The organism is Massilia eburnea (assembly GCF_050709955.1).
Taxonomy (GTDB): domain Bacteria; phylum Pseudomonadota; class Gammaproteobacteria; order Burkholderiales; family Burkholderiaceae_D; genus Rugamonas; species Rugamonas eburnea_A.
The window spans coordinates 112056-168230 of sequence record NZ_JBNZFX010000032.1; the positions used below are offsets into that span (position 1 = coordinate 112056).

At 61.0% G+C, this 56175-nt stretch carries 52 protein-coding genes and 1 other RNA gene (2 of these 53 running past the window's edge); 19 read left to right on the top strand and 34 right to left on the bottom strand.

The genetic code is table 11. The annotated features are described in order from the left end of the window. On the bottom strand, positions 1 to 1289 hold the 5' portion of the coding sequence (locus tag ACQ4MM_RS18955; RefSeq protein ID WP_431478800.1) for a glycoside hydrolase family 13 protein. The gene continues 538 nt to the left of window position 1, outside the view; only the first 1289 of its 1827 coding nucleotides appear in the window; the start codon lies at positions 1287 to 1289; its stop codon lies beyond the left edge, outside the window. A 452-nt stretch (positions 1290 to 1741) separates the two neighbouring features. Between ACQ4MM_RS18955 and ACQ4MM_RS18960 the strand changes: the two genes are divergently transcribed. After that, the gene (locus ACQ4MM_RS18960) at positions 1742 to 4330 is read left to right on the top strand and encodes a TonB-dependent receptor (RefSeq protein WP_431478801.1); all 2589 of its coding nucleotides are present in this window, start codon (positions 1742 to 1744) and stop codon (positions 4328 to 4330) included. A gap of 49 nt (positions 4331 to 4379) precedes the next feature. Here ACQ4MM_RS18960 and ACQ4MM_RS18965 read toward each other — a convergent pair whose 3' ends face one another. Then, positions 4380 to 6197 (bottom strand): M2 family metallopeptidase, encoded by a 1818-nt coding sequence (locus tag ACQ4MM_RS18965; protein WP_431478802.1) that lies wholly within the window; start codon positions 6195 to 6197, stop codon positions 4380 to 4382. A gap of 92 nt (positions 6198 to 6289) precedes the next feature. Between ACQ4MM_RS18965 and ACQ4MM_RS18970 the strand changes: the two genes are divergently transcribed. From ACQ4MM_RS18970 to ACQ4MM_RS18985, 4 genes are all read left to right on the top strand, one after another. Beyond that, positions 6290 to 8623: a TIM-barrel domain-containing protein gene (locus ACQ4MM_RS18970; RefSeq protein WP_431478803.1), complete on the top strand. Its 2334-nt coding sequence runs from the start codon at positions 6290 to 6292 to the stop codon at positions 8621 to 8623. A gap of 110 nt (positions 8624 to 8733) precedes the next feature. Continuing rightward, entirely contained in the window at positions 8734 to 10059 is a 1326-nt protein-coding gene (locus ACQ4MM_RS18975; protein ID WP_431479054.1) for an MFS transporter, read from the top strand. A 74-nt stretch (positions 10060 to 10133) separates the two neighbouring features. Further along, positions 10134 to 11768, top strand: coding sequence for an alpha-D-glucose phosphate-specific phosphoglucomutase (locus tag ACQ4MM_RS18980; protein ID WP_431478804.1), 1635 nt, complete (start codon positions 10134 to 10136; stop codon positions 11766 to 11768). A gap of 10 nt (positions 11769 to 11778) precedes the next feature. Next, on the top strand, positions 11779 to 13398 hold the full coding sequence (locus tag ACQ4MM_RS18985) for an alpha-amylase family glycosyl hydrolase (RefSeq protein ID WP_431478805.1): 1620 nt from the start codon (positions 11779 to 11781) through the stop codon (positions 13396 to 13398). A 95-nt stretch (positions 13399 to 13493) separates the two neighbouring features. On the opposite strand, the gene ACQ4MM_RS18990 is transcribed toward ACQ4MM_RS18985, so the two are convergent. The 9 genes from ACQ4MM_RS18990 to ACQ4MM_RS19030 all read right to left on the bottom strand — a co-directional run bounded on the left by ACQ4MM_RS18990 (position 13494) and on the right by ACQ4MM_RS19030 (position 24445). Next, on the bottom strand, positions 13494 to 14003 hold the full coding sequence (locus tag ACQ4MM_RS18990; protein WP_431478806.1) for an O-acetyl-ADP-ribose deacetylase: 510 nt from the start codon (positions 14001 to 14003) through the stop codon (positions 13494 to 13496). Between the two features lie 26 nt (positions 14004 to 14029). After that, on the bottom strand, positions 14030 to 16765 hold the full coding sequence (locus tag ACQ4MM_RS18995; RefSeq protein ID WP_431478807.1) for an alpha-1,6-glucosidase domain-containing protein: 2736 nt from the start codon (positions 16763 to 16765) through the stop codon (positions 14030 to 14032). 62 nt (positions 16766 to 16827) lie between these two features. After that, positions 16828 to 18339: a sigma-54-dependent transcriptional regulator gene (locus ACQ4MM_RS19000; RefSeq protein WP_431478808.1), complete on the bottom strand. Its 1512-nt coding sequence runs from the start codon at positions 18337 to 18339 to the stop codon at positions 16828 to 16830. Continuing rightward, the gene (locus ACQ4MM_RS19005; protein WP_431478809.1) at positions 18336 to 19904 is read right to left on the bottom strand and encodes an ATP-binding protein; all 1569 of its coding nucleotides are present in this window, start codon (positions 19902 to 19904) and stop codon (positions 18336 to 18338) included. The genes ACQ4MM_RS19000 and ACQ4MM_RS19005 overlap by 4 nt, the downstream gene beginning before the upstream one ends. After that, positions 19867 to 20028 (bottom strand): hypothetical protein, encoded by a 162-nt coding sequence (locus ACQ4MM_RS19010; protein ID WP_431478810.1) that lies wholly within the window; start codon positions 20026 to 20028, stop codon positions 19867 to 19869. The genes ACQ4MM_RS19005 and ACQ4MM_RS19010 overlap by 38 nt, the downstream gene beginning before the upstream one ends. 10 nt (positions 20029 to 20038) lie before the next feature. Beyond that, positions 20039 to 20836, bottom strand: coding sequence for an ABC transporter ATP-binding protein (locus ACQ4MM_RS19015; protein ID WP_431478811.1), 798 nt, complete (start codon positions 20834 to 20836; stop codon positions 20039 to 20041). A 1-nt stretch (position 20837) separates the two neighbouring features. Beyond that, complete coding sequence (locus tag ACQ4MM_RS19020) at positions 20838 to 21659, bottom strand: ABC transporter permease (protein WP_431478812.1); 822 nt, start codon at positions 21657 to 21659, stop codon at positions 20838 to 20840. 13 nt (positions 21660 to 21672) lie between these two features. Continuing rightward, a complete protein-coding gene (locus ACQ4MM_RS19025) occupies positions 21673 to 22641 on the bottom strand; it encodes an ABC transporter substrate-binding protein (protein ID WP_431478813.1) in 969 nt (322 codons plus the stop codon). A gap of 175 nt (positions 22642 to 22816) precedes the next feature. Continuing rightward, positions 22817 to 24445, bottom strand: a complete 1629-nt coding sequence (locus ACQ4MM_RS19030; RefSeq protein WP_431478814.1) for an oligopeptide:H+ symporter — start codon at positions 24443 to 24445, stop codon at positions 22817 to 22819. 195 nt (positions 24446 to 24640) lie between these two features. Between ACQ4MM_RS19030 and ACQ4MM_RS19035 the strand changes: the two genes are divergently transcribed. The 4 genes from ACQ4MM_RS19035 to ACQ4MM_RS19050 all read left to right on the top strand — a co-directional run bounded on the left by ACQ4MM_RS19035 (position 24641) and on the right by ACQ4MM_RS19050 (position 30065). Then, positions 24641 to 26248 carry an alpha-glucosidase gene (locus ACQ4MM_RS19035; protein ID WP_431478815.1) on the top strand — a complete coding sequence of 536 codons (1608 nt, stop codon included), beginning with the start codon at positions 24641 to 24643 and terminating at the stop codon, positions 26246 to 26248. An 84-nt stretch (positions 26249 to 26332) separates the two neighbouring features. Then, positions 26333 to 28207, top strand: coding sequence for a glucokinase (locus ACQ4MM_RS19040; RefSeq protein WP_431478816.1), 1875 nt, complete (start codon positions 26333 to 26335; stop codon positions 28205 to 28207). Positions 28208 to 28305: 98 nt separating this feature from the next. After that, on the top strand, positions 28306 to 28830 hold the full coding sequence (locus tag ACQ4MM_RS19045) for a PadR family transcriptional regulator (protein ID WP_431478817.1): 525 nt from the start codon (positions 28306 to 28308) through the stop codon (positions 28828 to 28830). Continuing rightward, entirely contained in the window at positions 28830 to 30065 is a 1236-nt protein-coding gene (locus tag ACQ4MM_RS19050; RefSeq protein ID WP_431478818.1) for an MFS transporter, read from the top strand. Before ACQ4MM_RS19045 ends, ACQ4MM_RS19050 begins: the two co-directional genes overlap by 1 nt. On the opposite strand, the gene ACQ4MM_RS19055 is transcribed toward ACQ4MM_RS19050, so the two are convergent. From ACQ4MM_RS19055 to ACQ4MM_RS19115, 13 genes are all read right to left on the bottom strand, one after another. Continuing rightward, on the bottom strand, positions 30043 to 30663 hold the full coding sequence (locus tag ACQ4MM_RS19055) for a hypothetical protein (protein ID WP_431478819.1): 621 nt from the start codon (positions 30661 to 30663) through the stop codon (positions 30043 to 30045). The two genes, ACQ4MM_RS19050 and ACQ4MM_RS19055, sit on opposite strands and share 23 nt — an antisense overlap. Before the next feature lie 3 nt (positions 30664 to 30666). Further along, positions 30667 to 31296: a glutathione S-transferase family protein gene (locus tag ACQ4MM_RS19060; RefSeq protein ID WP_431478820.1), complete on the bottom strand. Its 630-nt coding sequence runs from the start codon at positions 31294 to 31296 to the stop codon at positions 30667 to 30669. Between the two features lie 3 nt (positions 31297 to 31299). Then, positions 31300 to 31764, bottom strand: a complete 465-nt coding sequence (locus tag ACQ4MM_RS19065; protein WP_431478821.1) for a hypothetical protein — start codon at positions 31762 to 31764, stop codon at positions 31300 to 31302. A 49-nt stretch (positions 31765 to 31813) separates the two neighbouring features. Beyond that, positions 31814 to 32302, bottom strand: a complete 489-nt coding sequence (locus tag ACQ4MM_RS19070) for a TspO/MBR family protein (RefSeq protein ID WP_431478822.1) — start codon at positions 32300 to 32302, stop codon at positions 31814 to 31816. A gap of 99 nt (positions 32303 to 32401) precedes the next feature. Then, positions 32402 to 33004, bottom strand: a complete 603-nt coding sequence (locus tag ACQ4MM_RS19075; RefSeq protein WP_431478823.1) for a PEP-CTERM sorting domain-containing protein — start codon at positions 33002 to 33004, stop codon at positions 32402 to 32404. Positions 33005 to 33125: 121 nt separating this feature from the next. Then, complete coding sequence (locus ACQ4MM_RS19080; protein WP_431478824.1) at positions 33126 to 33860, bottom strand: DUF6882 domain-containing protein; 735 nt, start codon at positions 33858 to 33860, stop codon at positions 33126 to 33128. Between the two features lie 76 nt (positions 33861 to 33936). Beyond that, complete coding sequence (groL, locus tag ACQ4MM_RS19085; protein ID WP_431478825.1) at positions 33937 to 35583, bottom strand: chaperonin GroEL; 1647 nt, start codon at positions 35581 to 35583, stop codon at positions 33937 to 33939. 36 nt (positions 35584 to 35619) lie between these two features. Next, complete coding sequence (gene groES, locus ACQ4MM_RS19090) at positions 35620 to 35910, bottom strand: co-chaperone GroES (protein WP_028101749.1); 291 nt, start codon at positions 35908 to 35910, stop codon at positions 35620 to 35622. 249 nt (positions 35911 to 36159) lie between these two features. Then, entirely contained in the window at positions 36160 to 36972 is an 813-nt protein-coding gene (gene pepA, locus ACQ4MM_RS19095) for a flocculation-associated PEP-CTERM protein PepA (protein WP_431478826.1), read from the bottom strand. Positions 36973 to 37296: 324 nt separating this feature from the next. Continuing rightward, positions 37297 to 38190, bottom strand: a complete 894-nt coding sequence (locus ACQ4MM_RS19100) for a ThiF family adenylyltransferase (RefSeq protein ID WP_431478827.1) — start codon at positions 38188 to 38190, stop codon at positions 37297 to 37299. 5 nt (positions 38191 to 38195) lie between these two features. Continuing rightward, the gene (locus ACQ4MM_RS19105) at positions 38196 to 38936 is read right to left on the bottom strand and encodes an N-acyl amino acid synthase FeeM domain-containing protein (protein ID WP_431478828.1); all 741 of its coding nucleotides are present in this window, start codon (positions 38934 to 38936) and stop codon (positions 38196 to 38198) included. A gap of 200 nt (positions 38937 to 39136) precedes the next feature. Further along, positions 39137 to 40531, bottom strand: coding sequence for an ATP-binding protein (locus ACQ4MM_RS19110; RefSeq protein WP_431478829.1), 1395 nt, complete (start codon positions 40529 to 40531; stop codon positions 39137 to 39139). Next, positions 40528 to 41208 carry a response regulator transcription factor gene (locus ACQ4MM_RS19115; RefSeq protein WP_431478830.1) on the bottom strand — a complete coding sequence of 227 codons (681 nt, stop codon included), beginning with the start codon at positions 41206 to 41208 and terminating at the stop codon, positions 40528 to 40530. Before ACQ4MM_RS19115 ends, ACQ4MM_RS19110 begins: the two co-directional genes overlap by 4 nt. Before the next feature lie 134 nt (positions 41209 to 41342). On the opposite strand from ACQ4MM_RS19115, the gene ACQ4MM_RS19120 reads away from it, so the two are divergent. The 8 genes from ACQ4MM_RS19120 (at position 41343) to ACQ4MM_RS19155 (ending at position 44760) form a co-directional block, all read left to right on the top strand. Further along, the gene (locus ACQ4MM_RS19120) at positions 41343 to 41468 is read left to right on the top strand and encodes a hypothetical protein (RefSeq protein ID WP_431478831.1); all 126 of its coding nucleotides are present in this window, start codon (positions 41343 to 41345) and stop codon (positions 41466 to 41468) included. A gap of 65 nt (positions 41469 to 41533) precedes the next feature. After that, a complete protein-coding gene (locus ACQ4MM_RS19125; protein ID WP_431478832.1) occupies positions 41534 to 41755 on the top strand; it encodes a hypothetical protein in 222 nt (73 codons plus the stop codon). Continuing rightward, positions 41752 to 42054 carry a cell division protein ZapA gene (locus ACQ4MM_RS19130; RefSeq protein ID WP_431478833.1) on the top strand — a complete coding sequence of 101 codons (303 nt, stop codon included), beginning with the start codon at positions 41752 to 41754 and terminating at the stop codon, positions 42052 to 42054. Before ACQ4MM_RS19125 ends, ACQ4MM_RS19130 begins: the two co-directional genes overlap by 4 nt. A gap of 57 nt (positions 42055 to 42111) precedes the next feature. Next, positions 42112 to 42292: non-coding RNA, 6S RNA (gene ssrS, locus ACQ4MM_RS19135), on the top strand. Between the two features lie 65 nt (positions 42293 to 42357). Next, positions 42358 to 42822, top strand: a complete 465-nt coding sequence (locus ACQ4MM_RS19140; protein ID WP_431478834.1) for an EVE domain-containing protein — start codon at positions 42358 to 42360, stop codon at positions 42820 to 42822. Beyond that, complete coding sequence (locus tag ACQ4MM_RS19145; protein ID WP_431478835.1) at positions 42822 to 43625, top strand: sulfite exporter TauE/SafE family protein; 804 nt, start codon at positions 42822 to 42824, stop codon at positions 43623 to 43625. Before ACQ4MM_RS19140 ends, ACQ4MM_RS19145 begins: the two co-directional genes overlap by 1 nt. A gap of 32 nt (positions 43626 to 43657) precedes the next feature. Continuing rightward, positions 43658 to 44224 (top strand): chromate transporter, encoded by a 567-nt coding sequence (locus tag ACQ4MM_RS19150; protein ID WP_431478836.1) that lies wholly within the window; start codon positions 43658 to 43660, stop codon positions 44222 to 44224. Next, a complete protein-coding gene (locus ACQ4MM_RS19155; protein WP_431478837.1) occupies positions 44221 to 44760 on the top strand; it encodes a chromate transporter in 540 nt (179 codons plus the stop codon). The genes ACQ4MM_RS19150 and ACQ4MM_RS19155 overlap by 4 nt, the downstream gene beginning before the upstream one ends. On the opposite strand, the gene lgt is transcribed toward ACQ4MM_RS19155, so the two are convergent. Beyond that, a complete protein-coding gene (gene lgt / locus ACQ4MM_RS19160; protein ID WP_431478838.1) occupies positions 44725 to 45546 on the bottom strand; it encodes a prolipoprotein diacylglyceryl transferase in 822 nt (273 codons plus the stop codon). The two genes, ACQ4MM_RS19155 and lgt, sit on opposite strands and share 36 nt — an antisense overlap. Further along, positions 45547 to 46455 carry a LysR family transcriptional regulator gene (locus ACQ4MM_RS19165; protein ID WP_431478839.1) on the bottom strand — a complete coding sequence of 303 codons (909 nt, stop codon included), beginning with the start codon at positions 46453 to 46455 and terminating at the stop codon, positions 45547 to 45549. Between the two features lie 90 nt (positions 46456 to 46545). Between ACQ4MM_RS19165 and ilvD the strand changes: the two genes are divergently transcribed. Continuing rightward, the gene (gene ilvD, locus ACQ4MM_RS19170) at positions 46546 to 48411 is read left to right on the top strand and encodes a dihydroxy-acid dehydratase (protein ID WP_431478840.1); all 1866 of its coding nucleotides are present in this window, start codon (positions 46546 to 46548) and stop codon (positions 48409 to 48411) included. 178 nt (positions 48412 to 48589) lie between these two features. Here ilvD and ACQ4MM_RS19175 read toward each other — a convergent pair whose 3' ends face one another. Beyond that, entirely contained in the window at positions 48590 to 48823 is a 234-nt protein-coding gene (locus tag ACQ4MM_RS19175) for a TIGR04438 family Trp-rich protein (protein WP_431478841.1), read from the bottom strand. Positions 48824 to 48934: 111 nt separating this feature from the next. On the opposite strand from ACQ4MM_RS19175, the gene ACQ4MM_RS19180 reads away from it, so the two are divergent. Beyond that, complete coding sequence (locus tag ACQ4MM_RS19180; protein WP_431478842.1) at positions 48935 to 49246, top strand: c-type cytochrome; 312 nt, start codon at positions 48935 to 48937, stop codon at positions 49244 to 49246. Positions 49247 to 49287: 41 nt separating this feature from the next. Here ACQ4MM_RS19180 and ACQ4MM_RS19185 read toward each other — a convergent pair whose 3' ends face one another. The 7 genes from ACQ4MM_RS19185 to folD form a co-directional block, all read right to left on the bottom strand. Continuing rightward, positions 49288 to 50415 (bottom strand): branched-chain amino acid ABC transporter substrate-binding protein, encoded by a 1128-nt coding sequence (locus tag ACQ4MM_RS19185; RefSeq protein ID WP_431478843.1) that lies wholly within the window; start codon positions 50413 to 50415, stop codon positions 49288 to 49290. A gap of 77 nt (positions 50416 to 50492) precedes the next feature. Further along, positions 50493 to 51635, bottom strand: coding sequence for a branched-chain amino acid ABC transporter substrate-binding protein (locus ACQ4MM_RS19190; protein WP_431478844.1), 1143 nt, complete (start codon positions 51633 to 51635; stop codon positions 50493 to 50495). Between the two features lie 71 nt (positions 51636 to 51706). Then, positions 51707 to 52069, bottom strand: a complete 363-nt coding sequence (locus ACQ4MM_RS19195) for a hypothetical protein (protein WP_431478845.1) — start codon at positions 52067 to 52069, stop codon at positions 51707 to 51709. Positions 52070 to 52072: 3 nt separating this feature from the next. Beyond that, positions 52073 to 52495 (bottom strand): DNA polymerase III subunit chi, encoded by a 423-nt coding sequence (locus ACQ4MM_RS19200; protein ID WP_431478846.1) that lies wholly within the window; start codon positions 52493 to 52495, stop codon positions 52073 to 52075. 17 nt (positions 52496 to 52512) lie between these two features. Next, complete coding sequence (locus ACQ4MM_RS19205; RefSeq protein WP_431478847.1) at positions 52513 to 53145, bottom strand: DUF4124 domain-containing protein; 633 nt, start codon at positions 53143 to 53145, stop codon at positions 52513 to 52515. Positions 53146 to 53161: 16 nt separating this feature from the next. Continuing rightward, a complete protein-coding gene (locus ACQ4MM_RS19210; protein ID WP_431478848.1) occupies positions 53162 to 55234 on the bottom strand; it encodes a M3 family metallopeptidase in 2073 nt (690 codons plus the stop codon). Positions 55235 to 55343: 109 nt separating this feature from the next. After that, positions 55344 to 56175, bottom strand: the 3' portion of a protein-coding gene (gene folD, locus ACQ4MM_RS19215; protein ID WP_431478849.1) for a bifunctional methylenetetrahydrofolate dehydrogenase/methenyltetrahydrofolate cyclohydrolase FolD. Its footprint extends 14 nt past the window's final position; the window shows 832 of its 846 coding nt (coding positions 15-846); the start codon falls outside the window, past its right edge — the gene reads right to left on this strand; it ends in the stop codon at positions 55344 to 55346.

Sequence of the window (56175 nt, forward strand, 5' to 3'; positions counted from 1 at the left end):
TCGTGGTTGCCCTCGAACAGCACCAGGTTGGATGGATTGGGGTAGAGGTAATCCTGCGCCAGCGTTTCATAAACGTCGTACAGGCGATAAGTGCCGTCGGTATCGCCCAGCGCCTTGCGCAGCACGTCGTTGAGAGGGAAGTCCATCATGCTTGGCGAGTTCAGGGCCTGCCAGCGCGCCACGATAGGAATCCGCGTGCTCCATTCCTCGCCCACCATATTCAGCTTGGGGTATTCCGCCAGCAAGCGCTTCGACCACTCGGTCAGGAATGCGGTATCGGAATAGCCGAAGGTATCCACGCGCAGGCCGGACAAGCCGGCATACTCGATCCACCAGATATTGTTCTGGATAAGATAGTTCGCCACATAGGGATTGGTCTGGTTCATGTCCGGCATATGAGGACCGAACCAGCCCTGGGTGAAGTTGCGCGCATCTTCCTTGCTGCCGTATGGATCGATGTTGGCGACGCGATGGTGCGCGGTCGGCGTGTATTTGCCGTCATAGCTGAGCCAGTCCTGCATCGGCATGTCTTTCATCCACCAGTGGCGGCTGCCGATGTGGCTCAACACCACGTCCTGGATCACGCCGATGCCGCGCTTGCGGGCCTGCCCCACAAAATCGCGGAAATCCTCATTGCTACCATAGCGGGCGTCGATCTTGTAATGGTCGGTCGCCGCGTAGCCGTGGTAGGAGTGGATATCCTGGTTGTTCTCCACAAGCGGCGTTGGCCAGACCTGCGTGAAACCCATGTCCTTTATATAGTCCAGGTGCGCTGCCATGCCGGCCAGGTCGCCGCCGTGGCGGCCATTGCCCTCGGCGCGGTTGGCCTTGTCCGGCATGCCCGTCACATTATCGTTGGCTGGATTGCCGTTGGCGAAGCGGTCCGGCATGACCTGGTAAATCGCATCGGAGGTGTTGAAACCCTGGCGCTGCGCCGAACCTGGGTCGCGCGCCAGTAACTGGTAGCTGTATGCAAAGCCTTGCTTGCCCGGCGCGGTGAAACGGATGTCGAAGCGGCCCGGCGCCACGTCCGGCGCCAGTACCAGGTCGATGAACAGATAATTACGGTTGGCCACCCGGCTCACGCTCCCGATCCGCACGCCTGGATAGTCAATCGATGGCCCCAGGTCCGCCACATTCGGCGCATTTACCATCAGTTGCAGTTTGGGACTTTGCATGCCTGCCCACCAGAACGGCGGTTCCATGTGCTGGATGGTTGGCGCGGCCGCATGAGCGGCTTGCAGCAGGGTGATGCCAAGCAGCGCGGCGAAGGCGGTCTTCTTCATCATTTCTCCGGTAGGAACGTCTTATTGGCCCGACAATACACGTAAATCGCATGTAGTTCTACTACACCTCCATTTGTCTATTTTTGTAGCCGAAATACAACGTAGCCAGCCGAAACCACAATGAGGGCCGCCGGGAAAGGCAGAAATACATGGCGATGATGATGGTCATTCATTGACATCAAATCTAGTTTTAGTACAGAATTTGCCTCAGAGCGTCCGTAAGAGCGTTCGCTTTCCAAGGATTCCCGTGTAGTCGAAATAAACCGGTCTGTGTAGGTTGCGGGAAAGAATGTTTAATGAGTGAGGGGACTTTGATGACTATCTTCGCCAACAAGCGAGGCAATACCGCTTTCCGACTGAGTCCGGTTGCGGCTGGGTGTGCTGTATTTGTATCCGCCTTCGCGGGCTCTGCGTACGCGCAGACTACGACCACCGGCCAGGCAGCTGACGCGCCGATGCAAACTGTGACCGTGTCCGGCATCCGCCGCGGCATCGAAGACGCGATCTCGGTCAAGAAAAACGCCACTTCCATCGTCGAGGCTATCTCCGCGGAAGACATCGGCAAGCTGCCGGATACCTCCATCGCTGAATCCATCGCCCGCCTGCCAGGCCTGGCCGCGCAACGCGTTGCCGGCCGTGCGCAAAACATTTCCGTGCGTGGCCTGTCGCCGGACTTCGCCACCACCCTGCTGAACGGCCGCGAGCAAGTCTCGACGGGCGACAACCGCAGCGTGGAATTCGACCAGTACCCGTCCGAACTGATCGGCGCGGTCACCATTTACAAGACCCCTGACGCCGGCATGGTTGGCCAGGGCCTGTCCGGCACCCTGGACCTGCAGACCGTGCGTCCGCTGGCTTTCGGTGGCCGCACCGTGTCCCTGAACGCCCGCATGGAAAAGAATTCGCTGGGCAGCATCGCTGACACCGATTCGCGCGGCGGCCGCTTCAGCGCCACCTACATCGACCAGTTCGCAAACCGCACCATTGGTGTGGCGATCGGCTTCGCTCACCTGGACTCGCCAGTCCTGGCGCGCGAAACCGGCCTGTATGAGCCATGGAAGAATGAGTCCCGTCCCGGCGTACCTGCCGGCACCATGGTCACCGACGGCATCAAGTCCCTGGCACGCAGCGGCTACAACAAGCGCGACGGCCTGATGGGCGTGCTGCAATACCGTCCAAGCAAGAACTTCACCTCGATGGTCGACGTGTACGCGTCGCGCTTCAAGCATGAAGACACCGCCAACCAGTTCGAAGTGCACGTCGGTGGCTACAACGGCAACAACACGCCTGGCCTGAACTTCGAGAACGTCACCACCAACAACGGTTCTTTCGCCACCGGTACCGCAACCGGCGTGTACCCACTGGTGCGCGGCATGTACGACAAGCGCAAGGACGATATCCGCGCCATCGGCTGGAACAACGAGTGGAAGATGGACGGCTGGTCCCTGGTGGCTGACCTGAGCCGCTCCACCGCCAAGCGCGATGAAGTGAGCCTGGAAAACAACCTGCAGATCAGCGATGCTGCGGGCAATCCATACCTTGATTCCGTTGCCCTGGCACTGGGCACCGGCGGCTTCCCGACCATGAACCCGGGCCGCGATTACAGCAACCCGGCCAGCCTGTTTGTACGTAACACCATCTACGGTTCCGGCTACGGCAAGACCCCGCACGTGGAAGACAAGCTGAATGGCTTCAAGCTGGCTGCCAATATCCAATCCTCCGGCGCCCTGGAGAAGTGGTTCTCGAGCTTCGACGTCGGCGTTCACTACTCGGACCGCAGCAAGGAAAAGCACCAGCCAGAAGGCGACATCAAACTGGCCGGCGCCGCTTCGACGATTTCTTCGGACCTGTTGTACGCACCGGTTGACCTGGGCTTTGCCGGCGTTGGCACCATCCCTTCGTGGAACGTGCCAGGCGTTGTAGCCAAGTACATGACGTTTGCCCCGACCGAAGACAAGAACTACCTGATCGCCAAAGCCTGGACCGTGAATGAGAAAATCACCACGAGCTTCGCCAAGGCCAATATCGAGCACGAGCTGGGTAGCGTCAGCCTGCGCGGTAACGTCGGCGTGCAAGTGCAGCGTACCGACCAGTCTTCGGACGCCAAGTACTGGGACGGCACCGCCCCAGCCGGCCAGGAAGTCAAGCCAGTCCATGACGGCAAGACCTACACCGACGTGCTGCCGAGCATGAACCTGGCATTCCAGCTGCCGAACGACCACACCGTGCGCATGGCCCTGGCCAAGCAGATCGCTCGCCCACGCGTTGACCAGCTGCGTTCCGCACTGGACTTCAACGTCGGCACCAACGACTTCAAACCAAGCGGCAGCGGTGGTAACGCGCAGCTGGATCCATGGCGCGCCAAGGCATTCGACCTGTCGTATGAAAAATACTTCGGCAAGAAAGCTTACGCGGCACTGGCCTTCTACTACAAGAAGCTGGATACCTACATCTTCACCGAGACCCGTACCCGTGACTTCTCGGCGCAGATCCCAGGCACCAACGCGATTACTCCGTTCGGTAACTACACTGCCCCTTACAACGGCAAGGGCGGCAACATGAAAGGCCTGGAGCTGACCGCTTCCCTGCCGCTGAACATGGTGACCCCGGTACTGGATGGTTTCGGCTTGAGCGGCAGCTACTCGTACAACGACAGCGCCATCGTCATCAAGGAACCTAGCGCCAACCTGGGCCAGACCATCATGCTGCCAGGCCTGTCGAAGCACACCAGCAACCTGACCGTGTACTACGAGAAGGCCGGCTTCGAAACCCGCCTGAGCCAGCGCAAGCGTTCGGACTTCGTGGGTGAGATCGGCAACTTTGCCGGCGAGCGTTCGCTGCGCTACGTGGTTGGCGAGAACATCCTGGACTTCCAGGTTGGCTACACCTTCAACGAAGGCATGTTCAAGGGCGTAGGCGTGGTACTGCAGGTGAACAACCTGCGTGACGCGGCTTACGAGACCTACAACGGCAACCGTAACCAGCAACTGGAATACCAGAAGTATGGCCGCACCTTCCTGCTGGGCGCGAACTACAAGTTCTAAGCGTTCAGGTGCAAAAAAAATCGGGGGCCGCGGCCCCCGATTTTTGTATTTACTTGGCCTTCGCGGCCAGTTGCTTGTTTTGTTCGTCCAGCCAGACTTTCAGCGGGGCGAAGTAGTCGAGCAGGGCTTGTCCGTCGATGCGCTCTTCGCCGGTAGCCGCTTTCAAAGCTTCAGGCCATGGCTTGGAAGTACCCATCTCCAGCATGGTCCACAGCTTCTTGCCTGCTTTTTCACTGCCGTAGATCGAGCACTGATGCAGCGGGCCGGTGTAGCCGGCTTCCTTGCACAGGGCGCGGTGGAACTGGAACTGCAGCAGGTGGGCCAGGAAGTAGCGGGCGTAAGGCACGTCGGCAGCAACGTGGTACTTGGCGCCGGCGTCGAAGCCGTCAGCCAGCATCGGCAGCGGACGCTTCACGCCCATGTACTGCTCGCGCAGCTGCCACCAGCTCTTGTCGTAGTCCGCTGGCTTGGTCTTGCCGCTGTAGACGTCCCAGCGCCATTTGTCGACCGAGTAGCCGAACGGCAGGAAGGCAACCTTGGCCAGGGCGCGCTTCAGCAGCACGCCGATATCGGCGTTCGGGTCCGGGTTCTCGTTCATCAGGCCGACCTTCTTCAGGTAGCTCGGGGTGATGGACAGCGCAATGGTGTCGCCGATCGCTTCGTGGAAGCCGTCGTTGGCGCCGGTGCGGAACAGGTTGGATTGGTTCTTGTAAGCCAGGTCGTAATAGATATGTCCCAGCTCATGGTGGATGACGGCAAATTCTTCTTCGGTCGGACGGATGCACATCTTGATGCGCACGTCGTCCTTGCCATCGAGCTGCCATGCGGAAGCGTGGCACACCACGTCGCGGTCGCGCGGTTTTTCGAGCAGCGAACGCTGGTAGAAGGTTTCCGGCAGCTTAGGCATGCCCAGCGAGGTGTAGAAACGCTCGCCGTATTGCACCATCTCTTTGGCGCTGGTCTTGCGCTCTTCCAGCACCTTGCTCAGGTCGAACTTGGACGCGCCGGTGGCAGGCATCAGCAGCGGGTAGATGTTCTCCCAGCTCTGGCTCCACATATTGCCGAACAGGTGGGCCGGGATCGGGCCGGTCAGCGGCACCTGGTCAGGCCCGTAGGTTTCGCGCAGCTTGTAGCGGGTATAGGTGTGCAGCGAATCGTACAGCGGCTTCACCTGCTGCCAGATGCGCTCCATCTCGGCCGAGAATTCTTCCGGCTTCATGTCGTAGCCCGAGCGCCACAGGGCGCCGGTGTCGGCGTAACCCATTTCGCGCGCACCCTTGTTGGACAGCTCAACGTAGTCGGTGTACAGCTTTTTGTAGGAAGGCGACTGCATGTGCCAGCCGTTCCAGGCGTCCAGCAGGACTTTAGGATCGCGGCTGTTGGCCAGGGTCTTTTCCAGTTCGCCCAGCGCCTTGCAATCGTCTTTGGTCGGGCAGTACTTGGCCTTGCCATAGGCGCCATTCAGTTTGGCGTTGGCATCGGCGTAAGCCTGGCGCTCCTTTGGATCCGGCAGCATCAGCGTCAGTTGCAGCAGCTTGATCTTGCGCGCCTCGTCGTCGGCCAGTTTCGTGCCGTTAAAGCGGCGGGCTTCCAGCGCGGCCTGTCCGGATGCATCCAGCTGCTGCTCGCCAAAGTAAGCGGTCAGCGCTTCGGTGTCGTCGGTAATGAAGTTCTGCGCAACCCAGGCGGCCTTATTGCCGTCATTGCCAAGCTTGTCGAATTTTTCTTCGGTCTGGGCGATGAACTTCTTCGCTTCGGCAGGGGTGCCTTTGCCTTTTTTCGGGGCTGGTGCGGCATGGGCGAAACCCGCTGCCAGTGCCAGGCCCAGTGCCAGGACCATCGGTTTTTTCAGTATCGTTTTATTCAATTCAATCTCCTCTCAGATAAAACTGCCCGCTAATATATCACTCCATGAAACTAATTAAATTTGCAATATTGGCCCTTATTAGCCAAGCCGCCATGGCGCAAAACGCGGATCGCCATTTCTTATCTGCCGCGAAAAATGGAAATGCCCTGGAAATCGGCACAAACGACGGCAGCTATGTCATCAGGCCGTACTCCGCAGCAGTGGTGGAAACCACCTTCATTCCCAAGGGCGAAGTGGCTGATGCGGTGTCTCACGCGGTTGTGTTGCCGCCGGCTGCCGTTGCCAGCACGCTGCGGGAGGAGGGCGGAGTGCTTGAATTCGCCACGCCTGGCATTACCGTGCGCGTGGAGAAACAGCCATTCCGCATCAGCTATTTGTATAAGGGCCAGCCCCTGGTGGCCGAGAAGCGCGGTTATCGCCGCGATGGCAGCATGGAAGCGATCGAGTTCGCACTGGATGGCGACGAAGCCCTGTACGGCGCGGGCGCCCGCGCCACCGGCATGAACCGCCGCGGCAACCGCTTCCAGTTATACAACCGAGCTCACTATGGCTATGAAGCGCGTTCGCAGCTGCTGAATTTCACCATCCCGATGGCGCTGTCGTCGAAAAAGTACGCCATTCACTTTGATAACCCGCAGACCGGCTACCTCGATTTCGACAGCAGGAAGGACGGCACGCTGTCGTATGAGACCATCGGCGGCCGCAAGACTTACCAGGTGATCGCAGGCGAGCAGTGGGAGGACGTGGTGGCCAACTACACCAGCCTGACCGGCCGCCAGCCGCTTCCGCCGCGCTGGGCCTTCGGCAATTTCGCCAGCCGCTTCGGCTATCACACGGAAGCGGAAACCCGCTCGGTGGTCGACAAGTTCATTGCCGACAAGATCCCGGTCGATGCCGTGGTGCTGGACCTGTACTGGTTCGGCAAGACCGTCAAAGGCACCATGGGCAACCTGGCCTGGGACAAGGAGAGTTTCCCGAACCCGAAAGGCATGATGGCCGACCTGGCGGCGAAGGGGGTGAAAACTGTGGTCATCACGGAGCCTTTCGTGCTGACCACGTCGAGCCGCTGGCAGGAAGCGGTTGAACAGAAAGTGCTGGCTACCGACACTGCCGGGGCGCCTTTCAAGTATGACTTCTACTTCGGTAATACCGGCCTGGTCGACCTGTACCGCCCCGAAGGGCGCGACTGGTTCTGGAATATCTACAAAGAGCTGAAAGAGGGCGGCGTAGCCGGCTGGTGGGGTGACCTCGGCGAGCCGGAAGTGCATCCTTCCGCGCTGCGGCACGGCAGCAATGGCCAGCTTGGAGCCGACCAGGTCCACAATATCTACGGCCACGATTGGGCGCGCCTGATTGCGGAAGGCTACAAGAAGGACTTCCCGAACGAACGTCCCTTCATCCTGATGCGCGCCGGATATTCGGGTTCGCAGCGTTTCGGCATGATCCCATGGTCCGGCGACGTGCAGCGTAGCTGGGGTGGCCTGCAGTCGCAAATGGAAATCGCGCTGCAAATGGGTATGCAGGGCCTGGCTTATATGCATTCCGACCTGGGCGGCTTCGCCTCGCCGATGCTGGACGATGAACTGTACGTGCGCTGGCTGCAATACGGCGTGTTCCAGCCGGTGTTCCGCCCGCACGCGCAAGAGGAAGTGCCGGCCGAGCCGGTGTTCCGCGCAGGGCGTGCCAAATCGCTGGCGCGCGATGCGATCCGCCTGCGCTACGCCATGCTGCCATATAACTACAGCGCAGCCTTCGACAACAGCCAGACCGGCTTGCCGCTGATGCGCCCGATCATGTTTGAGGGCGGCGACAATGGCGTGGCAGCGACCTTCTTGTGGGGCAGGGACTTCCTGGTGGCGCCGGTCACCGAGCCGGGTGTCCAGCGCAAGGAAGTGAACTTCCCGGCATCGGCCAAGGTCTGGTTCGACTTCTACAGCGGCGCTGCGCACAAGGGCGGCATCAATGAAGTGGTGCCGGTGGTTGCCGAGCATATTCCGGTCTTCGTGCGCGCCGGGGCCTTCGTGCCACTCGCAAAGGTAGTCCAGACCACCCGCGACTACAGCACCAAACAGGTCGAATTGAATTACTACTACGACGCCAGCGCAGGTGCTACCAGCGGCAAGCTGTATGACGACGACGGCGCAACCGCCAACGCTTACGAGCAGGGCAAGTACGAGATCGCCCATTTCGCTGGCGCTGCATCGGCATCGGGCTTCGAAATAGGCATCGAGCCGGAGACTGGCAAGGCGTGGCAGCCGGTGTTACGCGCTTATGTGGTCAAAGTGCACAATGTGGCTAAACGCCCGCGCAGCGTGAAGCTGGATGGCAAGGCCGTGGCGTCTCGTTGGGATGTCCGTTCCCGCACACTGGAGCTGGCATTGCCAGCGCGTAGTGCAATGAAGGCAAAATTGGCGGTAACTTTGTAGCCTGACTACAAAAACGTCGTAAAACCGCGAATTTACGGGCTGTATCCGCATTGACAGCCCGAATTCGCCATGTTATTTTGCTACAAAATTAATCGGGGACAGTGATGCAAATGCATTCCATCATCAGCAAGCCGCGGCTGACCTTCTGGCAGTTGTGGAACATGAGCTTCGGCTTCTTCGGCATCCAGTTTGGTTTCGCGCTGCAGAACACCAATACCAGCCGCATCTTCTCGACTTTGGGTGCGACTCCGGATGAACTGCCGCTGTTCTGGCTTGCCGCGCCGGTCACCGGCCTGCTGGTGCAACCCATCATCGGCTACCTGAGCGACAACACCTGGCACGCGAAATGGGGCCGCCGCCGCCCGTTCTTCTTCATCGGCGCGCTGCTGGCGAGTATTGCACTGTTCCTGATGCCCAATTCGAGTGCGCTGTGGATGGCAATCCTCGTGCTGTGGCTGATGGATGCATCGATCAATATTTCGATGGAGCCGTTCCGTGCCTTCGTCGGCGACAAGCTGGATGAATCGCAGCAGACTGCCGGCTTTGCGATGCAAACTTTCTTCATTGGGCTGGGTGGCGTGATTGCTTCGCTGCTGCCAATGATCTTCACCAATTTCCTTAACGTCAGCAATGAAGTGGTCAACGGTGCGATCCCCGATTCCGTGCGCTACTCCTTCTATGCGGGCGGTGCTGCTTACTTCCTGTCCGTGTTGTGGACCGTGCTGACCGCCGATGAACTGCCGCCGGAAGACATCGAGAAATTCCGCATGGAGAAAGCACAGCGCCGTGGCTTCCTGTTCTCCCTGAAGGAAGTGTTTGGCGGCTTCGTGCTCATGCCGAAAACGATGGTGCAATTGGCCCTGGTGCAGTTCTTCAGCTGGTTCGCGCTGATGGGCATGTGGGTCTTCACCACGCCGGCAGTGGCTGAAAATGTGTTCGGGACCACTGACGGCAAGTCGGCCATCTTCCAGGAAGCCGGCAACTGGGTCGGCAACCTGTTTGCAATCTACGGCGGCGTATCCGCGCTGGTCGCCTTCCTGCTGCCTAAGCTGGCGCACGTCACCAGCCGCAAGCTGGTGCACATGCTTTGCCTGGTCATCGGTGGCCTGAGCCTGATCAGCATTGCGTTCATCCACGACAAGAACTTGCTGATGTTGCCGATGATCGGCGTCGGCATTGCATGGGCCAGCATCCTGACCATGCCGTATGCGATCCTGGCGGGCGCACTGCCGGCCAAGCGCATGGGTTACTTCATGGGCGTATTCAACTACTTCGTGGTGTTGCCGCAGATTGTCGCCAACCTGGTGCTCGGGCCGGTCATCAAGCACCTGTTCGACGGCCACTCGGTCAACGTGCTGGTGTTGGGCGGCGTCTCGATGGCGCTTGGCGGCATCGTAACCCTGATCGTCAGCGACTCCGCCAAGAAAGAAGCCTAAGCCATCCAGCGGCGCGCACCGATCGCGCCATTCGCAGGAAAATAAAGGGGACGGCCCCCTTTTATGGAGCGAATATGGCAATTCAAACGGTAGCAACTTCGCCCATCCCCGGACAACGTCCGGGGACTTCTGGACTGCGCAAGAAAGTCGCAGTTTTCCAGCAGCCCCACTATCTTGAAAATTTCGTACAGGGTGTGTTTGACACGCTAGGCGACGCCGCCGGCAAGACGCTGGTGCTTGGCGGCGATGGCCGCTTCCACAACCGGGATGCGATCCAGGTAATCCTCAAGATGGCCGCCGCGCATGGCTTTGCACGTGTGCTGCTTGGGCAGCGCGGCATCCTGTCGACACCCGCCGCAAGCTGCGTGATCCGCAAGCACGGTGCGTTTGGCGGCATCATCCTCTCGGCCAGCCATAACCCCGGCGGCCCGGATGGCGATTTCGGAATCAAGTACAACGCCTCCAACGGCGGACCGGCGCCCGAAGCGCTGACCGAAGCAATTTACGAACACACGCTGGCGCTGGCTCAGTACCGCATCAGCGATGCGCCCGATATCGATATTGATACGCCCGGAGCGTATGCGGGCATCGAAGGCATGAAGGTTGAGGTCATTGACCCTGTTGCCGATTACGCGGAACTGATGGCGCAATTATTCGACTTCGATGCCATCCGCCGCCTGTTTGCCGGCGGCTTCAGTATGCGCTTCGACGCCATGAATGCCGTTTCCGGCCCCTATGCGCACGCCATTCTCGAAGGTATGCTGGGCGCACCGGAGGGCAGCGTGATCAACGGCACACCGCTGGAAGACTTCGGCGGTCTGCACCCGGATCCCAATCCGGTCAACGCCGAAGAACTGATCGACATCATGTGCGCCAACGCTGCGCCCGATATCGGCGCCGCCTCCGATGGCGATGCCGACCGTAACATGATCGTTGGCCGCGACTTCGTCGTCACGCCATCGGACAGCCTGGCGGTGCTGGCAGCGAACGCCACCGCGGCGCCAGGCTACGCAGACGGGCTCGCAGGCATTGCCCGCTCCATGCCTACCTCACGTGCTGTCGACAAAGTGGCGGCGGAGCTTGGTGTGCCATGCTACGAAACGCCTACCGGATGGAAGTTTTTTGGCACGCTGCTCGACTCCGGCAAGGCCACCCTGTGCGGGGAAGAAAGCTACGGCACCGGGTCGCGTCACATCCGCGAAAAAGATGGACTGTGGGCCGTCCTGTTCTGGCTCAACCTGCTGGCCGTGCGCGGCGGATCGGTGCAGGATATCGTCACCGCGCACTGGCAGCGTTACGGCCGCCATTACTACTCGCGTCACGATTACGAGGCCATAGCGGCGGATGCAGCGCAGCTGTTGATGCAGGACTTGCGCATCAAGCTGCCCAATCTGCCGGGCCAGAAACTGAATCACTACGAAGTGCAGGCTGCAGATGATTTCGAGTACACCGATCCGGTGGACGGCTCGCACGCCAGCCAGCAAGGCATCCGCATCATGATGACGGACGGCTCACGAATTGTGTACCGTCTGTCCGGCACCGGTACCGAAGGCGCCACCTTGCGGGTCTACCTCGAACGCTTCGAGGCCGATCCTGAACAGCACCATATCCCAACGCAGCAGGCCCTGGCAGGGCTGATTGCAATCGCAGACAGCGTGGCTAGCATCGCCATGCATACAGGCCGCAGTAATCCAACAGTCATTACATAGGAAAAGCTGAATGAAACTTTCGTCCCTCGCATTGTACTTATTGCTTGCAACCAGTGCTCACAGCGCACTTGCGGCGCCGCTCAAGCCATTCCTTTGGGAGAATGCGACGGTCTATTTCCTGGTCACTGACCGCTTCGCCAACGGAGACAAGACGAACGACCTGGCCTACGGCCGCAAGGCCGACGCTGCGCCGTTGCGCGGTTTCATGGGCGGTGATTTCAAGGGTTTGACGGCAAAGATCAAGTCAGGCTATTTCGACGACCTGGGCGTGGACGTGATCTGGACCACGCCGCCAGTAGAGCAAATCCACGCCGGCACGGATGAAGGCACTGGTAAGTCCTACGGCTTCCACGGCTACTGGGCGCGCGACTTTACGGCGATGGACGCCAACCTCGGCACGGAAAATGACTTCCGCGATTTTGTAGAAGCGGCCCATGCGCGCGGCATCCGCGTGTTGCTGGACGTTGTGATGAACCATACCGGCCCAGTCACCGAAGCCGATCCGGCCTGGCCCGAAGGCTGGGTGCGCACCGAGCCGCAGTGCCAGTACAAAGACGCGCCGACCACTGTGAGCTGCACGCTGGTGAAGAACCTGCCTGATTTCCGCACCGAGAGCGATACGCCGGTGGATCTGCCGCCAGCGTTGGCAACCAAGTGGAAAGCTGAAGGCCGCTATGAACGCGAGGTAAAGGAGCTGGACAATTTCTTCGCCCGCACCGGCTATCCACGCGCACCGCGTTACTACCTGATGAAGTGGCATGCGGACTGGGTGCGCAGATACGGCGTTGATGGCTTCCGCGCCGATACAGCCAAGCACGTGGAGCCTGCGGTATGGGCCGAATTGCGCAAGGTTGCGCTGGCAGCACACGACGAGTGGAAAAGCCTGAATCCCAAGAAGGTGCTGGGCGACGGCCGCTTCTACATGCTGGCCGAGGTGTACAACTACAACATCGCTCACGGACAGGACTTCGATATGGGGGGCGGCGAGAAAGCCAATTACTTCACCAACGGTTTCGATGGCCTGATCAACTTCGGCATGGTGCACGACGCGAAGGGCGATTACGAGTCCGTATTCAGTAAATACGCGAAGCAGCTCGCGGGGCCGCTGAAAGGCCATTCGGTCATGAACTATATGGATTCGCACGATGACGGCAATCCCTTCGACCCGGCGCGACAGAAGCCTTTCGAGACCGCCAACAAGCTTCTGCTGGCTCCCGGTGCAGCCCAGATTTACTACGGCGACGAAATCTCACGCCGCCTCGACGTGGCCGAAGCGAAGGGCGATGCCAAGCTGCGCTCATTCATGAATTGGGGCGATTTGAAGGCAAACGCAAAGATCCGTACACACTGGGCGAAGCTTGGCAAATTCCGCCAGGCGCATCCTTCAATCGGCGCTGGCGCGCACAGGAAGCTGGCCGACCTGCCATACACCTTCAGCCGCGTGCGTGACGATGACAAAGTTGTCGTGGCGCTGGACGCGAGGACTGGCCAGCCGGTGGATATCGCAGTCAACGGTGTATTCGCAGACGGCGCAAAAGTGAAGGACGCATATTCCGGCGTCTCTTACACCGTGAAGGACGGCGTGGTTCGCACCAACGGCAAGAACGCCACCATTTTGCTGGCACAATAAAACTGGCCGGGGCCGACCCATGCGGTCGGCTAAGCGCGAACCAGCCGTCTTGTCCCGTTCGACTCGAATCGGTCGGCTATTTCTTCTTGGAAGAGTCACTGATTCAGGACATCTTCATAGACTGCCAGGTCGGCTTGAGAGAAGCAGCAGAAGATGACTTCCTCGATACCCTGGAATTGCTCGACCGCGGCGCGAACTGTCGACACGGCGATTTTTGCAGCCAGGTCGATTGGGTAGCCATAGATGCCGGTGCTGATGCTGGGGAATGCCAGCGTGGCGACGCCATGCTGGGCTGCCAGCTCAATGCTGCCGCTATAGCACGCTGTTAGCAGCTCCGATTCCCCGCTGGCGCCGCCGCGCCAAACTGGTCCAACTGTATGGATGATGTACTTGGCCGGAAGCCGATAGCCCCTCGTCAGTTTCGCCTGGCCAGTCTTGCAACCGCCAAGGAGTCGGCATTCGTGGACCAGCTCAGGCCCGGCTGCGCGATGGATTGCGCCATCTACGCCGCCACCACCCAGGAGCGAGGAATTGGCGGCGTTGACGATTGCATCGACCGAGAGCTTGGTGATATCGCCCTGAACTGCGCGCAGGATGGTTGACATGACGAGGCGGCCATTGGCTTTAAAGTTTATTCAACGAATACTATAGCCGTCCTGGGTGGAATGGTGAAGGTCCCCGTCGAGGCGTCGTAGCGAGCTGCTGATCCGGCCTGCACGGGATGCCGGCGGTAAGCTTTGCCGGATTCGCTGGCAGCGGTGATGGTCTGCTCCACCTTGTCTACGTTGATAAAGTAAGCCACCGACTTGAAGCCCGCGCCCTCATATCCAGCGCCGTCCAGCCGCGCTGCAATGACGGTTGCTACTTGTTCAGGCCCGGTATTCAGGAAATGCAGGCGTTTCTTGATATCGTCGGCAGTACGCATCCGGAACAGCGTGCTGCTGGCTCGAATACGCAGCAGGTCGCGGAAGGTGTCGCGCGCGAATGCAATATCAGCAGGTGTTGGCTGAAGCGCGCGATTGGCCAGCAAGGGCTGGAACAGCGCATAGTCCTTGCCATTGTCCGCAGCCGGTGGCAGGCCGGAGCCGAAGTAGTTGGTCTGATAGGTCCAGTCGAGGCGATTGAACCAGTCGCCTGATTCGAAGCTGTTGCGGTCCATCGACTTAGAGCGCAGGATTTCGAACCCGGCGTGGTAATACGCCACACCCTGCGAGAAGGCGTTGATTGCCGCTGCCAGCATCTGCACGCGGGCCCGGTCCACGCTGGTAGTGGATATCGGCAGCTTGAGGGCATTGATGTCGTACAGCGTTTGATTGTCGTGGTTCTCCACGTAGTTGACTACTTCGCTTGGCTGGCTGGCATAACCGGCCGGCTGGTTGCCGCCATAGACGATGGCCTGCAGTTCCTTGGTCTCGCCGGTAAAGGTCTGCATGCGATAGCTGCGGATCGTACCGGCCAGGCCGACCTTCACGAGATCGGATGCCTTCATCAAATCCGTCACCGGCCGCAAGCCAGCGCCTGCGTTCGGGTCGTAGACCAGGCCATTGATATAGCCCTGCTGCGAGATCACCTGCTGTCCCGAATCGCCAGCACCGCCACCACGCACCGCATCGCGCGCGCGGTCGCTGAAGGTGCCGATGCCGCTGCCATTCAGCGACAGTTGCGAGGCCTGCACGAAACGCACTCCATCCGCCACTTCGCCGAAGTTCCAGCCTTCGCCGATCAGGTTCACATGGCGCCCGGCGGCTTTGTTGACGCGGGCCTGCAATGCTTCCATCGCAGCACGCGGCTGGTGTCCCATCAAGTCGAAGCGGAAGGAGTCGATGTGGTAGTGCTTCGTCCACAGTTCGGCCGAGTCGATCATCAGCTTGGCCATCATGCGATTTTCGGTTGCAGTGTTGAAGCAGCAGGTGGAGCTTTCGATCTCGCCTTTCAGGTTCAGGCGCTGGTAGTAGCCGGGGACGATCCGGTCCAGTACCGAGCGCTCATGCTGTCCGCCGCGGTAGGTATGGTTGTAGACCACGTCGGTGCCGACACGCAGGCCGGTTTGGTGCAGCGCCATCACCATTTCGCGCAGCTCGATGATGCGGCGGGCGCCGTCGGATGCGTCGGTGCTGTAGCTGCCTTCCGGGGCGTTGTAATGCCATGGGTCGTAGCCCCAGTTGTAGCAGTCCTTCAGTGCGTTGTCGCTGACGATTTTCTGCTGCTGTTCGCTGTCCGGTGCGCCATGCACGACGGGAGCGACGCAGCCTTTTTCCGGCACGCTGCCCAGGTCATATACCGGCAGCAGGTGCACATCGGTCAGGCCGGCCTTGGCCAGCATGGCGAGGTGCTTCATGCCGTTGGAGCCGCTCTCGCGGAAGGCTGTGTATTTGCCGCGGTTCATTGCGCTGACCGACAGGTCGTTGATCGAGAAGTCGCGCACGTGCAGTTCGTAGATCGACATATCCGGCTGCGCCTTCACTTTGGCGGGCGGCTGATCCTTGCTCCAGCCGGCAGGCGCCAGGCGCGGGTCGGACAGGTCTGCGATGTAGCTGCGGGCGGAATCGGTGGCCAGGCTGACAGAATATGGATCGGTGACAACGTTGCGCACCAGGCCAGTCTTCGGTGCCACGACGTCCACCACGAATTTGTAATAGCGGCCGGACAGGTTGCCGCGCGCGCTGGCGGACCAGATGCCGGTTTTCGCTTCGGCGCGCATGGTGGTGATGGACTTCGGTTTGCTGTCGCCGGTGTCGAATATGCAGACGGATACGCGTTGCGCGGTTGGCGCCCAAAGCTTGAAGGTCGTCCCGCCTTTGCCGATGGCGGCGCCCAAGTCGGTGGTTTGCTCGGCGGACGCGTAGATGTCGTCGAGTGCTCCGGGGACTTGCAGCGCAGTGGCGTCGCGCACCGTGCCGTCGGCGTTTTCCTGCACCAGCACGAGTTGTTTCGCCAGCAGTGCCGGCAGGCGGGCGCGGTCGGCGTTGGAGAGCGCGAGCAGCAACCCGTCGCCGGTGTATTTGAAGCGCTGGGCCAGCGGGGCCGGGAGCGGCTCTGTGGTCGCAGTCAGCTGCAATGCACCGTCAGCGCCGCTGACGGTGGCGCCTTGCGGGGCGCTGATGCCTGCGGCAGTTGCGTAATAGAGTTTGAAGCTGCCTTCGGCTTGGGCGCCGGTCCATTTGGCCAGGCGGCCGTCCAGCCACAGTGCGCGGGCATCGAAACCCTGCGTGCGTGCCAGCACGGTTTCGTGCGGGCCATCGCAGGAGGCCAAGGTGTGCGGCGTCGCAGCGGTGGGGGCTGCGGAGAGGGCGGTGGTTGGTGCTGCGGCGGCGGAAAACGCCACGACGACCGCCGCGAGGGCCGCGACCAGCATGCGCTGCTTCATTTTGTCTCCGTAGTAGTGGTGCTACAGAAATATTACCGCAAAATATGTAGCTTTACTACATTTCAGTCGCGCTGGATCTGGTGCTTTTTCAGCTTGTCATAGAGCGTCTTGCGGGGCAGGAGCAGGCGGTCTGCCGCCAGCGCCACGTTATTGTCGGCGGCGGCCAGGGCGCGCAAGATCAGATCGCGTTCAAAAGCGTCGACTTGCTGGGGCAGGGAGGGGTGCTCCGAGTCCGCCGTCACCGAGCCGGCGGCCGGAACGCCGGCTGCCATGGCGACACCCGCGGCCGATGCTGCCCCCGCAGTCATTGCGGCGCTGCCCGTGACTCCTGCGCCGGCAGCCCATTCCATGCCTGCACCGGTCGCAGTGCTGGCCGGCGACGAAATGCCCGCGCCAGTGGCGAACGCCGCGCCGGATGCGATGGTCGGGCCATGCGGCGGCGCGAGGGACGCAGCGGGAACCAGCCCAAGCGTCAAGCGCTCCGCGAAGTTGCGCAGTTCCCGCACATTGCCCGGCCAATCCGCCGCCTGCCACGCCGCCATCTGCTCGGGCGTCCACATCGGCATCGCCCGCTGATAGCGTTGGGCCGCCTCGGCGACGAAGTGCGCCAGCAGCAGAGGGATGTCTTCGCGCCGGTCGCGCAAGCGCGGCAAGTCGATGCTGATGACGCCAATCCGGTAATACAGGTCTTCGCGGAACAATCCCTGTGCCGACAGGGCAAGCAGGTCGGCCTTGCTGGCGGCGACGACCCGGCAATCGAGCGGTACCGACTCGTTGCCACCCAGCCGCTCAAGGCGCCGCTCCTGCAGCACGCGCAGCAGCTTGACCTGCAAGGCCATCGGCATGCTTTCGATTTCGTCGAGGAATACCGTGCCGCCGTTGGCGAATTCCAGCTTCCCGATGCGTCGTTTCTGGGCGCCGGTGAATGCTCCCGCTTCGTGGCCGAATATTTCGCTCTCGAATACCGACTCCGGCAGCGCGCCGCAGTTGATGGCGACGAAGTTACCCTTGCGTCCACTGGCCGCATGAATCAGGCGCGCCATCACTTCCTTGCCGGTGCCGGTCTGGCCATTGACCAGGATGTCCACGCCTGTCGGCGCCACATTGCGCACCACCACCTTCAAATGCTCGATGGCTTCCGAGCGCCCGATAAGATCGGGCATGTCCGGATGTTGCGCGCGTTCGCTGCGCAGGCGGCGGTTTTCCAGCACCAGGTTGCGGCGCTCCTGCGCGCGCTTGACCGCATCCATCAGGCGGTCGGAGGCGAAGGGCTTTTCGATGAAGTCATAAGCGCCGGCACGCATGGCCTCGACCGCCATGCTGACGTCACCATGGCCGGTGACCACGATGACAGGCAGTTCGGTGTCCAGCGTCGCTACGCGCGCCAGCAGCTCCAGGCCGGAAAGTCCCGGCAGGCGCACGTCGGTCACGACCACGCCGGCGAAGTTCGCCAGCAGCAGCGGCAGTGCTTCCTCAGCACTTGCGCAAGCCTGCACCGTAAAACCGCCCAGTTCCAGCGTTTGCGAGGTGGCCAGCCGCAGCGCGGCTTCGTCTTCAACCAATAGCGCCTTCATCGGGCAGATCCTTCCTTAATAAGCGGTAAGCGTAACTCAAACTGCGCACCGCCGCCGTCCAGGTTGCGGGCAAGCAGGCGGCCGTTCATTGCCTGCACGATGGACGAGGAAATCGCCAATCCCAGTCCCAGTCCTTGCCCGGCAGGCTTGGTTGTAAAGAATGGCTCAAACAGGTGGGCGGCAGCCTCTTGCGCGATGCCCGGGCCGCTGTCGCTGATGCGTGCGACGCCTTCGGCGCCTTCGCGCGACAGCACAATGGAGACCCGTGGCTGCGGCGTATTCTCGACCGCATCCAGGGCATTGCGCAGCAGGTTAATCAATACTTGCTCGATGCGCACCGTATCGCCCGCCACAGTCAGTTGCTCGGCGCCGGTATCGATCTCCAGCACCACATTGCGCCGCTTGCTCTCGCTCTCGAGCAGGAAGGTTGAACTGCGCGCAGCGCGCCCAAAATCCACTGGCCCGATGGCTTCATTCTTGCGCGCGAAACCTTTCAGCTGGCTGATGATGGCTCCCATGCGCGCGCTGGCATCGCCGATGTGGCCAAGGTTGCTGGCCGCCTGCTCCGGCTGGCCGCGTTCCAGGAAGGTGCGCGCGTTGTCGGCAAAGGCGCGGATCGCCGCCAGCGGCTGATTCAGTTCATGCGTCACACCGGCCGCCATCTGGCCCAGCATGGCCAGTTTTCCGGCCTGCACCAGTTCATTCTGCGTCGTGCGCAGGATGCGGTTGGTTTCGCTCAGTTGCTGCGTGCGCTGGGCAATGCGCGACTCCAGTTCGCGGTCGAAGGCCAGGCGCTCTTCGCGCCGGCGCCGGCGCTGATGCATGGCCCAATACGACACGCCTCCGCAAGCGAGCAGCAGAGCGGTTGCGAGCGCCCAATTGATGCCGCTACGGACCACACGTAACTGGCTGGGGAAGATCATGAGCTGCCAGCCAAGGCGGCCCACCTCCTGCGTGACACGCGGGCCAGGATTGCGCGCCAGCGGCACGACTTCACGGCCGATGTATTGCTGCGTGCTGGCCAGTTCCGCCAGTGCGCCTGGCGCCAGCGGCGTCAGGCTGTGATAGCGCCAGTTCGGGCGGTTGCTCAGGAAGATCACACCGTGGCGGTCTGCCAGCAGGATCGGGTCTTCGCTGCTGTTCCAGTTGCGTTCCAGTTCAGCGAGGCTGATCTTGACGGCGATCACGCCTGCGATCTCGCCATGGCGGAGCACCGGCTGCGCGATGAAATAGCCCGCTTCGCTGGTGCTGGTACCGATCCCGTAAAAGCGGCCAGCCTTGCCTTGCAGGGCCGCCTGGAAATAAGGGCGGTAGGAGAAGTTCTTGCCGGCGAATCCGAGCGGCTGGTCCCAGTTGCTGGCCCCAAGCGTCAGGCCATTGCGGTCCATCAGGTATAGCGCGCCGACTTTGGCTTGCTGCTGGATGGTTTGCAGCGTCTGGTTCAGCCGGGCGATGGCTTCCGGGTCTTTAGGTCGGGCGAGGGCGTTGGTCAGGTCGGGCTGCTGCGCCAGGACGAAGGGGAGGGTTTCAAAGCGTTCCAGCACTGACTGCAGTTCCGGCGCCATGAGTTTGCAGCTGGCGATGGCCTTGGTCCAACTGTTCGTTGCCGGCGCGGTAGGCGCCAAGCATATAGGCGGCCACGATGATCGCGGCCGCCGGAAACAGCAACAGGGTAAAAGGTTTGCGCATAGGCGCAATTTTAGTCCACCGCGGCCATTCGCAGTTCGTCGCTGTGGTGGCGTTGCTGCTCTTCCATCACCAGGGCGCCCAGTTCGCGTTTGAGGGCGTTGAACTCTGCCGACGCCGGATCGCGCATGCGAGGCAGTTCCACGATCATGTCGCGCTTGACGGTACCTGGACGATAAGTCATGACCACGATGCGGTCGGCCAGGTAGATCGCCTCTTCGATACTGTGGGTAACGAAGATGATGGTCTTTTTCAGTTCCGACCAGATGCGCAGGAGTTCGTCCTGAAGGTTGCGGCGGGTCAATGCATCCAGTGCACCGAATGGTTCATCCATCAGCATGATCGGGGAGTCCAGCGCCAGTACGCGGGCAATCGCCACGCGCTGGCGCATGCCGCCCGACAGGTCTTTCGGATAGCGGTTGCGGAAGTCGGACAGGGACAGCATGGACAGCAACTGGTCCACGCGCTGCTTGATTTCAGCTTGCGCCATGCCTTTGACTTCCAGGCCGAAGGCAATGTTCTTCTCCACGGTCATCCACGGGAACAGGGCGTACTCCTGGAATACCATGCCGCGCTCAGGGCCTGGGCCCGTGATCAACTGGCCATCGGCCGTGATTTCGCCGCTGGACGGCAACGAGAAGCCTGCGATGGCGTTCAGCAGGGTGGACTTGCCGCAGCCCGATGGGCCCAGCAGGCAAACGAACTGGCCTTGCGGGACCTGCAGGTTGATGTCGCGCAGCGCCACCACTTCGCGGTTATCGGTCTTGAATACCTTGTTGACGTGTTTGACGTCGATATGGGTTGCGCTCATCTTAGTTCTCCAGGCCACGGTGCCAGCGCAGCAGATGGTTATTCAGTTTGTTCATGCCGATATCGATCGCCAGGCCAAGCAGGCCGATGCTGATCATGCCGGCGATGATCTTGTCCGACCAGAAGTACTCGCGCGCTTCCAGGATGCGGAAGCCGAGGCCGTTGTTCACGGCGATCATCTCGGAGACGATCACCACGATGAAAGCGGTACCGATGCCGATGCGCACGCCGGACAGGATGTAAGGCACGGCTGCCGGCAGCATCACGCGGATGAACATGGTGCGCTGGCTGACGCCCAGGTTGCGGGCGGCACGGACATAGATGCCATCAACGTGGCGCACGCCGGCAATGGTGTTCATCAGCACCGGGAAGAATGCACCCAGCGCAATCAGGAATACGGCTGGCGCATCGCCCAGGCCGAACCATAGGATCGCCAGAGGGATATAAGCGATCGGCGGAATAGGGCGCAGCACCTGCAGCAGCGGATTGAGCCAGTCGTACATACGCTTGCTCGATCCCATCACCAGGCCGAAAGGCAGGGCCAGGCCGGCACCAACGGCGAAGCCGACCACCACACGGTACATGCTGCTGATGGTGTCGCCAATCAGTTCGCCGGACAGCGCCCACGCCAGCCAGGAGCTGGCAGCCGGGTCGTAAGCCTGCAGTGGCAGCAGGTATTCCACCCACTTGGTAACTACCGCCCATGGGGAGGGCAGCACTTGCGGGTTGATCCACTCCAGCGAAGCGCTGGCCTGCCACAATGCGATCACCAGAACGGGCACCACGGAGCCCGCTGCGATCTGGCGTAAATTCAGTTTTGCCATGATGTTCCTCGCGTTACTTGATGTTCAGGCTTTTCTTGGCTTCGTCCAGCAGGTCCGTCTTGACCCATTCGGAAGCTACCGGCGCCTTGCGCATCTTGCCCACGCCGGTCTTGTTCATCACATCGGTGGTGATCTGGATGTGCTGCGGGGAGATGTCGTAGGTGTATGGCGAGTTGGCGATCGCGTCCTGGAAGTCGTCGGAAGTGATCTGGCCTTTGAAGATTACGTTGCGCACGTATTTTTCAGCGGTCGGCTTGTCGTCGATGAAGGTCTTGGTGGCCTGCAGGAAGCAGCTCATGAACTTGGCGGCGGTGGCGCGGCGGGTGGCGTAGAACTTTTCGCTCATGACCATGGTGCGTACTGGCTCGCCGATCGGGGTGTCATACGGCTTCATGACTTCCACGCCGAAGCCTTTGTTGATGGCTTGCGAGGATTGCGGTTCCGATTGCATGATCGCGTCCAGGTTCTTGCCGAGCAGGGCCTGGTTCAGGTCCGCGAAGGCCAGGAACACCAGTTGCACGTCCTTGCCAGGAGCATCGGAGAAAGTCATGCCGGCCTGCGCCAGTTCGGCTGCCAGCAGCACCTCGTGAATGCCGCCGCGGGTCACGCCGACTTTCTTGCCTTTCAAATCCTTGATCCCCTTGATACCGCTGTCGGGGCGCGCGACCAGGCGCGCGCCACCTTTGGCGAAACCGGCGACGACATAAATCGGGGCGCCATTGGCACGGCCCTGGATGGCGGCTTCCGACGCGGTGGCGCCGACATCCAGCTCGCCTGCCAGGATGGCCTGCATCACGTCAGGGCCTTTGGCGAAGACGTGTTCTTCGACCTTGATGCCGCACTTCGGGGCGATTTCCTTGATATACGAGACGGCGCCGTAGTGCGCGAATTTCAGGTTGCCGAGGCGGACAACTTCCTGGGCATTGGCGGCGGAAGCGAATGCTGCGGCCACGAAGAGGGATGCGAGTTTAAGCTTGGTCATGCTGGTCTCCTGGTTAAGGGGTGTTCTGACCAGTCATTAGCAGCTTCCATGCCAGAAACTTGGAATGGGGCAAGTGCTTGATTTTATTGGGAACGCGCCGCCCAGGTGGGTGGCGGCGTGATGGCGGCGTGGCGGGAATCCGGAATTCCCGCCACGGTTTGTGCGGATTTTCGCCTTAAGCTTTCTGTGGTTCCGGCGTGGAGCCGTAGCAGACTTGCGGCTCCGGTTCCTTGCGGTAGAAGTCCACCATCTTGTAGCGCATCGCGTACAGTGCGAAGCAGCCCGCCACCAGCGCGGCGAAGGCGGCAAAGAAGTACATCTGGAATGCCATCACGGAGAAGCCGGTGCTCTTTATATAGGCCGACACGGCGTCGTTCTTCACGCCGGCGTTCAGGATCAATACCCACAGGTTGCCGACGGTGACCGCCAGGTACCACAGGGCCATGATCACGCCCTTCATCGACGAAGGTGCCTGCGAGTAGGCGAATTCCAGGCCGGTGGCGGACACCAGCACTTCGCCAAACGTCAGCAGTGCATAAGGCAGGATCTGCCAGGCCATCGACACCGGCGTGCCGCCATCCATCACCACCTGCAGCGTGCCGATCACCACCCAGGCCAGGGCGGACACGAAGATGCCGGTGCCCATGCGGCGCAGCGGCGTCGGTTCGATGCCCAGCTTGCGCAGCAGCGGGAACAGGGCGATGTTATTGAACGGGATCAGCAGCATCACCAGCAGCGGGTTCAATGCCTGCATCTGTGCCGGCACGAAGGAGAACGACCAGCCCAGGATTTCGTAGGTTGGATGCACCATGTCGTTGGCCTGCACGATCCAGGTCGAAGCCTTCTGGTCGAACAGGGACCAGAACGGCGTCACCATTGCAAACACGATGAAGATGCGCAGAACGGCACGCACGCCATTCACTGCCTCGTCGCTATGCTTGCCGCGTGCGCGCTCAAGCTGCATCGAAGTGCCGATGCCGCCAAAGGCCATCACCAGTACCAACGCCGTGCAGGCAGCAATCACGAAGCCCCAGGACGGGGTCATGGCCAGCGACACCAGCGCGGCGGCCACGCCAATCATGGCAACAGTCAGGCCCGGACGGGATTGGCCAGGCGTGGCCGACAGCAGCGCAGTCTTGGCAACGCGGGTGAAGGATTCTTCGCTCGGTTGCGACGGCGGCACGTGCACGTACTTCCTGCGGCCGGCCCAGAACACCATGGTGGCGACGAACATCAGGATGCCCGGGATACCAAAAGCGACGGCCGGGCCATAGTCCCTCAGGAAGATCGGCATCAGCAGGGAGGCGAAGAAGGAGCCGAAGTTGATGCTCCAGTAGAAGGCGTCGAATACGACCTTGGCCTTCTTCTTGTTAGTCTGGTCGAACTGGTCGCCGACGAAGGACACCACCAAAGGCTTGATGCCGCCCGAACCGAAGGCAATCAGGAACAGGCCGAAGTAGAAGCCATTCAGGTTGCTCTCGAACAGGGCCAGGCAGGCATGTCCTGCGCAATAAATCAGCGAGAACCAGAACACCGTGTTGTATTTGCCGAAGTAGCGGTCCGACAGCCAGCCGCCCAGCAGCGGGAAGAAATACACGCCGATCACGAAAGTATGGAATACGTGCTTCGCTTCGCTGGCGCGGTGCTCGGAAGGGATGAACAGCAGCAGGGTGCTGATCAGGAATGGCACAAGGATGTTGCGCATGCCGTAAAAACTGAAACGTTCGCAGGCCTCGTTGGTGATGATGTACGGGATTTGCCGGGGCATCGGCCCGTTACCCTGTTCCAGTTCTTGCGTCGACATGAAGTCTCCCGATTCGAATAATGGCCGCGATGCTATGCGAACCCACCCGCATTGGCAACTACTGGTTTCACTTACATGTAGTTTGGCTACATCAAAAACTGTAAGTGTTTGATTTGTAAGGAATCATAGTATTTGAACTTCCCCCATTCATCATGTATATTATCTACATAACTGTTTTTTATCGGGATTCGAAATATGAGCACACCTTGGTGGAAAGAAGCAATCATTTATCAGGTTTATCCGCGCAGTTACCTCGACACCAATGGTGACGGCATCGGCGACCTGAATGGTATTACCGATCGCCTCGACTACATCGCCAAGCTGGGCGTCGACATCATCTGGATTTCCCCATTTTTCAAATCCCCGATGCGCGATTTCGGCTACGACGTGGCCGATTACTGCGACGTCGACCCGATGTTCGGCAGCCTGGCCGACTTCGACCGGATGATCGCCAAGGCCCATGGCCTGGGCCTGAAGATCATGATCGACCAGGTCATGTCCCACACCTCCGAAGACCACCCTTGGTTCAAGGAGAGCCGTTCATCGCGCGACAATCCTAAATCCGACTGGTATGTCTGGGCCGATCCGCTGCCGGACGGGAATCCGCCGAATAACTGGCTGTCCGTTTTCGGCGGCTCGTCGTGGCAGTGGGATTCGCGCCGCAAGCAGTACTACATGCACAACTTCCTGGTCAGCCAGCCGGACCTGAATTTCCACCATCCGGACGTACAGCAAGCCCACATCGACGCGCTGCGCTTCTGGCTGAAACGCGGCGTCGACGGCGTGCGCATGGACGCCTGCAACTTCCACTTCCATGATCGGCAGTTGCGCAGCAATCCGCCGGCCCTGGTGCGCGACACCTCCACCGTGAGCGACGCCAATCCATACGGCATGCAGGCGCATATCCACGACAAGAGCCAGCCTGAAAACGTGGCCTTCCTCGAAAAGCTGCGCGTGCTGCTGGATGAATACGGCGCGGTGGCGATCGGCGAGGTGGGCGCCGACGATTCGCTGGCCGTCATGGCTGAATACACCGCCGGCGGCAACAAGCTGCACATGGCCTACAGCTTCAACCTGCTGACCGCAGACAACAGCGCAGGCCACATCCGCAAGCAGGTGGAAGACTTCAAGGCGCGCGTCAAGGACGGCCAGCCATCTTGGTCGGTCGGCAACCACGACGCGGTACGCGTGGTGACGCGCTGGAAGGGCATGAGCAACCAGGCGGCGTTCGCCAAGCTGGTGTTGGCCATGCAGTTGTCGCTGAAAGGCACTCCTTGCCTTTACCAGGGTGATGAACTGGCGTTCAGCGAGGCCGATGTGCCTTATGAGCTGATCCAGGACCCGTATGGCAAGACCTTCTGGCCCGAGTTCAAGGGCCGCGACGGCTGCCGTACGCCGATTGCCTGGACTGAAGGCGCGCATGGCGGCTTCACTTCCGGCATCCCATGGCTGCCGGTGGCCGAAGAGCATAAGGCCATCGCCGCTTCGGTGCAGGAAGAAGACCCGAATTCGCCGCTGAACTTCGCGCGCCGCATGATCGCCTGGCGTAAGACCATGCCGCAGCTGACCCGCGGCGACATCGTGTTCTACGACGCGCCGGAGCCGGTACTGGCCCTGCGGCGCGAGCTGGAGGGGGAGCGCAGCGTGATCGCGGTGTTCAACCTGGGCGCCGCGCCGGTGAATTTCCCGCTGCCGCAGGCCCGAGGCGCGCAGAAGCTGGAGCAGCCTGGTTTGCCGGGCGAAGTGGTGGACGGCGAGGTCCAATTGCCAGGCTATGGCGCGTGGTTCGGCTACGCAGTATAAATATAAGAGGCCCCGTCTACGCACGGGGCCTTGTTTTTCGGGTATCCTCCCGCCTTTAAGGCATTATCTAATACTTAAAAGACAATGAAACAGATAGAGGCAGACCCAAAAGCTAACCGATCCGCTTTTGCGGACGGGCCCCGCCTGCTGGCTGACATCGGTGCCACCCACGCGCGCCTGGCGCTGCAAACCGCTCCCGGCGAATTCCAGTCGGTGCGCGTGCTGCAGTGCGACGACTTCACCGGCATCGTTCCGCTGCTGCGCAACTACCTGGCGGACCACGGAGACATCAGCCTCAATCACGGCGCGCTGGCGCTGGCCAACCCGGTGCATGGCGATTACATTCGCATGACCAACCGCGACTGGCAATTCTCCACCGACGAAGTGCGGCGCGAACTGGGCCTGCATACCCTGCTGGTAGTAAACGACTTCACTGCATTGGCAATGGCCATCCCTGGCTTCAAGGCGGACGACCTGATGCAGGTCGGCGGCGGCACCCCGGCGCAGAATTCAGTGATCGGCGTGCTCGGCCCCGGCACTGGCCTGGGCTGCTCCGGCGTGATCCCGACCACGGACGGATTCGTAACCCTTGGTTCCGAAGGCGGCCATACCAATTTTGCGCCGGCCGACGAGCGTGAATACGCGATCCTGCAATACGCCTGGCAGACCTGGCCGCACGTTTCGAACGAACGCCTGATTTCCGGGCCAGGCATGGAGATCATTTACCGTGCCCTGGCGCGCCGCAACGGCCTGAGCGTGCGCGACCTGACGTCGCAGCAGATCATCGCCGGCGCATTGAAAGACAAGAACGAACTGTGCGTCGAAGTGCTGGAGTGCTTCTGCGCCATGCTGGGCGGCGCCGCGGCCAACCTGGCGGTGACGCTGGGCTCCTTCGGCGGCATCTTCATCGGCGGCGGCATTGTGCCGCGCATGGGGGAATGGTTCAGGGAATCGCCATTCCGCAGCCGTTTTGAAGCCAAGGGCCGCTTCTCGTCCTACCTGGCCGATATCCCGACGTATGTGATCACCACGCCGAATCCAGCCTTCTACGGCGTTGCCACGATTTTGTCCGAACACCTGCGCGGCCGCACCGGCGCCAACACGCTGATGGAGCGTGTGCAGTCGCTGAAGTCGGAATTGACCCCGGCCGAACAGCGCGTGGCGCAGCTGGTGATCGAGCAGCCGCGCCTGGTGCTGAACGAACCGATTGCCGACATTGCCCGCCTGGCGGAAGTGTCGCAGCCGACCGTGATCCGTTTCTGCCGCTCGCTTGGCTTCCAGGGTCTGGCGGACTTCAAGCTGAAGTTTGCCTCCAGCCTGACCGGCGCCATTCCGGTGCGCCACAGCCAGGTGCGCGTGTCCGACAGCACGCACGACCTGAGCGCCAAGGTGATCGACAACACCGTCTCCGCGATCCTGAAATTCCGCGACCAGATGGACGTGCATTCGCTGGACCGCGCGATCGAGCTGCTGTCGAAGGCCAAGAAGGTCGAGTTCTACGCCATGGGCAATTCGCGCGTGGTGGCGCTGGACGGCCAGCATAAATTTTTCCGCTTCCGCATTCCGACCGCGGCCTATGGCGACTCGCATTTGTTCAAGCTGGCCTCCGAACTGCTGAAACCAGGCGACGTGGTGATCGCAATCTCCAACTCAGGCAAGTTGCCGGAATTGGTGGAAGCGGTGGAGTCGGCCCGCAACGCCGGCGCCGACGTCATCGCCATCACCAGCAGCCAGTCGCCGCTGGCCAAGAAGGCCACGGTCTGCCTGGCGGTTGACCATTCGGAAGACAGCAGCGCCTTCCTGTCGATGATTTCGCGCATCCTGCAACTGCTGCTGATCGACATCCTGTCGGTCGGCATTTCGCTGGATGAACAGAACGCCGAACTGGTGCTCGAGCACAAGGCCAACGGCACGGTGCAGGAAAGCAGGCGACTACAGATCTCCCACCTCGATAGTTAAGAACGGGCCGCAAGGCCCGTTTTTTTTGCTTGCAATCTTTCTGGAATGGTTTACGATATATCTTACTACGATATATCTTAACTATTCGAGAAACAGCTATGTTCCATTTTTTCCGCGGCCACCATCGGCTGCACCACGAACACCACCATCACCAGCGCGGCGGCGGCCGCGGTCCGAAGATGTTTGACGCCGGCGCCATGCGCTACGTTGTGTTGCAACTGATTGCCGACAAGCCGCGCCACGGTTACGAAATCATCAAGGAACTGGAAACGCTGACCGGCGGCAGCTATTCACCCAGCCCCGGCGCGATTTACCCGCTGTTGTCGATGATGGCCGACATGGGCCACGTCGACATCGTCAAGGATGGCAACAAGAAGCTGTATTCGGTGCTGCCGGAAGGGCAGCAGTTCCTCGACGAAAACCGCAATATGGTCGACGCCTATATGGCTCGCCTGGTCGAGAACGCGCGGGGCGAGGACGGCGGCGATTTGCGCACGCTGATGCATGCCCTGAAAGACGCCGTGATTACCCGTGGCCGAGGTCCTCGCAGCACGCGCGAACACATCGACGCAATTCGCGCTATCCTCAAGCGCGCCATCAATGAAATTAACGAACTCAACTGATGCAACAGACTCTTACTCCTCAACGCGAACGCACCGTCCTCTGGCTGCTGGCGTTCATCCAATTTACCGTCATCATGGACTTCATGGTCATGATGCCGCTCGCGCCGCAGCTGATGAAGGCATTCACCATTTCGGCGGCCCAGGTTTCCGGCGCTGTATCGGCTTACGCCTGGTGCGCCGGACTTTCCGGCTTGCTGGCGGCGACCTATGCCGACCGCTTTGACCGCAAGAAGTTGCAGCTGACCGTGTTCATGCTGTTCAACCTGTCGAACCTGGCCTGTGCACTGGCGCCGAATTTCCACGTACTGGTGCTGTCGCGCGCCTTTGCCGGCATGACCGGTGGCGTGCTTGGCGCGATCAGCATGTCCATCATCGCCGACCTGATTCCACAGGAACGCCGCGGCGCCGCCACCGGCGTCGTGATGACTTCCTTCAGCATGGCCGCAATCGCCGGCGTGCCGATCGGCGTCATGCTTGGCGCCCATTTCGGCTGGCAGTCGCCGTTCTACCTGCTGGTTGTGCTGTCGATGATCGTGTGGCTGGTCGCTGCACGCGCGCTGCCATCGATGACCGCACACCTGGCAAATGCAGCGGTACCGTTGGCGCGCGTGCTGCCCGAACTGTTTGGCCTGTTCACGGTAGGCGCCCACTTGCGCGGCTTCCTGCTGTGCTTCGTGGTCACGGTCAGCGGCATGATGGTGATTCCGTTTATCTCGCCGATGCTGGTGGGGAACCTCGGCATCGAACCGGCGCAGATCAGCTACGTGTATCTGTGCGGCGGCATCGCAACCCTGTTCAGCTCACGCCTGATCGGCGGCTGGTCGGACCGCGCCGGCAAGCATTCTGTGTTCCGCTGGGTGGCCCTGTTCTCGATCATGCCAACGCTGTTCATGACGCATATGCCGAAAATCCCGCTGCTGGCGATCATGCTGTTCTTCCCGTTCTTCATGGTCGCGATGTCGGGCCGTTTCGTGCCGCTGCAGGCGCTGCTGACCACCATTCCCGAACCGAAGCGGCGCGGCGCTTTCCTGAGCGCGAATGCGGCGGTACAGCAGATGGGAACCGGGATTGGCGCCTTCGCCGGCGGTATGCTGGTGCATACCGATGCGGCCGGCCACCTGCTTGGCTACGACACCATCGGCATCATCGCCTCGGCGCTGATTTTCTTCTCGGTATGGTGGGTTGGGCGAGTGCAGAGCGCACCCGCAGCGCTTACTGCGCGTTCCCCTGCCTGACCACCAGGTCCAGCAGGCGCTGGCCTTGCTCGAGGACGGGCTTGGCCAGTTCATCGCGCACGATGTCGCTGAAGAAGCCATCGGTTACCCGGTTGCCATCCTGCGACAGGAAAGTGAAACGCAACTGGCCCGCGCCCGGAGCATAGACCGGTTTTTGCGTGGATGCCTTGACGAAAGCCGGGATGGCGCTTGCCACCAGGGTTTTCGCCTGGGCTGCCACATCGGCCGGCGCGCCTTCGAATACCGCAGTGCGTCCGGTCTGGTTGATATAGCGCACACGCCCGTCGGCGTAGGCAGCCAGGGTGTCCATGCTGCCATCCAGCGGTACTTCGATCACCACGCCCAGCACTTCCGGCGCGGCAGGCGCGTGGCCGTTGGCGCGCAGCCATTGCGCGGCCAGCAGGCGCACGCGGGATTCTTCATTGGCATCCTGGGCGATGGCCTGTACCACGCGCGCATCGGGAGCATCTCCAAAGAGCTGGCCAACATCGTCGGCGAACAGCATCTTGTGCACCGTGATTAATTCGTCCGTGCCATACGCTGCGTCAGCGCGGATCTTCGATTTGGCGCTGAACGCCGCAAACAACTTCTTGAACATCTTTTACCATCCAGTTAATGCTTCGACTTCCGAAATGTGGCGCCAGCTTGGGCGGGCGCGCATCATGTCGGCATATTTTTGCAGCGCAGGCCATGCAGTTGCAGGGCGAGGCATATTACGCGACCAGCGCATATACATGGTCAGCATCAGGTCCGCGCCGGAGAATGTATCGCCCAGCAGGTAAGGGCCATTGTCGGCCAGGCGGGCATCCAGAGTCGCCCACATCGATTCGATGCGCTGCTGGATTGCAGTGCGCAGCGCGCTGTCTTCATTCGTGCTGGCGACGTCGGACGGGTAGAACCACAGCCGGAAGTTGCTGCCCAGGCTAACTGCCATCGTCACGATCAATTCATACCATTCGGCCCGTGCCAGCGAACCGGCCGGCGGCGCCAGGTTCGATTGCGGATGGCGTTCGGCCAGCATCATCATGAGGGCAGCCGATTCGGTGAAAGGCTTGCCGTCGATGAGGAGAGTGGGAACCTTGCCCTGTGGGTTGATGCGCAGGTATTCGGCGCTGCGCTGCTGGCCGCCATCGAGGTCGATTGCCACCAGATCGTAAGGCACGCCGATCTCTTTCAGCGCCGCATGGATCGCCAGGCTAGCCGCGCCGCGGCCGTAGTAGAGGGTGTACATGGTTTAGTCCTTCAGGCCTTTGCGCCATTGATCGATGGACATCAGTTCGCCGCTGACATCGTCTTCGACGAGGATTTCGCCGTTCACGTGCGAGACCAGGAAGCTGGCCACTGCCTGCGCCATATCGTCGCCGTTCTCTACGAAAATGAGCTGGTAGTACGGGCTGCCTTTCACATCGCGCGGCGCAGGATCTGTTTCAAGCAGCGCACCGTGCCGCTCGCCGCCGCTGCGTTTTTCGATGGTGTCCGCCAGGTGCTTCAGTTCTGGCAGCGCCATCAGCTTTTCAACTGCCTGGTCGCGGCTCACGTTCGCCTTTGCCGCTGGCATGGTCACTGGCGCCGGTGCTGCTGCGGATAACTGCGTAGCGGCCACGTTGGCTTTGTGATTGCTTGCATACCAGGCGCCGATACCGGCAAGAAGAAGTCCGGCAACAGTGCCGGCAATAGCGGATTTTCGGGAAGAAGACATATGTTGCGCATCCCTGCGGTGAAAGTGCGCCAATACTAACAGATCACAGTCACAGGATTGGGTTCTGGCGCCAGAGACTCCAGTTGAGCGTTGCCGCAAATGCAAGCCAGCACAGGTATGGCCACATCAGCGTTGAGGCAATCCGGCTCCTGGACCAGAATTTAATGATGACAATGGCGACCGCTGCGATCAGCGCAAGTATATCGATGAAGGCGAACAGACCGCTATGCCATCGAAAGAAGATCCAGCTCCACAAGGCATTCAGGCCTAGCTGCACGGCGAATAACACTGTCAATGCGGGATCGCGTTGGAATGCATGCTTGCGCCACATGATCCATGCCGCGATGGCCATCATGGCATAAAGCAGCGACCAGACGGGGCCGAATAGCGAGGCCGGCGGAGCCCAATTGGGTCGCTGCAATGCGTCGTAGAAAGTCTGCGCGTCGGTAGTTGCCAGCGCACCCAATGCGGCGGCAGTGAAGCAAGCGGCAAAGCTGGCAAGTAACGCCAGGGGCGCAAATTCTTTGTGGGTATCCATGCCTGTACAGCGTACACAAGGGCTCGATTTTTCGGCGCGACAATGAGAAAAGCCTGCGAGGCGCGAACCTGGCAGGCTTTAAAAACGGAGAGCGGACGCTTACTGCTTGCGGCGGCGCAGAGTAAAGCCCATCAGGCCGAGGCCAAGCAGCATCGAGGCGATGGTTGCCGGCTCAGGTACGGCCGTCAGCGATACGTTATCGAGCGAACCGCCAATGCTGTCGCTGATGCCGGAAGCCTGGAAGCTCAGGGTCGACAGGCTGCCGACGGCAAACATCGACAGGTCGATCTTGATCCAATTGGTCTTCGAAGTGAAGTTGTCGCCTTCGAGGTGCTTCAGCAGCGTGCCGTTCCACAGCACGTCGATGCCGTTGGTCTTGGCTGCAGTGTTTTCGCGTGGGGCGTAGTAGAAGGACAGGTCGTATTTGCCACCGGCGATGGTGTCGATGGTCTGGCTGATCCAGCTATTGGCGGTGGAGTCCAGTTCCAGGAAGTTGCTGCCGTTCTGCGCCGTGCCGGCGACGTTATTGCGCACCTCGACGCCTTTGGTGCCGACGGTCCAACCATCCAGTGCGGATTTGATGGTCCAGGAGCCGGAACCCACTCCATTTTTCTCAAAGCTGCCATTGGTGAGCAGTTCAATGGGGCCGGCCGAGGCGGCACCAGCAGCGAGGAACAGCATGACAGCAAGGAATTTTTTCATATTGTCTAAATTAAATTAGAGTTGCGCAAAGAATATCAAGATTGTAGCACGACAATTTGGCTTAAAAACAAAGAAGCCGATAAATTGCTGCAATTTGCCGGCTTTTGGTGCCTTATGGAAATTATTTGCGTAACTGGGCAGACATGACGATCATGAAGATAAAGCCGTTCTCGCTTGGTGCGCGATAGACGCCCAGTCCGCCAAGGATGTCGAGCGCCAAGGCTGTCATATGCCAGCCATCCTGCGCAGAGGCTTTCCACTTCGGGACGGTGAGAAGAGGGTAGCCGTGTTCTTCGCCAAACTCGCGCACGGCTTCGATGCGCGAACGAACCGGCTCGAGCAGGCTGAAATTCGCCCACGACCACATCCAGGTGTCGCTGGCCGTCGAAAGCGTGCCGACGAATTCGACGTCGGCCACCAGGTCGGGTTGCTCACCGCCTGAGAAGACCAATTGCGCGGTTTCCTGATAATAATCCCAGCGAGGATAGTCGCTGATCTGCAAATTTTCGAGCATCGATTTCTGCTTCGCCTGCTGCGCATCGCATTGCGTCTCGAGATATTCGGACCAGGCCGTCGCCGTGGCGTCATCCATGTTGGTGACGCTTTGCGCGATGCCGTCCTCGTAGCAGTGGCCGCACAGCATGCCGATATCGGCTTCGCCTTCGTTACTCTCGTTCCATTCGCCTTCGCGCTCGAAAGCTTCATTGCAGGCGGAACACCAGGCATCGCGCCAAGGCTCGTCTTGTTCCGGATAGCCGCAGTGCCACTTTTGGGCCGGGTTCGCGATCAGGTGTTTGCAAACAAAGGCGAATTGGCTTTCGCCGTGGGTGGGGCAGGTGATGGTTTCGTTCGTCATGGCGGCATGGTACATAAAAAAGCCTGCAAGGCGCAAACCTTGCAGGCTTTTTCGTCAGCGGTGAGGCTGTCGGCTATTACATCATGCCGTCCATGCCGCCCATGCCGCCCATACCGCCCATACCGCCCATGCCGCCGGCTGCTTTGTCTTCTACGACTTCAGCAACCATGCAGTCGGTGGTCAGCATCAGGCCAGCGATGGACGCTGCGTTCTGCAGGGCCGAACGGGTCACTTTAGCTGGGTCCAGAACGCCCATTTCAACCATGTCGCCGTAGGTGCCATTGGCAGCGTTGTAGCCGTAGTTGCCGGAACCAGCCAGCACTGCGTTCACAACTACCGAAGCTTCTTCGCCGGCGTTGGTGACGATCATGCGCAGCGGCTCTTCCATTGCGCGCAGGACGATCTTGATACCTGCGTCCTGGTCGGCGTTGTCGCCTTTCACCTTCAGGTTTGCGCGTGCGCGCAGCAGGGCTACGCCGCCGCCTGGCACAATGCCTTCTTCCACAGCTGCGCGGGTTGCGTGCAGTGCGTCTTCAACGCGGGCTTTCTTTTCTTTCATTTCGACTTCGGTGGCTGCGCCAACCTTGATCACGGCAACACCGCCGGCCAGCTTGGCCACGCGCTCTTGCAGTTTCTCGCGGTCGTAGTCGGAGGTAGCGCCGTCGATCTGGGTGCGGATCTGCGCCACGCGTCCTTCGATTGCGGAGGCTTCGCCTGCGCCGTCGATGACGATGGTGTTTTCCTTGCCGATTTCGATACGCTTGGCTTGGCCCAGTTCTGCCAGGGTGGCTTTTTCCAGGGTCAGGCCGACTTCTTCAGCCACAACTTGGCCGCCGGTCAGGATCGCGATGTCTTCCAGCATTGCCTTGCGACGGTCGCCGAAGCCAGGGGCTTTCACTGCGCAGGTCTTCAGGATGCCGCGGATGTTGTTGACCACCAGGGTCGCCAGTGCTTCGCCTTCGATGTCTTCAGCGATGATCAGCAGTGGACGGCCGGCTTTCGCTACTTGCTCCAGTACTGGCAGCAGGTCGCGGATGTTGGCGATCTTCTTGTCGCACAGCAGAACGAATGGGTTCTCCAGTACGGCAACTTGCTTCTCTTGGTTGTTGATGAAGTATGGGGACAGGTAGCCGCGGTCGAACTGCATGCCTTCCACGATGTCCAGCTCGTCGTGCAGGGACTTGCCGTCTTCCACGGTGATGACGCCTTCCTTGCCCACTTTTTCCATCGCTTCAGCGATACGGTCGCCGATCGAGGTTTCCGAGTTGGCGGAGATCGCGCCAACCTGGGCGATTTCCTTGGAGGTGGTGGTTGGCTTGGACATGGACTTCAGCTGTTCGACGGTGGCAGCAACTGCCTTGTCGATGCCGCGCTTCAGGTCCATTGGGTTCATGCCGGCGGCAACGTACTTCATGCCTTCGCGCACGATAGCCTGGGCCAGCACGGTGGCGGTGGTGGTACCGTCACCGGCGTTGTCGGAGGTCTTGGAAGCAACTTCCTTGACCATCTGCGCGCCCATGTTCATCAGTTTGTCTTTCAGTTCGATCTCTTTAGCGACCGAAACGCCGTCCTTGGTGACGGTCGGGGCGCCGAAGGAGCGCTCCAGCACCACGTTGCGGCCTTTAGGGCCCAGGGTGACTTTAACTGCGTTGGCGAGGATGTTCACGCCTTCGACCATCTTGGCACGTGCGGAATCGCCGAAAATGACTTCTTTAGCTGCCATGTTTGTTTCTCCTGAATTCTATCTAGGGGGCTGTGATTACTTCTGAACCACGGCCATGATGTCTTCTTCGCGCATTACCAGCAGTTCCTGGCCGTCAACTTTAACGGCTTGGCCGGCGTATTTGCCGAACAGAACGCGGTCGCCCACTTTCACTTCCAGAGCACGCACGGTGCCGTTGTCAGCAACTTTGCCGTTGCCAACTGCCAGCACTTCACCCTGGTCTGGCTTTTCAGCGGCTGCATCAGGGATGATCAGGCCGGACGCGGTCTTGGTTTCCTGGTCCAGGCGTTTGACGATGACGCGGTCATGCAAAGGGCGAAGGTTCATACAAAACTCCTTTTACTCGGTTTATTGACAGTTGTTAGCACTCTCGGCTAACGAGTGCCAACAATTATAGGGACGACACTTTCCCTTTTCAAGGGAATTTCTTTGCGATTGATCAAGCGTTGGTTTGATAGCAATCATGCCAGAGTGGCAATGACGGGGCGCGCGAGTGGCCGGGAGGGGGGGGAAGCGGAGGGCTGCCACAAATGAAAATGGGACCGTCGCCGGTCCCATCTTCGTCAAGCAGCGGGATTAACGCTGTTTGCGGCGATACACGCCAGACATGCCGAGCAGGCCGATGCCGAGCAGGCCCAGCACGCCAGGTTCAGGGATTGGGGCGACGAAGTCGAGGATGCCGCCTTCCTGGGTGATGGCGATGTCGAGAGCATTGGTGCAGTCTACGGTATCGCAATCCACGCCTTGCGTGGTGTTGTTGAATGCCGCGAACGATGCGGTGTAGAACGGATCCGGATCGAAGAAGTAGTCCTTGCCTTCAGCGGTCAGGAACCAGCTCATGGTGACGTTCTGGAACACGCCGCCCAGGTTGTCGATGCCGCCGACACCGTTGTAGGCGAAGTCGGACCATGCCAGCTGGGTTTGTGCGCCGGCAAAGTTGACCGATGGATCGGTCCCGACCACGGCCTGGTTATAGGTGTTGTCGTTGCCGACATCAGCCCACAGCTGCAGCGACAGGGCGGTCGGGGTACAGGATACGCCCGGGCCAAGAATGCCGCTGCAAGAGAAGTCCTGGTGGAAGGTGGCGTACAGGCCGTAGTCGAAGTTGACACGGGTATCCGCGGTCGACACGTTATTCGAATTCAGTGAAAAGCCGCTGAAGACGATATAGCCGTTCGACACGTAGTTGTTGCCGACGCCGGTATAGGCTACGCGTGCCGACGACACGCCGTTGAGGGCGTCAGCCGTGAAGATGTTGCCAGCAGGTGCCAGTCCGGTTGGGTTCACCTGGAAAGAAGGTGCAGCGGCTGCGCTGCCGGTCGCCAGTGCGCCAAATGCTAGCAGCATGCTGGCGGCCAGGCCGCGAACGCTAGGTGTGAGAATCTTCATTACATTTCTCCGTTGAGAGGATAAAGCACCAGTTTTGGGATGACTGAGCACTAATTTTGATCAGGTCATGATCCTTATCAAAGCAATACGTATGCCACATTTAAAATACGACAAAAAAACAAACGCTTAGTATTAACTTTCAAACCATGTTGTTTGCGTATGGTGGCATGTTCTGTAAAATATTCCGACATGTAGCTTCTTAATATTAAGTAGCAAATTCAATGACTTGTATGAGATATTTGGTGAGCATTCGCAGCTGTTGAGATTTTGTGTGACTTTTTATTCTGCGGGCGCGGTGAGTATTAATTTAATATTAATCGGCATTTATTTCGATTGCTCGGCCAGCATGGCCGAGAATTTGCGCTTGGCGAATTGGATAGTGAGCCAGTTCAATGGGTGGCGATTGCCTCCGGGGCGCCAGGTGGTAATGAATTTGTCACGGTAGGCGTCGTACTGGAAGCCATGGGGCGCGGCAAGCAGCTTGCCGCGCTTGAGCATCATCTTGATGGCCTGGGTGGCCGCCACGCCGGAACATAGCTGGCAAGCCATGGAGGTCGAAGCGCCGCGACGCTCGGCCAGGTTGATCCCGCCGGGCACCAGGTAGCTGCGGTGCAGGGCGGCCGGCGCCAGCCCGACCAGGAAGCGTATCGCCATGTCGAGCTCCGGCAAGTCGCCCCAGCCGAAGTATTCTTCAAAGGTCATGGCGCCGGGGACGAAGTTCAGGCCCGCCACGCTCATGCCCAGCGGCGCCGCGCAGGTGGCCGGCACGCCCAGGGCCTCGCACATGGCATAGGTTTGCTTGCGTGCTTCGAAGGCGAAGAAGTCGAGCCCGTCGACATACACGTCTGCCCCCTGCAGGAAATCGCGCAGGTTGCCCTGGTTGACGCCTTGCGGGAAGGTGCGGATTTTCACCTCCGGGTTGATGTCGCGCGCCATGCGCGCCATCACGTCGACCTTGGGCTGGCCCAGCGTCGACATGAAGGCGCCGGCCTGGCGGTTGAAGTTGGGGATGTCGAAGGTGTCGAAGTCGGCCAGGTGGAAAGCGCCCACCCCCATGCGCGCCAGCGTCAGCAAATGCACGCCGCCCACACCGCCGGCGCCGGCAATCGCCACGCACTTGTTGCGCAACGCCTCTTGCTCCGCCTCGGTAACCCAGCCGATATTGCGCGAGAAGGCTTGCGCATAATCGAACTGGCGTTCGGTGTTGGATTCAGCCATGGCGCTTATTCCTGTTCCCGTAGCCGATGGATGATTCCTGCTTCTTCATGCTGCGAGAAGAACAGCGGATAGAAAGAACGCTCATCGGAATCGGGCTGGCCGCCGAAGCGGCGGATCTGCTCTTTCATATACGACAGCTCGATATGCATCAGCACCCCGCGCACATTGACGCGCGGGTTGACCACCTCTTCGCCGAGCTGGCGGAAGCCAAGCATGCGCTGGTAGAACTGGCGATGGCGCGGCGTCACTTCGATGAACAGCACGTCGTAGCGATGGATGTCGTAAGCGAACATGACGGCCAGATGGATCAGGGCCGCCAGGTAGTTTTTCGATTTTGGCCCCATGTCGAAGGCCAGCTTGATGAATTCGCAGACGCGTTTGCCGCGCGCCCGGAAGGCGTCGATCTCGGCGCGGAACAGCTGGTCGGCCAGGATGCCGGATGGGCTGTCCAGCCCGAGAGTGAGCGTGCCGACCGCTTCATCACGGCTGTGTGCCATGAGCGTGACGCGGTTTGGATCATCGGATAGCGCATGGGTGCCTTCCAGGCCACGCCAGGCGTACATCTTGTGAATCAGCATGCTCGCCTTGCTACGCCCTTCGGGCGTGTCGACTAATCTGATTCCGAAGGTGTTCTCCCCGGTGACGATGTCCTGCATTTCCGCCAGCAAGCGGTCATCGCGAAAGGGGTCGTCGGCGCGCGTCGCATCCAGCGCAGGGTCGACCCGTTCGACCTGCTTGTACTGCATAGTCCCTCCCAGCATAACTTTGTCAAAATTTGTGGTCTTTTCGTAAATAAATAATGACAAGTTCAGCTTGCTATCGCAACGGCAGCTCATGCAATCGTGCGCGGCATGGGCGCGGCGGCGCGTCCGCACTATGAGCGCGGGGTGTTTTGCGTTTCCGGACGGTTATATTTCTTGGGAGCTTGATACGACTGGAATGCTAGTCAGTTGTCGCTTTCGCCTGCCGGCAAGGTCAGGCTGAAGGTGACCTGGGCCGGCGTGCAGTCGGACAGGCGCAGTTCGCCGCCGTGGGCACGGGCGATTTCGCGCGCCAACGCCAGGCCCAGTCCCACCCCTGCCACGCGGCGGTTGTAGGCATGGCCGGCGCGGTAAAAGCGGTCGAACAGGCGGTCGCGCTGTTCGAAGGCGATGCCGGCGGAGGCGTTCGCCACGTCGATGTGCCAGCCGGTGGCGCTGCGGCGGCCGGTGATGGCGATCCAGCCTTCCGGCACGCCGTATTTGACCGCGTTGCTGACCAGGTTTTGCAGCACCTGGCGCAGCAGGTCGGCATCGCCGCGGGCCGGCATGCGTGGCGGCAGGTCGAGCCGCAACGGGCGCTCGGGCGCCATCATGTCCAGGTCGTCGACCAGCTCGCGCAGGACCGGCACCAGGTCGAGCGCTTGTAGCGGGATCTGCAGCTGGCCGGCATCGGCGCGCGACAGCATCAGCAGCTTGCGCACCACGTTGTCGAGGCGGCGCACTTCATCCAGCATGTCGGCCAGCGACTGCTCCAGTTCCGGGTAGGCGCCGGCGCGTTCGAACGCGCGTTCCAGTTCGCCCTGCAGGATTGAGACCGGTGTGCGCAGTTCGTGCGCGGCATCGCCCGAGAAACGCGCCGACTGCAGGAAGCTGCGCTCCAGCCGGTCCAGCATATCGTTGAACACGGTGACCAGGCGTTCGAATTCCAGCACCTCTTCGTCGGCTGCCACGCGCTGCCGCAAATCGCTGGCGCGGATGCGTTCCATCACGCCGCTCAGGTGCTCGATCGGGCGCATGGCGCGGCCGGCCAGGTACCAGGCCACAGCGCCCACCGCCAGGCAAAGCAGCACCACCGCGCCGCCAAAGCGCCAGATGGTCGCCCTTAGCTGGGCTTCGGACAAGGTGGTGTTCACGCCCAGCTGCACCAGCACGCTGCCGCGCCGCGTCTGGCCGATGCGCCACTGGGTGCCGCCGCCATAGTAAGTGCGCAATTCGCTGTCGGCCGCTTCCGGCACCAACAGGGAGTTGGGCCAATTCGGGCTTTGGTACAGCAGGCCGGCCTGGTCGTCGACCGCCCGCAGGATGGCGAAATTTTCGGTGCTCTCGATCGGTGCGAAGCCGCTGAAACTGGCGTTCAGGTGGGCGTCGATGGAGGGCCATACGGTCAGCGCCCTGGTGCCGAAACCCGGTCCCGCCAGGTGCGCCACCATCATGCGGTCCAGGATGCTGGCGCGGCGTGCGACGACGACCAGGGATGAGGCGACGAACAGTGCTGCGATCACGCCAACGGCAAGCCCGGTCGTGATCAGCGCAATGCGGATGCGGAAGGAGCGGATGAACGGCCGGCGCGCAGGCTTCATGCGTCGCCGTCCGGCTTGCGCAGGCGGTAGCCGACGCCGCGCACGGCTTCGATGGCGACATGCTCCGGCAAGGCCAGCTTTTTGCGCAGGCGCTGGATGCAGACATCGACCATATTGGTTTGCGGATCGAAGTCGTAGCCCCACACATGCTCGAGGATCTGGGTGCGGGTATAGACCCGGCCCGGCGCGCGCATCAGGTATTCCATCAGGTTGAATTCGCGGCTGGTCAGCTCGACTTCGCGGCCATCGAGTTCGGCCACGCGCGACAGGCGGTCCAATTTGAGCGGGCCGGCCGTCAGCACATTCTGCCGTTCGCCGCTCACGCGGCGCAGCAGGGCGTGGATGCGGGCGATCAGTTCTTCCACGTAGAACGGCTTGGCCAGGTAATCGTCGGCGCCCAGGTTCAGGCCTTCCAGCCGATCGTCCAGCTCATTGCGGGCGGTGAGCAGGATCACCGGCGTGTCGCGGCCGTCGCGGCGCAGGGCTTTCAGAATCGCCAGGCCGTCGCGGCCCGGCACCATGATGTCGAGCAAAATGATGTCGTACTGGCGTGACAGCGCGTAATCGTAGCCCTGGTTCCCATCTTCGCAATGGTCCACCAGGATGCCTTGTTCGCGCAATCCGCTGCATACAAAGCTCGCGATCCGCTGTTCGTCTTCTACCAGTAGGGCTTTCATGCCAAGCATTGTCAGGAAATGCGAAAGCGCCGTCAATGCAGGCGGTGCTCGATTACAGCTTTGTAATCAAGGCGTGCGGTCTCCTGTCATTTTCGGCTGGTGTAATGGCGGGGTTCAATCACGGGAGACAGACCATGAGCCTCGCCATCTGGTTCAGGGAACTTGGCAATGACCTGGCCGATATCTGCGGCGCGTTCAAGGACGTGTGCATCGACATCGCGGCGGCGGCGCGGAAGATCGCAGGGCACGCTTACAAATGAGCTACAATCGTAAGCATGTATAACACCAGGTTGACCGTACAATCGTGCGGCTCTATAGTTTCGGGATGATCGCTGACTTCCAAGAACTTTCCGACAAAATCGACCGCCTTGCGGAGCTCGCGCAATCCTTGCGCCGCGAGAACGCTCAGTTGCGCCAGGCCAATGCAGCCTTGGTGGCCGATAATCTTGAACACCAACGCCGCCTCGGGGAAGCGCACGCACGCGTGATGGCGCTGCTGGATAAAATTCCTGCCGCCGAAGCAGACATTCCTGAGGATGCACAATGATCCATGTCGACGTGACCATCATGGGCCAGGCCTACAAGCTGGCATGCAAGGCCGACGAAGAACGCGCACTGCGCGAAGCGGCCAACCTGCTCGACAAAAAGATGAGCGCAATCCGCGACGCCGGCAAGATCAAGGGCAATGACCGCATCGCCGTGATGGCGGCATTGGGCATGGCGGCTGAATTCCTGGCATCGAAAACCGCCAACGGCGGCCCGTCCATGCTGGAAGTGCAGGAGAAGCTGGGCGCCATGCACAAGGTGCTCGACAATGCGCTGACCCCGCAAGAGAATCTCTTCTAATTCCCAAAAATTGTCTTAAAGGCCTTTCCCCAAAAACGTTTGAGGAGTAAACTTCGTGTCACCCTGCGGTGTTCGAGATTTGCCATATATTCCTTGAACCATTTACATGCATCGGTTGTGGAAATTTGTTCGGCGGGCGTGAGCGTCACTAGTCTGATGAACCCGAAGTTGAACTAACTGCAACCACCTTGAACCGTAAGGTTCGGGATGCCGGCATAACGGCACAGGCGGGGCCTCATTCCATAAAAGCGGTTGCGTGCACCTGAGGGTGCGCAACCGTTTTTTTACGCCCAGAGGAGCGCCATGCAATATTGGTTGATGAAGTCTGAGCCCGACGAAGTCAGCATCGACGATGTGATGTCTGCCAAAGGCAAGACAGTGCCGTGGTTCGGTGTGCGCAACTACCAGGCCCGCAACTTCATGCGCGACGCGATGAAGGTCGGCGACGGCGTCCTGTTCTACCATTCCTCCTGTCCCGAGCCGGGCATTGCCGGCATCGCGGAAGTGGTCAGCGGCCCTTATCCCGACGCCACCCAGTTCGATCCCAAGAGCCATTATTACGATGCGAAGGCGACGCAAGAGCAGCCGCGCTGGATTTCCGTTGACGTGAAGGGGATGCGCAAGACGCGCCTGCTGCCGCTGGCGGAAATGCGTTCGCTGCCGCAGCTTGAAGACATGGTGGTGCTGCAAAAGGGCAGCCGCCTGTCGATCACGCCGGTCACGCCGGCCCAGTGGAAGCATGTGATGGCGCTGCTGAAGGCCGATTGATGGATTGGAGTCTGATCGGCATCCTGCTCCTGATGGGGGCTGGCGGCGGATACGCGGCGGGCTTGCTGGGGATTGGCGGCGGCATGGTGCTGGTGCCCTTCATTACCATGATCTTCACGGCCAGGGGATTTGCACCCGGGCTGGTGGTGCATATGGCGATTGCGACCTCGCTGGCGACGATCATGTTCACTTCCTTGTCTTCGGTGCGGGCGCACCACCGGCATGGCGCGGTGCGATGGCGCATCGTGGCGCTGCTGGCGCCGGGCATCGTGATCGGTTCGTGGATTGGGCCGTGGATCGGAAAGCAGATGAATGCTTCGGCGCTGTCGCTGCTGTTCGCGCTGTTCGTGGCGTTTTCGGCAGCGCAGATGCTGCGCAACAAGAAGCCTTCCGGCGGGCGCGAATTGCCAGGCACGGCGGGCATGTTCGCCGCCGGCGGGGTAATCGGCACCATGGCTGGGCTGGTCGGCGCCGGCGGCGGGTTTATCTCGGTGCCGTTCATGGCGTGGTGTAATGTGCGCATTCACCAGGCGGTAGCAACCAGCGCGGCGCTGGGTTTCCCGATCGCCTTGTCAGGCACCTTGTCGAATATTTACTTTGGCTGGTCGGAGCCTGGCTTGCCGGCGCATTCGCTGGGCTTTGTCTACCTGCCGGCACTGGCCGTGATCGTCGCCGCCAGCGTGGCCATGGCGCCGCTCGGCGCGCGCATGGCACACAAGATGGATGTGGCGGCGCTCAAGCGCGTCTTTGCCGTGGTGCTGTTTGCACTGGCAGGCTATATGTTCTATCACGCATGTACCTGAGGGGATGCGCGGCGTAGCAAGGGAGGGATGCGATGCAGGATGCACGGGTCGGCAGCTGGGCGCTGTTCAAGGTTTTCTCGCACATGGCGATACAGGGCTTTGGCGGCGTGCTGCCCTTTGCCTACCGCCACCTGGTCGAACGGACGCAGTGGCTGACGGCCGCTGAATTCGGCCAGCTCCTCAGCATTGCCCAGCTTCTACCCGGTCCCACCATCTGCAACCTCTCGGTCATGGTCGGCCAGCGCTATGCCGGCGTGGCCGGCGGCTTCTCGGCGCTGGCGGGGCTCCTGCTTGGCCCGTTCTTCATTGTGATCGCGCTGGGTGCAGCCTATCAGGGCCTGGCGCACCATCCACTGTTCGTCAACGCCATGCGCGGCATGGCGGCCGCGGCGTCGGGCCTGATCCTGGCGACCGCGCTCAAGCTGGCGGTCGGCATGCTGCGCGGTACGACCCAGCGTGCGCGCCGCGCGGTGCAGCTCGCGCTGCTGGCAGCGGCGTTCGCCGGCCTGGGCGTGGCGAAGGTCGGGCTCATCACGGTGGTGGCCACGCTGGTGCCGATCGGCTTCCTGCTGTTTGCCTTCGTCTGGAGGAAACCATGAACGACGACGTCAAACTGGGCGGCCTCGCCTGGCACCTGGCGCTGCTGTCGTTGACGGCAATCGGCGGCGGCGTGGTGCTGGTCGCGCCGGATGTGCACCATTACGTCTCGGTGCAGAACCACTGGCTGACAGACCAACAGTTCGCTGCCATGTACGCGCTGGCGCAAGCGGCGCCTGGCCCGAACCTGCTGTTCGTGACGCTGATCGGCTGGATGATCAAGGGCTGGCTGGGCGCGGTCGTGGTGACCCTGGCGGCGATCGTGCCTTCGTCTTGCCTGGTGCTGGCGCTGGGGACGGTCATCAACCGCCATGGCGGCGGGGAAGGGCGCTGGGCCGGCGCGCTGCGCGATGCGCTGGCGCCGCTGGCGGCCGGCATGCTGGCCGGCGCCGCGTGGACGTTCCTGAGCGTGGCCGGCGCCGGGTGGCGCGGCATCGTGCTGGCGCTGGCCGCCGCAGCGGCGGCCTATGCGACCAAATTGAATCCGCTGTGGCTGATCGCCCTAGGCGCGCTGGCCGGCGCTATTGGGCTGGTTTGAGCGGTAGGCCCACACCAGCATGGCGATGGCGCCGACGATCATCGGCAGCGACAGCATCTGGCCGGAGGTGATCGGCAGGCCGGCCACGGTGATCTCCCAGTCCGGGGTGCGGAACCACTCGGTGAAGAATCGCGCGCAGCCATACAGCAGCACGTACAGTGCGCCGACCGCCAGGCGCGGACGGGCCTTGCGGGCGAAGGGCCACAGGATGCAGAACACCAGGATGCCGTCGACCAGCATCTGGTAGATCGCCGAAGGGTGGCGTGGCAACGGACCTACATTTGGATAGATCATCGCCCAAGGCAGGTTCGGATCGCTGACGATGCGTCCCGGCAGTTCGGCGTTGATGAAGTTGCCCATGCGGCCGGCGGCATAACCCAGCGGCACCAGCGGCGCGATGAAGTCATACACGTCCAGCAGGTTGCGCTTGCGTTTGCGCGCCCACAGCGCCATGCCGATCAATACGCCGAGGAAGCCGCCGTGGAAGCTCATGCCGCCTTCCCAAACCCTGAGGATGCGCAGTGGCGTCAGCAGCATTTCCGGCTGGTAGAAGAATACTTCGCCCAGGCGTCCGCCCATGATCACGCCCAGCATGCCGTAGAACAGCATGTCGTCCAGGTCTTCCTTGGTCCAGCCTTGCTTGGCGATATGCGGCTGCTTGATGCGCAGGCGGCCAAGTCCGATGAACATGGCAAAAGCCAGCACGTACATCAGGCCATACCAGTGGATCGCCACAGGGCCCAGGTGGATGGCAACCGGGTCGGGCATTGGATGCATTAACGGCATTCAGATTCTCTTTCTCATCAATTCCAAAAAGCCGCGCAGCACGGGCGAGGCATTGTCGCGCCGCCAGGCCAGGCCGGTTTCCACCAGCGGCGTGCTCTGGACCAGGGGCAGGTACTCCACCCCGGGCCGGCGCAAATTCGACACGGATTGTGGCACAAGTGCGATACCCATGCCAGCCGATACAAGGCTGACGATGGTCTGCATCTGGATCGCTTCCTGCCCCACCTCGGCGGTGATGCCGGCTTCGCGGAACACCGACAGGATGGCATCGTACAGCCCGGGCGAGATATGGCGCGGGAAAATGATCAGCGGCAGGCCGGCCAGCTTGCGCAAATCGGCGGCGCCGCCTGGCTTGCCTGCGCGCGCCAGGGCCGGCAATCCCGCCGGCGCGGCCAGCACCAGCGGTTCGCTCAGTACGGGCAGGTAATCGAGCTCCTGGCGCGCGCGGTCGGGCAGGGGAGGGATCAGCAGGCCGGCATCGACCCGGCCTTCCAGCAGGTCGTCGAGCTGCAGGTCGGAGGTTGCTTCCTTCAGCGTGATTTCAACTTGCGGGTACTCGGCGCGGTAAGCGCGCAGGGTGGGCGGCAGCACGCTGTAATCGGCTGAGGATACGAAAGCCAGCGACAATCGGCCGCTGGCGCCGGTGGCGGCGCGCTGCACCAGTTCCGCCAGCGCGGCCGATTGTTCAAGAAGCCGGCGCGCCTCCGGCAGCAGGGCTTCGCCGGCAGCAGTCAGCGCCACGCCGCGCCGGTTGCGTTCGAACAGCGCAGCGCCCAGCAGCTCTTCCAGCGCCATGATGGTTTGCGACAGCGGCGGCTGAGTCATATGCAAGCGGCGCGCGGCGCGGCCGAAATGCAGCTCCTCGGCGACGGTAGCGAAATAGCGCAGCTGGCGAAGTTCGATATTCATTCGCAAAGCATATCACAGCAGTGCTTATCATATATTTGACAACCTGTCAGGGGCAAGGCACTCTTAGACTCTTACCGAGGAGACCCCACCATGCCGCAATACCGTTCCTACACCACCACCCAAGGCCGCAACATGGCTGGCGCCCGCGCGCTGTGGCGTGCCACCGGCATGAAAGATGGCGACTTCAATAAGCCGATCATCGCAGTGGTCAACTCCTTCACCCAATTCGTACCGGGCCACGTCCACTTGAAGGACCTGGGTCAGCTGGTTGCACGCGAGATCGAAGCTTCCGGCGGCGTGGCCAAGGAATTCAATACCATTGCAGTCGACGACGGCATCGCCATGGGCCACGGCGGCATGCTGTACTCGCTGCCATCGCGCGACCTGATCGCCGATTCGGTGGAATACATGGTGAACGCCCACTGCGCCGACGCCATGGTCTGCATTTCCAACTGCGACAAGATCACCCCGGGCATGCTGATGGCAGCCATGCGCCTGAACATTCCGGCGATTTTCGTTTCCGGCGGCCCGATGGAAGCGGGTAAGGTCATCAAGGCCGTCAACGGCGGCGAGAAGATCATCAAGCTGGACCTGGTTGACGCCATGATCAAGGCTGGCGACAGCAGCGTATCCGATGCCGACGTGGCGGAAATCGAGCGCTCGGCCTGTCCGACCTGCGGTTCCTGCTCCGGCATGTTCACCGCCAACTCGATGAACTGCCTGACCGAAGCGCTGGGCCTGTCCCTGCCCGGCAACGGCACCATCGTCGCGACGCATAGCGACCGCAAGGAACTGTTCCTGCGCGCCGGCCGCCTGATCGTGGACCTGGCCAAGCGCCACTACGAGCAGGACGACTACAGCGTGCTGCCGCGCTCCATCGCCACCAAGGAAGCGTTCGAGAACGCGATGGCGCTGGACGTGTCGATGGGCGGCTCCACCAACACCGTGCTGCACCTGCTGGCCGCGGCGCACGAGGCGGGAGTGCCGTTTACCATGGCCGACATCGACCGCATCTCGCGCAAAGTACCTTGCCTGTGCAAGGTAGCGCCGATGACCGACAAGTACCACATTGAAGACGTGCATCGCGCTGGCGGCATCATCTCCATCCTGGGCGAACTGGCGCGCGCCGGCCTGCTGGACATCAGCCAGCACACCGTGCACAGCGCCACCATGGGCGAGGCGATCGAGAAATACGACGTCAAGCGCAGCGACGACGCAGCCGTACACCAGTTGTTCCGCGCAGCGCCGGGTGGCGTGCCGACCCAGGTGGCGTTCTCCCAATCCGAACGCTATGCCTCGTCGGACCTGGATCGCAGCACCGGCTGCATCCGCGACCTGGAGCACGCCTACTCGAAAGACGGCGGCTTGGCGGTCCTGTACGGGAACATCGCCGAGAAGGGCTGCATCGTGAAAACCGCCGGTGTCGATGAATCGATCCTGAAGTTCAGCGGCAAGGCACGCGTATTCGAAAGCCAGGACGCGGCGGTGGAAGGCATCCTGGGCGATACCGTGCATGAAGGCGACGTGGTCATCATCCGCTACGAAGGCCCGAAAGGCGGCCCGGGCATGCAGGAAATGCTGTACCCGACTTCGTACATCAAATCGAAAGGCCTGGGCAAGGCGTGCGCGCTGTTCACCGACGGACGTTTCTCCGGCGGCTCGTCCGGCCTGGTGATCGGCCACGCCTCGCCGGAAGCGGCGGAAGGCGGCGCGATCGGCCTGGTGGAAGAAGGCGACATGATCGACATCGACATCCCATCGCGCACCATCAACCTGCGCGTAACGCCGGAAACGCTGGCGCAACGCCGTGCCGCAATGGAAGCGCGCGGCGCCGACGCCTGGAAACCGCTCAACCGCGAGCGCTACGTCTCGCAAGCGCTGCAAGCCTACGCCGCGCTGACCACCTCCGCCGACCGCGGCGCAGTGCGCGACCTCAGCCAGCTCGCTCGTAAGTAATTGAAAGTCGGGGTCAGCTCCGGCAATCGGACATTTCGCTTGCGAAATGTCCGATTGCCGGAGCTGACCCCGACTTTCATCTGAAGCCCAACTCCCCGCGACAAAGACAGGTTCAAACAGCGTTTTCCCACGAAATTATGATGGTGCCGTATCGTCGTGCCGGCGGATGGCCAAACGCTTACTTACGCTTCTTGAGATCGTCGAAAGCCTTCTTGACGCGGTCTTTGCGGCGTTGTTCGTCGACGTTGTGGGCCTTGCGCTTGTCGAGGCCAAGCATCGGTTCGAGGAACTCGAACCATAAGAAAGCAACGCCCATCGTGCCGGTGATCCACCACCACGACAGTTCAGCAAACTTCCAGACTTCAAAGTACTTCAGTGCCACAAGGGCAATTATCAATAAAATAATGGGCATGGAAAAACTCCTTAGTATTCCATCATAGCAATATCCAGCTTACGGTCAACCCATAATACGCAGGGCGCGTTGTAGAGTAGAATTGTGTGAGTTTTTTTCCTGGAGATGAAAATGAAACGTTCCCTGTTGGTTGGTTTCCTGGTAACCGCGGCTTTCTCGTCGCAGGCTGCTTTCGCAAACGCTGATCTGGCCAAGGCCAAGAACTGCATGGCTTGCCACGCAGTGGCCACCAAACTGGTTGGCCCGGCATTCAAGGATGTCGCAGCCAAGTACGCAGGCCAGAAGGATGCCGAAGCCAAACTGGCGCAGAAAGTAATGAAGGGCGGTTCCGGTGTGTGGGGCGCGGTCCCGATGCCAGCCAACCCGCAGGTGAGCGAGGCGGAAGCCAAGACCCTGGTGAAATGGGTCCTGACCCAGAAATGATCTGAATTCGATGTAAGAAAGCCGGGCTAGCCCGGCTTTTTTTATTTGACGACTTCGATGCGCGTTTTCTTGTCGGCCTTGTAGCCGAACAGCGTCAGGGCGCCATCCTTGATGTCCCCCTTGGCGTCGAAGGCGATGGTGCCGCTGATGCCATCATGCTTGACCTTCTTCAGGAAGGGCAGGTATTTGGCAGGATCGGTCGACTTGGCATCCGCCATCGCGTGGGCGATCGCCATCGTTGCGTCGTAGGCGTACGGCGCGTAAATCTGCACATCGTAGCCGTAGCGTTTCTTGAAGCGGCCAGCGAATTCGTCCAGCTTCTTCTCCTGCTCCGGCGTCACGCCGCCGGCTTCCGCGCACACCACCACGTCGTCGGCGCCGCCCGACAGCTTCGGCAGCGCTTCGGTGCAGATGCCGTCGCCGCCCATCAGCTTGGCCTTGATGCCCAGCGCCTTCATCTGGCGCAGCAACGGGCCGCCCACCGAGTCCATGCCGCCGAAGAACACCAGGTCCGGGTTCTTGGCACGGATTGACGTCAGGATGGCGTTGAAATCGGTCGACTTGTCGGTGGTGAACTGTTTGTCCACGATCTGCACACCGGCGCCTTTCTTGGCTTCCTTCAGGAATTCGGCGGCCACACCCTGGCCGTAAGCGGTGCGGTCATCGATCACCGCGATGCGCTTGGCGCCCAGTTTCTGCGTGGCGTACTTGCCCAGCGAGCTGCCCAGCTTGAAATCGTTCGCCACTACGCGGAAGGTGGTGTTGAAACCCTGGTTGGTGTACACCGGGCTGGTGGACGAGGCGGAAATCTGCGGAATGCCTGCGTCGTAGTAGATCTTGGACGCAGGAATGGTGGTGCCGGAATTCTGGTGGCCGATCACGCCCTGTACTTTGGCGTCGACCAGTTTCTGCGCGGCCGAGGTACCCTGCTTAGGGTCGCCGGCATCGTCTTCGGACACCATCTCGAACTTGACCGCTTTGCCATTGACCTTGAATCCCTTGGCGTTCAAGTCTTCCACCGCCATGCGCACGCCGCTCTGGTTATCCTTGCCCAAATGGGCGGACTGGCCGGACAGCGGGCCGACATAGCCGATCTTGACCACTTCCTGGGCGCTTGCGGCGCCAGCGAAGGCCAAGGCGATGGCAGCGATGATGGTTTTGGTTTGCATTGCACTTTCTCCTGAAACGAAAATGGGCCGCCAAGCTGGCTGGCGGCCCACGGGCTCCCCCCGATAATTCTCGTGTATTACTTGATTACTTCCATCCGGGTCTTGATGCCGCCCTTGTAGGTGAACAGGGTCAGCGCACCATCCTTGATGTCGCCGAACTGGTCGAATTCAACGTTGCCGGTTACGCCCTGGTGCTTGATCTTGGCCAGTACCGGCAGGTATTTGGCTGGCTCGGACGAATTGGCTTTTTCCATGGCGTCCGCCATGGTCATGATGGCGTCGTACACATACGGCGCGTACAACTGCACTTCCTGGCCGTACTTCTTCTTGTAGCGGGCGCGGAAGTCGTCCATGTTCTTCTGCATGTCGGCCGTTACGCCGCCAGCCTCGGCGCAGGTAACCACGCCGTCGGCAGCCGCGCCGGCGGACAGGCGGTACAGCGCGTCGGTGCAGACGCCATCGCCGCCCATGAATTTGGCATTGATGCCCAGCGCCTTCATCTGGCGCAGCAGTGGGCCGCCGACCGAGTCCATGCCGCCGAAGAATACCAGGTCAGGGTTCTTGGACTTGATGTTGGTCAGGATGGCGTTGAAGTCGGTGGCATTGGCGTTGGTAAATTCCTTGCCAACCACTTGCACGCCCGGCAGCGCTTTCTTGGCGCCTTTGACGAATTCGTCGGCCACGCCCTGGCCGTAAGCGGTGCGGTCGTCGATCACGGCGATCTTCTTGGCGCCCAGGTTTTTCACGGCGTAGGCGCCGAGGGTGCCGCCCAGCTTGTTGTCGTTGGCGACCACGCGGAAGGCGGTATTGAACTTCTGCTTGGTGTACACCGGCGAAGTGGCGGCAGGGGAAATCTGCGGAATGCCGGCGTCATAATAAATCTTGGAAGCCGGAATGGTGGTGCCTGAGTTCAGGTGGCCGATGACGCCCTGTACCTTGGCGTCCACCAGCTTTTGCGCGGCGGTAGTGCCCTGTTTCGGGTCGCCTGCATCATCCTCGAACTGGACCACGAACTTGACTGGCTTGCCGCCGATCTTGACGCCCTTGGCGCTCAGGTCTTCAACGGCCATGCGGGCGCCGTTTTCCATGTCCTTGCCCAGGTGGGAGTTTGGACCCGAAACCGGGGCCACGTGGCCGATCTTGATGGTGTCCTGGGCGTAGGCGCTGCCGGCAAATGCCAGGGCGATGGCAACAGGAATGAATTTGTTCTTGAACTGCATCGGGGGCTCCAGTCAAAAAGTCAGATTTGCCAGAGAAAATACAACAAAAACCCCGAATGGCAAAGAGGGAATTATTTCTGGCGGCTGGAATCGGCTTGCAGGTGCGTGATTTCCTGTTGCACGGCGCGGGCGACGATCTTGCCGATGGTGTCGTGCAGGCCTTCGCGGATTTCAGCGGTCAGGGCGTGCAGGGCATGTTCCAGGACTTCGGCCATGCTGTCTTTGATGCGTTGCTCCAGCACGAAATCAACGCGGTTGGACAACTGATGCAGCACCTGTTCGGAGACCCGCCGCTCCAATGCTTCCCAATCCAGGGCGTCTTCCTCGACGCGCGGTGCTCGGTTGGCCGGTACCGGCGCAGCAGCAGGTGCCGGCACCTCGTCCTTCATGATTTCGGTCAGGACCGGGATGCTGGCGTCAAAAGGCTGGTTCATAAACTACTTGCCTACAGTGAGGTGTTTGAGCGGGAAATCCTGGCGCTTGTAGGCAGCATAGCGCTGGCGGCCCGCCGCCGCATCTTCCTCGTCGGAAGAAATGACTTCGATCAAACGCGCAAAGCCTTCGAATTGGGCCGGTGCGCGGCGTGCCAGGTTGACCAGCAGGCCGGCTTGCGGCAGTTCGATGGCGTCGCTATCGGCCAGCACGATGGCGGAATCCGGCGCCAGTGGATCATTGGCGTGGGCGTGCGGCAGGAAGTCGGTGGCGGAGAAGGTCCACAGGGCCTTGTCCAGCTCCGCCAGTTGCGCCGCATCTTCGGTCATCACGACGATGCGGGGCGTACTGGCGTAGGCTTTACGCAGCAGGCGGCAGGCATAGGCAACCTTGTCCGGCACGCCGCTGTGGAAATCAATCTGCGTCATTATTTCTTCGAAACGTCTTAGAAGCGGAAGTTCGACGATGCGTTTTGAGGCGTATCGCGCTCACGGCGCGCCTTTTCCGCGGCGGCTGCAGCGCGCTCGGCTTCCGACTTGGCGTTGGCGACATCCTCGGCGCTTGGGCCGCGTGGCGGTGCGGCCGATGTCGGCGGCGGGTTCGAATACCCCGGCGGCAGCATCTTCACGGTAGGGTAGCCGGCGTCGGTCAGCGCGCTGTCCCAAGTGCCTTGTTCGAAACCGATCTGGCGCGAACGCCCGACCAGCAGGAAAGGCACCTGACCGTCGCTGCCGGCCTTTTTCATGGCCTCATGGTCCTCGGCGGTGGAAACCGTCTTTTCGCGGTAAGGAATGCCGCGAGTGGCCAGCAGGGTGCGGGCCATATTGCAGCCGGTGCCGCAGTTGGCGGTGGTGTACAGCACCACCGGGCGGGCACGCACGACTTCGGCCAGTTCCGCTGGCAAGGCGACACCGCCGGCACCGGCGGTGTTGTAATTTTTCACCTCAGCCTTCTTGGCGGTGGTGGGCGGCGGCGTCTCCGTAAAGTGGGTGACGCCTTTGTCGTCCTTCCACTTGTACATCTGGGCGTGCGCCGCGCTGGCAGTCAGCAGCAGCAAAAGCAGGGCAGCGCGTTTCATTGAATCTCTATCTCCTTTATGCCGCCATGCCGCTGTGGCGCAGCAGGGCGTCGATGGTCGGCTCACGGCCGCGGAAAGCAGTAAACGATTCCAGGGCCGGGCGCGAGCCGCCGACGGCCAGAATCTCTTGCTGGAAGCGTTTACCAGTATCGGTGGACAATTTACCGCCGTCCAGCGCCGCCGCTTCCTCGAAGGCAGCGTAGGCGTCGGCAGACAGTACTTCCGCCCACTTATAGCTATAGTATCCCGCCGCGTAGCCTCCGGCAAAGATATGGCCGAAGGAATGTTGGAAACGGTTGAAACTTGGCGGGATGATAACGGCGAATTTGCCGCGCACCTGGTCGATCAGGTCTTGCACCGATTTGGCGCCGGACGGCTGGAAGTCGTAGTGCAGCAGCATGTCGAGCAGGGCGAACTCCACCTGGCGCAGGGTCTGCAGGCCGGACTGGAAGTTTTTCGCCGCCAGCATGCGGTCGTACAGGGCGCGCGGCAGCGGCAGGCCGCTCTTCACTTGGGAGCTCATGTGGCTGAGCACATCCCACTCCCAGCAGAAGTTTTCCATGAACTGGGACGGCAGCTCGACCGCATCCCACTCGACGCCGGAAATGCCGGATACCGCCAGTTCCTCGACCTGGGTCAGCATGTGGTGCAAGCCGTGGCCGAATTCGTGGAACAGGGTGATCACTTCATCGTGGGTAAACAGCGAAGGCTGCGGCACGCCGTCCACCACCAGCGGTTCGGTGAAGTTGCAGGTCAGGTAGGCGACCGGGGTTTGCAGCTCGCCGTTCTTCAGGCGGCGGCCGCGCGCGTCGTCCATCCAGGCGCCGCCGCTCTTGCCCTCGCGGGCGTACAGGTCGAGGTAGAACTGGCCAACCAGCACGCCTTCGCGTTCGATGCTGTAGAAACGCACGTCCTTGTGCCAGACCGGGGCGCTGTCCGGCTTGATCGACACGCCGAACAGGGTTTGCACCAGCTTGAACAGGCCGTCGATGACTTTATGTTCGGGGAAGTACTGTTTCACTTCCTGCGCCGAGAAAGAGTACAGGTGCTGCTGCAGCTTTTCGGAAGCGTAAGGCAGGTCCCACGATTGCAGGTCGTCGATGCCCAGTTCCTTGCTGGCGTAGGCCTGCAGTTCGGCCAGGTCTTTCTCGGCGAACGGGCGGGCGCGCTTGGCCAGGTCTTCCAGGAATTCGATCACCTGTTCCGGTGACTTGGCCATTTTCGGCACCAGCGAGACTTCGGCGAAGTTCTGGTAGCCCAGCAGGCCGGCTTCTTCCGCGCGCAGCTTCAGCAGGGTGGCGATATTGCCGGTGTTGTCCCAGTCCTCGCGCTTGCTGAACGCTTCGCCCAGCTCGGAAGCCTTGGTGGCGTTGGCGCGGTAGACTGTTTCACGCAGGGCGCGGTTGTCGCAGAACTGCAGGATTGGGTAGTAAGAAGGGAAGTGCAGGGTGAAGGCCCAGCCTTGCTTGCCTTCTCTCTCGGCCAGCGCCTTGGCGGCGGCCTTGGAGTCGTCCGGCAGGCCGCGCAGTTCGGCTTCGTCTTCAACCAGCATTTTCCAGTCGTTGGTGGCGTCCAGCACGTTTTCGCTGAAGCGGGTGCTGGTCGCTGCGTGTTCTTCCTGGATCGCGGCGAAGCGTTCCTTCTTATCGTCCGGCAGTTCGGCGCCGCCCATGCGGAAATCGCGGATCGCGTTGTCGATGATGCGCTGGCGCGCCGGCGACAGGGCGGCGAATTCCGCGCTGGCACGCAGGGCCTTGTATTTGGCGAACAGCGCCTCGTTCTGGGCCAGGGCGGTCCAGAATTCGGTCACCTTCGGCAGGTTCTCATTGTAGGTGGCGCGCAGCTCGGGCGTGTCCATCACGTTGTTCAGGTGACTGACGATGCCCCAGGCGCGGCCCAGCAGCTCGGTGGAATTTTCCAGCGGGGTGACGAAGTTATCCCAGGTCACGTTGTCGCTTGGCGCTTCCAGTTGCGCCACCGCGGCGCGGTTTTTCTCCAGCAGGTGCTCGATCGCGGGAGTGACGTGTTCGGGCCTGATCGCATCGAAACGCGGCAAGCCGCTAAAGTCCAGCAGGGGATTGTCAGTCATTCTTAACTCCTTAAAACCTGAAATTCGGTGTCAGACCCGCAGGATCAGACACCGGTAAACCAGTGTCAGACCCTGTGGGTCTGACACTGGTTTACCGGTTTAAAGCGGTTCAAACGCGTTCCGCCGACTCAATAGTATTCATCAGCAGCATGGTAATCGTCATCGGACCGACGCCACCCGGCACCGGCGTGATATGCGAGGCCACTTCCTTGATGCCCGCAAAGTCCACATCGCCGCACAGCTTGCCGTTTTCGTCGCGGTTGATGCCCACGTCGATCACGATGGCGCCCGGCTTCACCATATCAGCAGTCAGGGTATTGCGGCGGCCCGTTGCTGCCACCACGATGTCCGCCTGGCGGGTGTGATAGCCCAGGTCCGAGGTTCCGCTATGGCAGATGGTGACGGTTGCATTGGCTTGCAAGAGCAGCAGGCCCATTGGCTTGCCGACGGTGTTGGAACGGCCGATCACGACAGCGTGCTTGCCCTTCAGGTTGACGCCGGTCGATTCGATCAGCTTCATGCAGCCGTAAGGAGTACATGGCAGGAAGCCTTCCAGGCCGGTCATCAGCTCACCAGCGCTCAGCACCGAATAGCCATCCACGTCCTTGGTGGTGGCGATAGCTTCGATCACCTTGTGCGGGTCGATGTGTTTTGGCAGCGGCATCTGCACCAGGATGCCGTGGATGCCTGGGTCGGCATTCAGGGTAGCGATGCGCTCGAGCAGGGCTTGCTCGGTCATGTCTGCGGCATACTGCTCTTTCACCGAGCGGATGCCGGCGTCTTCGCAAGCCTTGACCTTGTTGCGCACGTAGACGTGGCTGGCCTGGTCGTCGCCGACCAGGATCACGGCCAGGCCAGGCTGCTTGCCCTTGGCGGTCAATGCGGCGGCGCGGGAAGCGATTTCGGCGCGCAGTTTTTGGGAGAGCGCTACTCCGTCGATC

What these genes read in the sequence shown, in the direction of transcription:
- ACQ4MM_RS19070 (WP_431478822.1), bottom strand. Translation starts at nt 32,302, where the DNA reads ATGGATACCCACAAAGAATTTGCGCCCCTGGCGTTACTTGCCAGCTTT.
- ACQ4MM_RS19145 (WP_431478835.1), top strand. Translation starts at nt 42,822, where the DNA reads ATGGATTGGAGTCTGATCGGCATCCTGCTCCTGATGGGGGCTGGCGGC.
- ACQ4MM_RS19120 (WP_431478831.1), top strand. Translation starts at nt 41,343, where the DNA reads ATGAGCCTCGCCATCTGGTTCAGGGAACTTGGCAATGACCTGGCCGAT.
- ACQ4MM_RS19175 (WP_431478841.1), bottom strand. Translation starts at nt 48,823, where the DNA reads ATGCCCATTATTTTATTGATAATTGCCCTTGTGGCACTGAAGTACTTT.
- ACQ4MM_RS19130 (WP_431478833.1), top strand. Translation starts at nt 41,752, where the DNA reads ATGATCCATGTCGACGTGACCATCATGGGCCAGGCCTACAAGCTGGCA.
- ACQ4MM_RS19195 (WP_431478845.1), bottom strand. Translation starts at nt 52,069, where the DNA reads ATGAACCAGCCTTTTGACGCCAGCATCCCGGTCCTGACCGAAATCATG.
- ACQ4MM_RS18980 (WP_431478804.1), top strand. Translation starts at nt 10,134, where the DNA reads ATGGCAATTCAAACGGTAGCAACTTCGCCCATCCCCGGACAACGTCCG.
- ACQ4MM_RS18990 (WP_431478806.1), bottom strand. Translation starts at nt 14,003, where the DNA reads ATGTCAACCATCCTGCGCGCAGTTCAGGGCGATATCACCAAGCTCTCG.
- ACQ4MM_RS19040 (WP_431478816.1), top strand. Translation starts at nt 26,333, where the DNA reads ATGAAACAGATAGAGGCAGACCCAAAAGCTAACCGATCCGCTTTTGCG.
- ACQ4MM_RS19190 (WP_431478844.1), bottom strand. Translation starts at nt 51,635, where the DNA reads ATGCAGTTCAAGAACAAATTCATTCCTGTTGCCATCGCCCTGGCATTT.
- ACQ4MM_RS18960 (WP_431478801.1), top strand. Translation starts at nt 1,742, where the DNA reads ATGCAAACTGTGACCGTGTCCGGCATCCGCCGCGGCATCGAAGACGCG.
- ACQ4MM_RS19015 (WP_431478811.1), bottom strand. Translation starts at nt 20,836, where the DNA reads ATGAGCGCAACCCATATCGACGTCAAACACGTCAACAAGGTATTCAAG.
- ACQ4MM_RS19065 (WP_431478821.1), bottom strand. Translation starts at nt 31,764, where the DNA reads ATGTCTTCTTCCCGAAAATCCGCTATTGCCGGCACTGTTGCCGGACTT.
- ACQ4MM_RS18970 (WP_431478803.1), top strand. Translation starts at nt 6,290, where the DNA reads ATGGCGCAAAACGCGGATCGCCATTTCTTATCTGCCGCGAAAAATGGA.
- ACQ4MM_RS18975 (WP_431479054.1), top strand. Translation starts at nt 8,734, where the DNA reads ATGCATTCCATCATCAGCAAGCCGCGGCTGACCTTCTGGCAGTTGTGG.
- ACQ4MM_RS19010 (WP_431478810.1), bottom strand. Translation starts at nt 20,028, where the DNA reads ATGCGCAAACCTTTTACCCTGTTGCTGTTTCCGGCGGCCGCGATCATC.
- ACQ4MM_RS19075 (WP_431478823.1), bottom strand. Translation starts at nt 33,004, where the DNA reads ATGAAAAAATTCCTTGCTGTCATGCTGTTCCTCGCTGCTGGTGCCGCC.
- ACQ4MM_RS19155 (WP_431478837.1), top strand. Translation starts at nt 44,221, where the DNA reads ATGAACGACGACGTCAAACTGGGCGGCCTCGCCTGGCACCTGGCGCTG.
- ACQ4MM_RS18985 (WP_431478805.1), top strand. Translation starts at nt 11,779, where the DNA reads ATGAAACTTTCGTCCCTCGCATTGTACTTATTGCTTGCAACCAGTGCT.
- ACQ4MM_RS19105 (WP_431478828.1), bottom strand. Translation starts at nt 38,936, where the DNA reads ATGCAGTACAAGCAGGTCGAACGGGTCGACCCTGCGCTGGATGCGACG.
- ACQ4MM_RS19030 (WP_431478814.1), bottom strand. Translation starts at nt 24,445, where the DNA reads ATGTCGACGCAAGAACTGGAACAGGGTAACGGGCCGATGCCCCGGCAA.
- ACQ4MM_RS19115 (WP_431478830.1), bottom strand. Translation starts at nt 41,208, where the DNA reads ATGAAAGCCCTACTGGTAGAAGACGAACAGCGGATCGCGAGCTTTGTA.
- ACQ4MM_RS19100 (WP_431478827.1), bottom strand. Translation starts at nt 38,190, where the DNA reads ATGGCTGAATCCAACACCGAACGCCAGTTCGATTATGCGCAAGCCTTC.
- ACQ4MM_RS19110 (WP_431478829.1), bottom strand. Translation starts at nt 40,531, where the DNA reads ATGAAGCCTGCGCGCCGGCCGTTCATCCGCTCCTTCCGCATCCGCATT.
- ACQ4MM_RS19035 (WP_431478815.1), top strand. Translation starts at nt 24,641, where the DNA reads ATGAGCACACCTTGGTGGAAAGAAGCAATCATTTATCAGGTTTATCCG.
- ACQ4MM_RS19055 (WP_431478819.1), bottom strand. Translation starts at nt 30,663, where the DNA reads ATGTTCAAGAAGTTGTTTGCGGCGTTCAGCGCCAAATCGAAGATCCGC.
- ACQ4MM_RS19080 (WP_431478824.1), bottom strand. Translation starts at nt 33,860, where the DNA reads ATGACGAACGAAACCATCACCTGCCCCACCCACGGCGAAAGCCAATTC.
- groL (WP_431478825.1), bottom strand. Translation starts at nt 35,583, where the DNA reads ATGGCAGCTAAAGAAGTCATTTTCGGCGATTCCGCACGTGCCAAGATG.
- lgt (WP_431478838.1), bottom strand. Translation starts at nt 45,546, where the DNA reads ATGCCGTTAATGCATCCAATGCCCGACCCGGTTGCCATCCACCTGGGC.
- ACQ4MM_RS19165 (WP_431478839.1), bottom strand. Translation starts at nt 46,455, where the DNA reads ATGAATATCGAACTTCGCCAGCTGCGCTATTTCGCTACCGTCGCCGAG.
- ACQ4MM_RS18995 (WP_431478807.1), bottom strand. Translation starts at nt 16,765, where the DNA reads ATGAAGCAGCGCATGCTGGTCGCGGCCCTCGCGGCGGTCGTCGTGGCG.
- ACQ4MM_RS19140 (WP_431478834.1), top strand. Translation starts at nt 42,358, where the DNA reads ATGCAATATTGGTTGATGAAGTCTGAGCCCGACGAAGTCAGCATCGAC.
- ACQ4MM_RS19005 (WP_431478809.1), bottom strand. Translation starts at nt 19,904, where the DNA reads ATGGCGCCGGAACTGCAGTCAGTGCTGGAACGCTTTGAAACCCTCCCC.
- ACQ4MM_RS19060 (WP_431478820.1), bottom strand. Translation starts at nt 31,296, where the DNA reads ATGTACACCCTCTACTACGGCCGCGGCGCGGCTAGCCTGGCGATCCAT.
- ACQ4MM_RS19025 (WP_431478813.1), bottom strand. Translation starts at nt 22,641, where the DNA reads ATGACCAAGCTTAAACTCGCATCCCTCTTCGTGGCCGCAGCATTCGCT.
- pepA (WP_431478826.1), bottom strand. Translation starts at nt 36,972, where the DNA reads ATGAAGATTCTCACACCTAGCGTTCGCGGCCTGGCCGCCAGCATGCTG.
- ACQ4MM_RS19200 (WP_431478846.1), bottom strand. Translation starts at nt 52,495, where the DNA reads ATGACGCAGATTGATTTCCACAGCGGCGTGCCGGACAAGGTTGCCTAT.
- ACQ4MM_RS19045 (WP_431478817.1), top strand. Translation starts at nt 28,306, where the DNA reads ATGTTCCATTTTTTCCGCGGCCACCATCGGCTGCACCACGAACACCAC.
- ACQ4MM_RS19125 (WP_431478832.1), top strand. Translation starts at nt 41,534, where the DNA reads ATGATCGCTGACTTCCAAGAACTTTCCGACAAAATCGACCGCCTTGCG.
- ACQ4MM_RS19020 (WP_431478812.1), bottom strand. Translation starts at nt 21,659, where the DNA reads ATGGCAAAACTGAATTTACGCCAGATCGCAGCGGGCTCCGTGGTGCCC.
- ACQ4MM_RS19205 (WP_431478847.1), bottom strand. Translation starts at nt 53,145, where the DNA reads ATGAAACGCGCTGCCCTGCTTTTGCTGCTGCTGACTGCCAGCGCGGCG.
- groES (WP_028101749.1), bottom strand. Translation starts at nt 35,910, where the DNA reads ATGAACCTTCGCCCTTTGCATGACCGCGTCATCGTCAAACGCCTGGAC.
- ACQ4MM_RS19180 (WP_431478842.1), top strand. Translation starts at nt 48,935, where the DNA reads ATGAAACGTTCCCTGTTGGTTGGTTTCCTGGTAACCGCGGCTTTCTCG.
- ACQ4MM_RS19150 (WP_431478836.1), top strand. Translation starts at nt 43,658, where the DNA reads ATGCAGGATGCACGGGTCGGCAGCTGGGCGCTGTTCAAGGTTTTCTCG.
- ACQ4MM_RS19000 (WP_431478808.1), bottom strand. Translation starts at nt 18,339, where the DNA reads ATGAAGGCGCTATTGGTTGAAGACGAAGCCGCGCTGCGGCTGGCCACC.
- ACQ4MM_RS19210 (WP_431478848.1), bottom strand. Translation starts at nt 55,234, where the DNA reads ATGACTGACAATCCCCTGCTGGACTTTAGCGGCTTGCCGCGTTTCGAT.
- ilvD (WP_431478840.1), top strand. Translation starts at nt 46,546, where the DNA reads ATGCCGCAATACCGTTCCTACACCACCACCCAAGGCCGCAACATGGCT.
- ACQ4MM_RS19185 (WP_431478843.1), bottom strand. Translation starts at nt 50,415, where the DNA reads ATGCAAACCAAAACCATCATCGCTGCCATCGCCTTGGCCTTCGCTGGC.
- ACQ4MM_RS19050 (WP_431478818.1), top strand. Translation starts at nt 28,830, where the DNA reads ATGCAACAGACTCTTACTCCTCAACGCGAACGCACCGTCCTCTGGCTG.